Below are 54,678 nucleotides of genomic sequence, written 5' to 3'. Positions count from 1 at the left end.
GGCTCAGACCCTTGGCGTCGTAGCGCAGGCGCTCCCCGTAGGGCCCGGCCATGCCCTCGAACCCGTCATCCCCGGCGCTGGCCGGGGCCGACAGGGCGAGGGAGGCGGCGAGGAGGGCCGGGGCACGGGTTCTGATCACCGCGCGAGCAGAGAGCAGGTTCGCGCCGAGACGCCAGCATCCTGGATCAGCCGAGCCCGAAAATCCCGGGGGCGTGATCCGGCCGCCACGGCTTTGGATCATGCGGGTTTCGGAAGGTCCGGGACCGTTCGCGGGGCAGGGCGCCCCCTGCGAGATCCTCGGGGCTCCGCCCCGGGACCCCGCCAAAGGGATGATCCCTTTGGAATCCACCCGATGGCCTCGCCGTGCGATCCTGCGCGGCAACGGGCGCGCTTCAGACCGGGAGATTGTCGATGAGCCGGGTCCGGCCCAGATAGGCGGCGGCGAGGACCCGGGCGGGGCCCTCGACCCGCTCGACCGGCGCCAGGGTCCGGGCATCGCAGACGGTGAGGTACTGAACCCGGAAGCCCGCCGCCTCCAGGGCGGCCCGCCCGGCGGCGATCCGCCCGGCGACGCCGGTGCCGTTGCGCGAGGCGAGGGCGATATCGGCCAGCACCGCGTGGAGTTTTGGCGCGGCGCCGCGCTCCTCCGGCGTCAGGTAGCGGTTGCGCGACGACAGGGCGAGGCCGTCGGGGTCGCGCAGGGTCGGAACGCCGCGGATCTCCACCGGGAGGTCGAGGTCGGCCACCGCCTGCTGGATCACCCGGAGCTGCTGTAAATCCTTCTCGCCGAACAGCGCGACGTCCGGCCGAACCTGGTTGAGCAGCTTGGTCACCACGGTGGCGACCCCGGCGAAGTGGCCGGGCCGGAACGGGCCGCACAGCCCCTCGGACAGCCCCGCCACCTCGATCCGCGTGGCGAAGCCCGGCGGGTACATGGTCTCGACATCGGGCGTCCAGGCGGCATCGGCCCCGGCCTCGGCCAGCAGGGCCAGGTCGGCCTCCAGATCCCGCGGGTACCGGGCGAAATCCTCGTTGGGTCCGAACTGGGTCGGATTCACGAAGATGCTCGCCACGACGCGCCGGCCGATCCGCCGGGCCTCCGCCAGCAGGGCGAGATGCCCGGCATGCAGGGCCCCCATGGTCGGGACCAGGACGACGCGCTCGCCCGCTGCGCACCACCCGGCCACGCACCGGTGCAGGGCAGCGCGATCGCTGAAGCGCTGAGGGACCGAATCGGACACGGGACGGGCTCCGGAGGGGCGGGACCGTCCGTCTAGAACATGGGGCGGGGGAGGGGAATCCGGGTCCCGGGGGATGGCGGCTCAGGGACAATAGGGCAGCAGGGAGCGCCCGTTGGGATCGTCCACCCCCAGGGGCGGCGTGAACCCGTAATAGCTCGGATGCGACAGGCCGTATTCGGAGCCAACATAGCTGGGATCGTCCGGCGCGTTGGTGGGCACGGGCACCCGCCTCGGCGTGCATCCCGCCGGCACCGGGCGGGTCCGGATGGCGTAGACCGGGGGGCGGTCGACGCCGTCGCTGCGCGGGAAGAAGCGCAGGCGGGCACTGACTTCCGGTCCGTAGGGACCGGGGACGGGGCCGCGTACGGCGAGGTCGGCGGCCGCGCCGGGGCCGGCGAGCAGCAGGGCGAACCCGAGCGCCATCGTCCCCCTGCGCCCGATCATCCGCATGCCGTTCCCATTTCCGTCGCAGGCCAGCACCGTGGCGAAGCAAGGTAAACGGGGGCTTACCTGGCGGCTTGAGCCACATCCGATCGCGTCCCCGGCGGAACGGCGCTGTGGGGCGGCCTTTTCGGATGATCCCATCCCATTCCCTCATCCTGAGGTGACCGCGTCAGCGGACCTCGAAGGAGAGCTCCAGGAATCGCGCGGCTGGCTGGAGGGCTCCTTCGAGGCGGCTCCCGCCGCACCTCAGGATGAGGGGGTTGGATGGGAAGTCCGTTCGACATGATGCTTTCGGCCCTCAGGTCAGCGGCACGACCAGCGCCTTCAGCACGGCGACGAGATCCCCCTCGATCAGGCGGATCTGCAGGCCCCGTCCGCCGCCGTTGACGTGGATCTCGGCCCCCGGATCGCCGAGGGAGCCGGCGTCGATCGCGGTCGGAACGGGGCGCTTCTGGCCCAGCGGGCTGATGCCGCCGACATGGTAGCCGGTCAGCCGCTCGGCGTCGGCGGGCTTGAGCATCGCGGCGGCCTTGCCCGAGAAGGCGGCCGCGACCCGCTTCATCGAGACCTCCCGGTCGGAGGCGACCAGCAGGCAGACCGTGCGCCCGTCGACCGCCGCCATCAGGGTCTTCAGCACGCGGCCGGGCGGCACGCCCAGCGCCTCCGCGGCCTGGAGGCCGATGCGCGGGGCATCGGGATCGTAATCGTAGGCGTGAAGGCTGTAGCGCAGGCCGGCCTGGTCGAGGGCCTGGGTCGCCCGGGTGGTCTTCGGGGCTGATTTGGCCATGGCGTCGTCGGGGAATCGGCCTCAGGCGGTGACCCGCGCGGCGATGAGGCGGCCGATCTCGGCATGGGCCGATTCGATCGCCGCCGCGGGCATCGGGGAGCCGGTGATGTACACGGCCGCGATCACCGGCGCACGCCCCGGCGGCCGCAGGATCGCCACGTCGTTGACTGTGCCGTTGTCGCCGGTTCCGGTCTTGTCGCCGACGGTCCAGTCCTGGGGCAGGCCGGCCCGGAGCCGCTTCAAGCCGGTCTGGCCCCCGACCATCCAGCCCTCCAGCCGTTCGCGCGAGGCCGGTGTCAGAACCGAGCCGAGGAGGATCCGGCCGAGGGTCGCGTGCATCGCCTCAGGGGTTGTGGTGTCGCGCGGGTCGCCGGGGCGGGCGCTGTTCAGGTCCGGTTCGTTGCGATCGAGCCGGGTGGTGGGATCGCCGATGCGCCGCAGCCAAGCGGTCAGGCCTTCGGGACCGCCGAGGCGCGCGAGCAGCAGGTTGGCCGCTGTGTTGTCGCTCCATTCGACCGCTGCGGCGCAGAGGTCGTTCACGGAGAGCCGCCCGGTGCCACCGCTCGCCTCCAGGGCCTTCCGGGTCACCGGGGCGTAGCTCAAGAGGTTACCCGCGCCGTACGACACCATCGCGTCGAGGGTCTCGGGGCCGGCCTCGACCCGCGCCAGCACCGCCGCGACGGCCAGAACCTTGAAGGTGCTGCACATCGGGAAGCGCTCATCCGCCCGGTGGCGCAGCAGGATCCGATCCGCCGATCCGGCCGCGACGCCGATCCGGCCGCCGACGCGGTGCTCGATTGTCCCGATCTCCGGTTCGGCCCCGGCCAGCGCGCTCCGCCTCGGCAGGATCAACGGAGCGGCGAGCAGGCTGCGGCAGAGCGTGCGGCGCGTCGGGTGCATCCTGGCCTCCATCGGCTCTCGACGGTTCTGCGTCCAACGGGATCGGCCCGGCCTCGGGATGGGGTATAGGGGGCTGGCCTGTTTCACGTGAAACACCCGCCCGCGACCTGAAAAAGGCAGAGCTTGCGCGACGCTGCAGCCATGACCGAAACCGAAACCCTGTTCGCCCCCGCCACCGGTTTCGGCCGGGCGGCCGTCGCGGTGATCCGCATCAGCGGACCGGCCGCGCGGGATGTCGTGACGACCCTGTGCGGCGGCCTGCCGTCCCCCCGCCGGCTGTCCCTGCGGACGCTCCGGGATCCGGTCGACGGGACCGAGCTCGACCGGGCGCTCGTCGCCTGGTTCCCCGGGCCGGACACCTATAGCGGCGAGGACATGGCCGAGTTGCACCTGCATGGCGGCGTGGCGGTCCGGATGGGCGTGCTCGCCGCCCTCGCCCGGATGCCGGGGTGCCGGGCCGCCGGTCCGGGCGCCTTCACCCGCCGGGCGGTGCTCAACGGCCGGATGGACCTGGCCGAGGCCGAGGCGGTGGCCGACCTGATCGACGCCGAGACCGAGGGCCAGCGCCGCCAGGCCCTGCGCCAGCTCGACGGCACCCTGAGCCGCCAGGTCGAGGCGTGGCGGGCCGAGGCGATCGACTGCCTCGCCGCCGCCGAGGCCGCCCTCGACTTCGCCGATGAGGGCGATGTCGACGAGGCCGGGCTCGACGCGGCCCTGTTCGACCGGGCGGCGGCCCTGCACCGGGACATCGCCACGGCACTCCACGACGGCCGCCGGGGCGAGCGCCTGCGCGAGGGGTTCGTCGTGGTCCTGGCGGGCGCGCCCAATGCCGGCAAGTCGACCCTGCTGAACGCCCTCAGCCGCCGGGAGGTCGCCATCGTGTCGGACGTGCCCGGCACCACCCGGGACGCCCTCGAGGTGCGGCTCGATCTCGGCGGCCTGCCGGTCCTCCTGGTGGATACCGCGGGCCTGCGCGCCACCGCCGAACCGGTCGAGGCCGAGGGGATCCTGCGCAGCCGTGCGCGGATCGCGGCGGCGGATCTCGTCCTGGCCCTGGTGCCCCCGGACGGGACCGGACCGGATCTCGGCGAGTCCGGGATCCGGACCCTGACCGTGCTCACGAAGGCCGATCTGTTTGCCGGCTCCTTATCGAGAGTCCCCCCCGGCGCGCTGGCGGTCTCCGCCCGGACCGGGGCCGGCCTGGACGCGCTCGTCGACGCGATCCAGGGCGCGGCGGAAGCCGGCCTCGGCGCCGGCGACGCCCTGATCACCCGGGCGCGCCATCGGGCCGCGCTGGAGGCCTGCCTGGCCCATCTCGACCGGCTGCTCGCTGGGGTCGGGGCCCTGCCGGAACTCGCCGCGGAGGATCTCCGGCTGGCCGTCCGGTCCCTGGGCGAAGTCGGCGGCCATGTCGGCGTCGAGGACGTGCTCGACAGGCTGTTCGCCGGGTTCTGCATCGGCAAATAGTTTCGTTAGCCGGCGCATTGATGCGACGAAGACGGGCATCGGCGACACGGGTGAGGCAGGCTTCCGTGGCGCAGAGGGCACCGTCACGCGCGATCCTGCACACCCCCACCCCTGGTCCCCGCAGAGGGAAGACGCCCTCGACCGAGCGCCACGAACCCCACCCTAGGTCGGGATCCGCAAGACCCGCGGCCGCCAGATCCCCAGCACGACGTTGGCGGCGGAGACGGCGAGCAGGACCCAGAGCGTCCCGCGCTCCCCGGGCAGCGAGACCGCCAGCGCGGCGGGATCGACCAGGCCGGCGAGCGCCCGGGCGCTCTGCTCGGCCTCCCGCCGCATCGGCCCCTGCACGTAGACCAGCCCGCCCTCGAACATCAGCACGCCGGTGGCGAGCTTGATCCAGGCCCAGCCGGCGCCCACGAAGGCGCGGTTCAGCGCCATGGCCAGCAGGCCGGACATCAGGCACAGGGCGAGGGACGGCAGGAACACCCAGGTGGCGACGGCCCCCATGGCGCCCCGCACGGCTGCGTAGCCGGGCAGGGCCGCCGGTGCCGGGGCGACGCTGAGCATGGCCACCAGGGCCGCCATCGCCCCCAGCACGCCCGCGGCGCCCATCGTGTGGAGGAATTTCAGCAGGCGTCGCACGACGTCTCACGCAGGGCCGTTTCGATGCAGCCTAGCGCGGGCCCATGCCCGGCGATAGCGGCATGCCCGCCGCAGGGCGTCCGGTCGGGGGACTCCGCGCGCGTCCTGCGCAGCGACAGCGCCGCGGATCCAGGCGGGACCGGGAATCCTCAGCTGCGCAGGCCCGGCGCCTCCTGGCCGGTGCGGGCCACATACTCGGTGTAGCCGCCGCCATATTGGTGGATGCCCTCCGGGGTCACCTCCAGCACCCGGTTCGACAGGGCCGCGAGGAAATGCCGATCGTGGGAGACGAACAGCATCGTGCCCTCGTAGGCGCCGAGCGCCGCGATCAGCATCTCCTTGGTGCCCATGTCGAGGTGGTTGGTCGGCTCGTCGAGCACCAGGAAATTCGGCGGGTCGTAGAGCATCAGGGCCATGACCAGCCGGGCCTTCTCGCCGCCCGAGAGCACCCGGCAGCGCTTCTCGACGTCGTCGCCCGAGAAGCCGAAGCAGCCGGCCAGCGCCCGCAGCGAGCCCTGGCCCGCCTGCGGGAACGCCTCCTCCAGGGTCTGGAACACCGTGCGGTCGCCGTCGAGCAGGTCCATGGCGTGCTGGGCGAAGTAGCCGAGCTTGACGCTGCCGCCGACCGTGACCGAGCCGTCATCCGGCGCGGTGGTGCCGGTGACGAGCTTCAGGAGCGTCGACTTGCCGGCGCCGTTGATGCCCATCACGCACCAGCGCTCCCGGCGGCGCACCGAGAAGTCGAGGCCTTCGTAGATCGTGCGGCTGCCGTAGCGCTTGTGCACGCCCTTCAGCATGACGACGTCGTCGCCGGAGCGCGGCGCCGGCTGGAACTCGAAGGCCACGGATTGCCGCCGCCGGGGCGGCTCGACGCGCTCGATCTTGTCGAGCTTCTTCACCCGGCTCTGGACCTGGGCGGCGTGGGAGGCCCGGGCCTTGAACCGCTCGATGAAGGCGATCTCCTTGGCGAGCATCGCCTGCTGGCGATCGAATTGCGCCTGGGCTTGCGCCTCGTTGAGCTTCCGCTGGCCCTCGTAGAAGGCGTAGTCGCCCGAGAAGGTGGTGAGCGCGCCGCCGTCGATCTCGATCACCTTGGTGACGATCCGGTTCATGAACTCGCGGTCGTGCGAGGTCATCAGCAGGGCGCCGTCATAGGCCTTCAGGAACGATTCGAGCCAGATCAGGCTCTCGAGATCCAGGTGGTTGGACGGCTCGTCGAGCAGCATCACGTCCGGGCGCATCAGCAGGATGCGGGCCAGCGCGACCCGCATCTTCCAGCCCCCCGAGAGGGCGCCGACATCGCCCTCCATCATCGCCTGGCTGAAGCTCAAGCCGTCGAGCACCTCCCGGGCCCGGCCCTCCAGGGCGTAGCCGTCAAGCTCCTCGAACCGGGCCTGGACCTCGCCGTAGCGCTCGATCAGGGCCTCCATCTCGTCGGCCCGGTCCGGGTCGGCCAGCGCCGCGCCGAGCTCGGCGAGTTCCGCCGCCACCGCGCTCACCGGCCCGGCACCGTCCATCACCTCGGTGACGACGCTGCGGCCGGCCATCTCGCCGACATCCTGGCTGAAATACCCGATGGTGATGCCCCGGTCGGCGGAGACCTGGCCCTCGTCGGGCTGCTCCTGGCCGATGATCATCCGGAACAGGGTGGTCTTGCCGGCCCCGTTGGGACCCACGAGCCCGATCTTCTCGCCCCGTTGGAGGGCGGCCGAGGCCTCGATGAAGACGAGCTGCCGCCCGTTCTGCTTGGTGATCTTGTCCAGGCGTATCATGAAGGCCGTATCCGGGGGAGGTCGCTCCGGGCCGCTTACGGCATGGACCGAGACGGCGCAAAGACGAAGCCGGGGTCGGACGGCCGGGAGCCAAGCGCGGGCAGAGCCGTTGCCCTGCGCGACGCCTTCGGTTGGGCATCATCGTTTTCTAAAAGCCGGCCCCCGCCTGTCGGGCCGAGATCCTCGAGACGAGAAACGCAATGCTGTTCGGTTGGTGGAAGACGAGCCTCGACATGGCCATGCTGGGCTTCGAGGCCCAGGGGGTGATCGTCCAGCGCATGGCGATGTTCGCGGTGGGCGGCCCGGCCGCGCAGATCGAGGCGCAGCGCATGGTGACGGAGAAGATCATGGCGGCGAGCGAAGCGGCCCTGATGGTCGCCTCGGGCGCCTCGAACGGCAAGGTGATCCGCAACTACCGCCGGAAGGTCCAGGCCAACGCCAAGCGGCTGAGCAGGGGCTGATTTCTCCCAGGTCGGAGGTTCTCCGACCGGCTCCGCACTCAGGAAAGAAGCCGCGCCGCTTCTCCTTGCCGAGACAGCAGCGCTACAGCCGCCCGGTCGAACGAGACAACGGTCTCGCCGCCGAGACAGCGGCCTTCATGAGCGATGACACCGTCGGCGAAGTCGCCGCCGGCCTCGAGCAACCCGAGCCCGGCTTTTACGGCGGACCGGTTCATGGTGACGTTCCCGGTCTCGAGCAACGCGCGCAGCGCGGATGCCACATCCGCGGTCGCGAGCTTGGCCCCGCGCCGGTGGATCCAGACCAGCTCGCACAGGCACGGCAACGGGATCGCGATCGTGGTCGCATCCGTGAGCAGCTTCCGCGCCGTGCGGCCCTGCTCAGGATCGTCCATCGGAATCGCCCGGGCCAACACGTTGGTATCGACGGCGATGTTCATGCGTCGTCCGGCGCGCCGGACCAGCCCGCTTCAGCAATGGCGTTCATCGCCTCGATCGTCAGCGGCTTATCCAGCGTCACTTTTCCATCGAGGGCATGGAGGAACTTGTCGATCGTGCCGGACGGCCGGGCCGCCCGCACGCGCAACTCACCACCGGGCAGTTTCTCGAAGTCGATTCGCTCCCCGGGCTTGATGCCGAGGTGTCGTAGCAGGTCACGTTTCAGGGTGACCTGTCCGTTCGCCGTCACGGCGAGGGACGCCATCGCGCACTCCATGAGTCGGACTGGATCGAACGGGAATGCGAAATGACATGCGCGTCAAGCCGGCAGCCCTGTCGCCAGGATGCCGGAGGGGGGCCAGAAGGTCCCGGCTAAGCCCTTCGCTGGAGCCGCAGGTGAAAGATGACGCTGGACGGGGAGCTTTCGCCGTCCTCGCTTCGCTACGCTCGCGGAAGCCCTGAGCCAGCCTCAGTTGTCCGCCGTCCGGAACGTGTCGCAGGCCTTGGTCTGGCCGCTCTTGTAGCCGGCTGAGAACCAGCGCTGGCGCTGGGCCGAGGAGCCGTGGGTGAAGGAATCCGGCACCACGTAACCCTGGGACCGCTTCTGCAGCGCGTCGTCGCCGATCTGGGCGGCGGCGTTCAGGGCCTCGTCGATGTCGCCCTGGTCGAGTTCGGCGTATTTGTCGTTGGAGTTCTTGGCCCAGACGCCGGCGAGGCAATCGGCCATCAATTCGATCCGCACCGACAGGGCGTTCGCCTCGGTCTTGTTCGAGGCCTGCTGCTGGCGGGCCTGGACCTTGCCGAGGATGCCGAGCACGTCCTGGACGTGGTGGCCGACCTCGTGGGCGATCACATAGGCATAGGCGAAATCGCCCTTCACGCCGAACTTCGAGGCCATCTCCTTGAAGAAGCCGGTGTCGAGATAGACCTTCTTGTCGAGCGGGCAGTAGAACGGGCCCATCGCGGCCTGGGCCGAGCCGCAGCCCGAGCGGGTGCCGCCGGTGTAGAGCACGAGCGTCGTCGGGGTGTATTGCTTGCCGGTCTGCTGCGGCAGGATCTGGCTCCAGACGTCCTCGGTGTTGCCCAGGATCTTGGAGGCAAACTTGCCGCTCTCGTCGGTGGGCGCCTGGCGGCGCCGGGCCTGGCTCTGCGGATCCGCCGGCTGCTCCTGCTGGCCGCCGCCACCGCCAATCCGCTCGGCGCCGCCGATCAGGATCGCCGGGTTGATGCCCGTGAAGTAGCTGACGATCAGCAGCACCACGATGGTGCCGATGCCGAGGCCTCCGGCGCCGCCGCCGGGAAAGCCCATGCCGCCCCCGCCGCCGCCCTCGCCCCGGCGATCCTCGACATTGTCGGAGCTGCGTAGATCTTCCCAGCGCATGGTCGGGCCCGCCATCGGTGCTGCGCCGGCCGTCACGGGCCGGCGAGAATCTGCTCTGCGTCGCTCTGTCCCGCCGGCGGGACCGAAGCTCTAATGGCGAGAGGGGAGAGCCGGTTCCGCGTCCGCGGTCAAGCTTTCCCGTCGAGCAGGGCGCGCAGGGCGCGGAAATCCCGCCAGGCCAGGCGCTTCTGCACCGGCTGGCGCAGCAGGAAGGCCGGGTGGAGGGTGGCGAGGAGCCTCACCTCGCGGGTCGGCAGCGTGTACGGGAACAGCCGCCCGCGGGTCCGCAGGATGCCGTCCTTGGTGCCGGTGAGCGTCTGGGTGGCGGGCGCGCCGAGGCAGACGATGATGTCCGGGTCGACCAGCTCGATCTGGCGCTCCACGAAGGGCCGGCACACCGCGACCTCCTGGGGGGTCGGGTTGCGGTTGCCCGGGGGCCGCCAGGGCACGATGTTGCCGATATAGGCGCTCGACCGGTCGAGCCCGACCGCCTTCATCATCTTGTCGAGGAGCTGGCCCGAGCGGCCCATGAACGGCTTGCCGATCCGGTCCTCGTCGGCCCCCGGCGCCTCCCCGAGAAACATCACCCGGGCCTCCGGATTGCCGTCGGCGAAGACCAGGTTCTTGGCGGTGAAGCGCAGCGGGCAGGCATCGAACTCCGCCAGGATCTTTTCGAGCTCGTCGAGGCTCCGGGCCCCGCGCGCCCGGGCCCGGGCATCGCTCGCCGCCTCGTCGGGCTGGGCGCTGGCGGCCCGGCCGAAGGTCCGCGGCGTCGCGGCGGGGGGCGGCGAACCGGGGGGCGGCACCAGCGGCCGGGGCTGGTCGTCCGGCCGGGGCGCGGGCGCCGGGCGCGCCACCCTGCGCAGGGTCGGCGCCGGCGCGTCGGCCTCGCCGAAGCGGTCATGCGGCCGCTCGTCCAGAACCGCGTCGGCCCCGGCCTCCACGTGGAAATCGAGATAGGCGATCAGGTCGGCTTGCGCGTCGGTGGGACTCGGCATGGTGACAATCATGTGGAATTGCCGGGGCCTGTGGACAACTCGCCGAATCGCTCCGGGTGGCAAGGACTTGCGTGACCGAATAGCGCGGAGCCGGCGACCCCGGATACGGATCCTCCCATCCACCCCCTCATCCTGAGGTGCCGGAGCGCAGCGGAGGCCTCGAAGGAGACCTCCAGCCAGCCGCGCGATCCCTGGAGGCCTCCTTCGAGGCGGCTTCGCCGCACCTCAGGATGAGGGGGTGGATGGGAGCACCCTGTACCCCCTCCGGTGCGGCAAAGGGAACTTTGCCTTGCGCGTGAGCGTCGGCGACTTGCCTTTCCAGCTTGGAATCGCTTGAGACGGCAGCATGAGGGTCGCCGCGGCGGCCCTGACAAAAGAACAAGGAGAGGCGCGGATGGCGCTGCCCGAACGCGAGAGCATGGATTTCGACGTGGTCGTGGTCGGCGCCGGCCCGGCCGGCCTCGCCACCGCGATCCGCCTGAAGCAGCGCGCCGCCGAGATCGGCGAGGAGATCGCCGTCGTCGTGGTGGAGAAGGGCTCGGAGGTTGGCGCCCACATCCTGTCGGGCGCGGTGATCGACCCGAGCGGCCTCGACCGGCTGTTGCCGGATTGGCGCGCGGATCCGGAGCGGCCGCTCAAGACCGAGGTCCGGCGCGACGAGTTCATGATGCTCACCAAGAACAGCGGCATCACCCTGCCGAACGTGTTCTTCCCGCGTCTCATGTCGAACCACGGCAATTTCGTCGGCTCGCTCTCGAACGTGTGCAAATACCTGGGCGCGCAGGCCGAGGCGCTGGGCGTCGAGATCTATCCGGGCTTCCCGGCCTCCGAGGTGCTGTTCGACGATAACGGCGCGGTGGCGGGCATCGCCACGGGGGATCTCGGCATCGGCCGGTCGGGGGAGCCGCGGGAGGACTACACCCGCGGCATGGAGCTGCGGGCCAAGTACACGGTGTTCGGCGAGGGCGCGCGCGGCAACCTGACCAAGGGGCTGATCCAGCGGTTCTCGCTCAACCGGCACAGCGACCACTTCAAGTACGGGCTCGGCGTGAAGGAGCTCTGGCAATTGCCGGATTCGACCTTCGAGCCGGGGCTGGTGCGCCACACCATGGGCTGGCCCCTGCCCAACAAGGCCGGGGGCGGCTCCTGGCTCTACCATTTCGATGACAACCTGCTCTCGGTCGGCTTCGTCACCCACCTGAACTACGAGAACCCGACCCTGTCGCCGTTCGAGGAGTTCCAGCGCTTCAAGACCCATCCGCTGATCGCCGAGACCTTCGCGGGGGCCAAGCGGATCGGCTACGGGGCGCGGGCCATCATGGAGGGCGGCTGGCAATCGGTGCCCAAGCTGGTCTTCCCGGGCGGCTGCCTGGTCGGTTGCGCGGCGGGGTTCGTGAACGTGCCGCGGATCAAGGGCTCGCACAACGCGGTGCTGTCCGGGATGCAGGCGGCCGACGCCATCGCGGACGCCCTGAAGGCGGGCCGGGCCGGGGACGAGCTCACCGCCTACGAGGCCGGCTGGCGCGACAGCCCGATCGGGCAGGACCTGAAGGCGGTGCGCAACGTCAAGCCGCTCTGGTCCAGATACGGCACCCTGGTGGGCGTCGGCCTCGGCGGCATCGACATGTGGGCGGCGAGCCTGCTCGGTGCCTCGCCGTTCGGGACGCTCGGCCACGGCAAGCCCGACCATGCCTGCCTCAAGCCGCTCTCCGAGGTGACGCCGATCACCTACCCGAAACCCGACGGCAAGCTGACCTTCGACCGGCTCTCCTCGGTCTACCTGTCGAACACCAACCATGAGGAGGACCAGCCGCCCCACCTGAAGGTCCGGGACCTGGAACTCCAGAAGCACTCCGAGCACGACGTCTACGGCGGCCCCTCGTCCCGCTACTGCCCGGCCGGCGTCTACGAATGGGTGGCGGACGCGGCCGCCTCGGACGGGGTGCGCTACCAGATCAACGCGCAGAACTGCGTCCACTGCAAGACCTGCGATATCAAGGACCCGAACCAGAACATCGACTGGGTGACGCCGGAGGGGCCGGGCGGGCCGAATTATCCGAACATGTGAGGGGGATCGTCTCGACCGATCTGGACAATCCGCACAATCCGCACGAGATTGTGCGGATTGGGGGCTGCCGCCCTGACACGGGACTCCGCGACCGGCTGGGACATGCTCGACATCCGGTCCGACGACCTGCTGGCCATGCTTCAGAGGCGCAATCCGGCGGCGGAGCCGGCCACGTTGGAGCACGCGGCGGGTGTCATGGCGGCCGTCGGCCGGGCGGTCGAGCAGGGCGATGCCGTCCGGGCCATGCACGCCCTGCTGGACCATCTGGAGGCCGAAGGTCCGCGTCCGGGATCGGCCGGCGCCGCGCCGCCACGCGCGATCATCCTGAACCCGCGTAGCCCTGTCGAAGTGAGCCACGGCGCGGCGACGGGCGGGACCATCGATCGCCAGCACGGCTTGAAGCGGCTGGCGACCTCTGTCCGTCCCCTGACGCTGGAAGACTGGGCCGGCCCCCTCGCGGGCGCGGGCGAACTCGCCGCCCGCCTCGGGATCGCGCGATCCACCCTCCAGGATTGGCGGCGCAGCGGCGCGGTCGTGGGCCTGCTGACGGGGACGCGCAAGCACCTGTTCCCCCTCGCCCAGTTCGTCGACGGTCGGCCGGTCGCCGGGCTCGCCGCGGTGCTGGCGATCATCGGCGAGCCGCGCACCGCCTGGCTCTGGCTGGTCGAGCCGTATGCGCGCGGCGGATCGCCGCTCGACGACCTGAAACGGGGACGGGTCGCGTCCGTCATCGACGCGGCCCGCGATGACTTCGCGTGAGCTGCGTCTGGACTTGGCGGTCCTCGCCAGCCTGGCGATCGCCTTTCAGCCGGTCGGCTACCACCGCGTGACGCCCCTGGCCTACCGCTCGACGCCCCTCGGCATGGGGTTCGGCCGGTCGCGCTTCTCCAGTCCCGACGACGGTTTCGAAGTCCTCTACCTCGCCGTGGACCTGGCGACGGGCATAGCCGAGACGCTGATCCGCGACCGGTTCGAGAATCGCCGCCGGCGCCGGATCGGCGCGGCGGAGATCGCGCGCTGGGGCGTGACGCGGGTGAGAGCGGCCCGGCCGTTGACCGTGATCGACCTGCGGACCACCGGCCTCCTGCGCCTCGGCATCTCCACGGATGCCGGCCGCGCCAAGGTCCATCGCGACGGTCCGCGTCTCAGCCGCGCAATCCACGCGACGAGCGATGCCAACGGCATCCTGTACGGCTCGCGGTTGACCGGTGCGGCCTGCTGCGCCGTCTATGACCGGGCGGTCGCGACGCTGCGGGCGGAGCCCGTCACGGAAGTGCTGCAGGAGGCGTCCCTGGCGAGCGTGCTCGGCAGCCTGGCCGTCGAGCTGGTGATCTCCGCCTGAGACCGGGCGGCCCCCGCGCCATCCTTTCGCCTTGCGGGGCTGGCGGGATGGGTTCAGTGTCCCCAGCGATTTTTCGGGGACGCCCCGCCATTCCCGCGCCCGGCCCTCGGAGGGGCCCGGCGCCCAGGAGCCGCGATCGGTTCATGATGACAACACGCGCCCGCCGGAGCGTCTCGGCGCTCGCCCTGCTGCTCGCCGCAGGGCTCCCGCAGATCGCGCTCGCCGCCCAGCCGCGGGAATCGAGCCCGGTGCTCGATTACGAGCCCGCGGATTCGCTCGAGGGCAACTTCCTCTCCGCCTACATCGCGGGCGCCGCCCGGGACACGGCGGCGGCGGCGACCTTCTACCGCGAGGCGGTCAAGGCCGATCCGCGCAACGCCGAGCTGGTCGAGCGCGCCTTCATTTCGCTGCTCGCCGACGGCGCCCTGCCGGACGCGTTCCGAGCCGCCGAGAAGCTGATCGCCCGCGATCCGACCAACGGGCTCGCCAACCTGTCCCTCGGGGTCCGCCAGATCAAGGCCGGCCAATGGGCCGCCGCCCGCCAGAACTTCTCCCGCAGCGGCCGGGGCGCGGCGACCGACCTCACCGCGACCCTGCTCACCGCCTGGTCGTATGCCGGGGCCGGCGACGGCAAGAAGGCGCTGGAGACGGTCAACAAGCTCCGGGGCGAGCGCTACTACAACACGTTCCGCGATTACCACGCGGGCCTGATCGCGTCGGTCACCGGCGACAATGCCGAGGCCGAGCGGCGCCTCAAGGCCGCCTACGAGGCCGACCGCAACACCCTGCGCATCGTCGACGCCTATGCCCGGATGGAGGCGAGCCTCGGCCGCACCGACCTGGCGATCCAGGCCTATTCCGATTTCGACCAGCTCTCGCCCCGGCACCCGCTGGTCCGCGACGCCCTGGACAAGCTCAAGGACGGCAAGCCGCTGGCCCGGCTGATCGGCAACGCCCAGGAGGGCGCCGCCGAGGTGCTGTACGGGTTGGGCTCGGCGGGCTCGACGCAGGGCGACGAATTGCCCGCGGTGATCTACCTGCGGCTGGCGCTCTACCTCGCCCCCGACCACGCCCTCGCCCGGCTGACGCTCGCCGATACCCTCGACCGAATGAAGCAGCCGGAGCGCGCCAACGAGGCCTACGCGCAGATCCCGGCCAGTTCCCCGCTCAAGCTCAATGCCGACATCCAGATCGGCCTGAACCTGGAGCAGATGGGCAAGGCCGACGAGGCGCTGGCGCATCTCGACGCGACCATGAAGGCCCATCCGGACGACATCGACGTGATCACGGCGCTGGGCAACGTCCAGCGGGCGCGCAAGAAGTACGAGGAGGCCGCCGCCACCTATACCCGCGCCATCGATCTGATCGGCGACCGGCCGCAGGCGAATTACTGGACGACCTACTACTTCCGCGGCACCGCCTACGAGCGCGCCAAGCAATGGCCGAAGGCCGAGGCCGACCTGAAGAAGGCCCTCGCCCTGGTGCCGGCCAGCCAGCCGGCCGCCAAGGCCCAGGTGATGAACTACCTCGGCTATTCCTGGGTCGACCAGAACACCAACATCGACGCGGCGTTCAAGCTGCTGCAGCAGGCGGTCGACGCCAGCCCGCGCGATGGCATGATCGTCGACAGCTTGGGGTGGGCCTATTACCGCCTCGGCCGCTGGGACGACGCGGTGCGCGAATTGGAGAAGGCGGTCGAGCTGAAGCCCGGCGACCCGACCATCAACGACCACCTGGGCGACGCCTACTGGCGCGCGGGCCGGCGCCTGGAGGGCAAGTTCCAGTGGCAGCACGCCAAGGACCTGAACCCCGAGCCGGACGACCTCGCGCAGATCAACGCGAAGCTCAAGGACGGGCTGCCGGAGATCGAGAAGCCCACCGCCACCGCCGAGACCACGCCGGCCCCGGTGGCCGCCCCGCACAATGCCGAGAACCCGGAACTGCCCAAGGGCGCGCCCCAGCCGCACGAGGCGCCGGGTGCGGCCGATAAGGCCAAGAAGTCGGGGGGCTGAGCGGGATCGTCGGGCGGCGATCATCCGATCCACGGCTCCCCATCCGGCTCTCGACCGGTGCGATCGCTCCGGTTCCCTCCCTCCCCCCTCTGCGGGGGAGGGAGACGCGCCTGGGTCTGGCCATCCCCTCGATCAGACCACGATCTGTGAACATCGTAGCCCCCCTCCGCAGGGGGAAGGAGCGCGCCCGCTTTCGGCGAGTGATCTCGTCCTGCCCGGACACGCGGATCCGAAGTCCGAACGGTGCGCCCGCCGGCTCACCAGGATGGCGGCACTGTTGCGCCCCGGCCCGCCCAGGCCTGTCCGTATCGACAAGAGTATTTTGTCCGCCCCCTCATAAAAATCGACGGGCGTTTTCTCCGGCTTTGACGCACAATGCGCGGCCAGATGTTGGGCAGCCTCGCCGCAGCCCGGCCGCGTAACAAACCCGCACGGCGGAGGATTCGCCCGGCCCCGGCCGGCGGACCGGCGCCGTATCCGGGAGCCAGGGAGGAAGGCCCATGCCGTCAGATATCGAGATCGCCCGCGCCGCGACCCTGAAGCCAATCGCGCAGGTCGCCGAGACGCTCGGCATCCCGGATGACGCGCTCCACAATTACGGCAAGCACATCGCCAAGCTCGACCACGGCTACATCGCCGGGCTCGAGGGCAGGACACCCGGCAAGCTCGTGCTGGTGACGGCGATCTCCCCGACGCCGGCGGGCGAGGGCAAGACCACCACCACGGTGGGCCTGGGCGACGCCCTGAACCGCATCGGCCAGAAGACCATGATCTGCCTGCGCGAGCCGTCCCTCGGGCCGTGCTTCGGCATGAAGGGCGGGGCGGCCGGCGGCGGCAAGGCGCAGGTCGTGCCGATGGAGCAGATCAACCTGCACTTCACCGGCGACTTCCACGCCATCACGTCGGCCCACAGCCTCGCGGCCGCGCTGATCGACAACCACGTCTACTGGGCGAACGAGCTCAACATCGACGTGCGCCGGATCCACTGGCGCCGGGTGGTCGACATGAACGACCGGGCCCTGCGCCAGATCACGCAGTCGCTCGGCGGCGTCGCCAACGGGTTTCCGCGGGAGGACGGGTTCGACATCACGGTGGCCTCCGAGGTGATGGCGGTGTTCTGCCTGGCCAAGGACCTCGCTGACCTCGAGGAGCGCCTCGGCCGGATCGTCATCGCCGAGACCCGGGACCGCAAGCTCGTCACCCTCAAGGACGTGAAGGCGACCGGCGCCATGACGGTGCTGCTCAAGGACGCCCTGCAGCCCAACCTCGTGCAGACCCTGGAGGGCAACCCGGCCCTGATCCACGGCGGCCCCTTCGCCAACATCGCCCATGGCTGCAACTCGGTGATCGCCACCCGGGCGGGCCTGCGGCTGGCCGACTACACGGTGACGGAGGCCGGCTTCGGCGCCGATCTCGGCGCGGAGAAGTTTTTGGACATCAAGTGCCGGCAGGCGGGCCTGACCCCCTCGGCGGTGGTGGTGGTGGCGACGATCCGCGCCCTCAAGATGCATGGCGGCGTCGACAAGAAGAGCCTCGGATCCGAGAACATCGGCGCCCTGGAGAAGGGTTTTGCGAATCTCGCCCGGCACGTCACCAACCTGCGCGGTTTCGGCCTGCCGGTGGTGGTCGGCGTCAACCATTTCTACGCCGACACCGATGCTGAGCATGCCAGGCTCAAGGAGCTGTGCCGCGAAAAGCTCGACGTGGAGGCGATCACCTGCCGCCACTGGGCCGAGGGCGGCGCCGGCGCCGAGGAGTTGGCCCGCGCCGTGGTGACGCTCAGCGAGGCCGAGCCGGCGCCGATCCGCCACGCCTACGAGACCGAGGCGCCGCTCGCGGAAAAGATCCGGGCCATCGCCACCAAGCTCTACGGCGCCGCTGACATCCAGATCGAGTCCAAGGCGGCCCAAAAACTCGCCGCCTTCGAGAAGGATGGCTACGGCAACCTGCCGATCTGCATGGCCAAGACCCAGTACTCGTTCTCCACGGATCCCGGCCTGATGGGTGCGCCCGAGGGGCATATCGTGGGGGTGCGCGACGTCCGGCTCTCGGCCGGCGCCGGGTTCGTGGTGGCGATCTGCGGGGAGATCATGACCATGCCGGGCCTCCCCCGGGTGCCCGCCGCCGACACGATCCGGCTGGACGCCGACGGGCAGATCGACGGGCTGTTCTGAGGATCAGCGGGCGGCCGCGAGCCGCCTTCCTCCGAAGGCCAGATCAAGGCTGCGCGGAGGCGTCCCAGGGGGTCAGGACAGATCGGCCGCCCTGGGCCGATCGCTGGAACGCGGAAACGTGATCTCGACATCTTCGACGCCGGCCGGCAACCCCAAGGCCTCCACGAGGCCGTGCAGGCCGTGGCCAGGCTTGCCGCTATCCGTGATGCACACAGGTGCCGCTGCCGTCTTGGCGCGTCCGGTATCCTGATCGGGCTCCGGGCCGGTGAGTCTGGTGATCGTCATGCTCGAAATCCCTTATCGGATTCGGATGTCTTGCCCAACCGTCCGCAGGGCTCTGCCCGGCACCCGCAAAAGGTCACAGACCAGCCCTTTCAAGGTGTTTGATCGGGTCGCGATCGGGACGTTTTGCCAAGCGGATTCATACGGCTTCACGTGACGCCAACGCTTTAAAAAAATCGGCGCTTTCCCCTCCCCCTTGCGGGGAGGGGTCAGGGGTGGGGGTGGTCCAGGATGAGGCGTACCGGTGCCGTCTGAACCACCCCCACCTCCAACTCCTCCCCGCAAGGGGGGAGGAGAGCGCGGCCCGTCTCACCCAAATCGCTGCGCCAAACACCTTAAAAGGGCTGGGTTACAGACCTTTTGAAACCGGGACTTACGCGTCCCCGAACAGCTCCGTCGCCAGCCGCGAATGATCTTCCCGCAGGCGGCCGAGATCGACCCCGAGCGGCTGCCCGTCGATCACCCGCCAGCGCCCCGCCACCATCACCCGGTCGGCCCGGGTGGCGCCGCACAGGACCAGCGCCGCCAGCGGATCGTGGGCGCCGGAGAAGCGCAGCTCCTCCAGGGTGAACAGGGCGAGGTCGGCCTCCCGGCCGGGTTCGATCTGCCCGATATCGGTGCGGCCGAGGCAGGCGGCCGAACCCTCCGTGGCCCAGCGCAGCGCGTCGCGATGCGTCACCGCCTCCGCTCCGTAAGTGAGCCGGCTCAGCATCAGCGCGTGGCGCACCCCCTCCATCAGGTTCGAGCTGTCGTTGGAGGCCGAGCCGTCGACCCCGAGCCCCACGGGGGAGCCCGCCGCCTCCAGCTCGCAGGTGCGGCAGCGCCCCGACGCCAGGGTCATGTTCGAGGTCGGGCAGTGGCACACGCCGACCCCCGCCTTGCCCAGCCGGACGACCTCGGCGTCGTTGAAATGGATGCCGTGGGCGAGCCAGACCCGGTCGTTCAGCCAGCCGACCTGTTCCAGATACTCCACCGGCCGGCAGCCGAACATCGACAGGCAATAGGCGTCCTCGTCGAGCGTCTCGCCGAGATGGGTGTGCAGGCGGCAGCCGTGGCGGGCGGCGAGGGTCGCGCTCTCGCGCATCAGGCGCTGGGTCACCGCGAAGGGCGAGCAGGGGGCCAGCCCGATCTGCACCATCGCCCCCGGGGCCGGATCGTGGAACAGGTTCAGCACCCGCTCGCAATCCGAGAGAATCGTGTCGTCGTCCTGCGTCAGCGCCGCGGGGGGCAGGCCGCCCTCCCGGTCGGACAGGCTCATGGAGCCCCGGGTGATCGCGGCGCGGATCCCGAGGCTCCTGGCCTCGTCGACCTGGACGTCGACCGAATCCTCCAGCCCCTTCGGGAACAGGTAATGGTGGTCGCCCGCCGTGGTGCAGCCGGAGAGCAGCAGCTCGGTATAGGCGACCCGGGTGGCGAGCCGGAACGCCTCGGGGGTGATCCGCCCCCAGATCGTGTAGAGCGCCTTCAGCCAGGGGAAGAGCGGTTTGTTGATCGCGATCGGATGGGCGCGGGTCAGGGTCTGGAAGGCGTGGTGATGGGTGTTGATCAGCCCGGGGATGACCACGTGGCGCGCGGCGTCGAAGGTCTCGTCCACCGGGGCGGCCGGCCGGGCGCCCGCCGCCACGAGCTCGACGATCCGGCTGCCCGCCACGACGATCCCGCCCCCCGCGCCCGCCGCCAGGATGGCGCGCGGATCGCGGATCCAGAGGCGGCGTCCCGATTCGACTGCTTCGGCCATGTCTTCCACCGCTCCCTCTGCCCGACCCGGGATGCGTAGCGGAGCGGTCGGACGGTCCGCAAGCGGGCCGGTCCAGGGAGCACCGTCCCGGGGACCGCGCGGACCGGGGGCGGTACGAACAGGCTCCGTTCCGTCGCGGCGGGTCCGGGCCCTGGCCCCGACGGCGGCCGGGTGGCGGGCCCGGGTTGACCGGACAGGGTTGACGGGCCTCGGCCCGCTTGGGAAACGTCACGGGGACTGACCTATCACCCGTTGGGAGCGGCCGCGCCGTGACACGGACAGCCCCGGGCGCGGAAACCTTCGCGGCGCCCCCCGTCCCGGCCACCCTCGGCAGCGACGACCTGATCGAACTCCTGTTCTTCGCCTATCGCGATTTCGTGGGCGATCCCGACCGGATCCTGGCGGCCTACGGCTTCGGCCGGGCGCATCACCGGGTGCTGCACTTCGTCGACCGCTATCCGGGCCTGACCATCGCCGAACTCCTCGACATCCTGCGCATCACCAAGCAGAGCCTCAACCGGGTGCTCAAGGACCTGATCGGCCAGGGCTACGTCGCCCAGAAGCCCGGCCCGAGCGACCGGCGCCAGCGCCTGCTCTACTGCACGCCGTCCGGCGCGGATCTGGCCGCCGACCTGACCCGGGTCCAGGCGCGCCGCCTCGCCCGGGCGCTGGCCGCGCCGGACGCGCGGGGCTCGCCGGAGGATTTCTTGATGGCGATGATCGAGCCGGAGGACAGGGCGGCGGTCCGGAGCCTGATGGCCCGGCGCGTGGCCCATGCGGGCGGCGGCGCGTGACGGCGGCTCCCCGGGCCGACCTGCCCGACGAGGCGCCGCACGTCCTGGTGGTCGACGACGACCGCCGCCTGCGCGAACTCCTCGCCCGCTACCTCACCGACCAGGGGTTTCGCGTCACCGCGGCGGCGAGCGCCGCCGAGGCCCGGGCCCGGGCCCAGAGCGTCGTGTTCGACGCGATGGTGCTCGACGTGATGATGCCCGGCGAGAACGGCTTCGATTACGCCCGGAGCGTGCGCGAGACCTCCCGGGTGCCGATCCTGATGCTCACCGCGCGCTCCAACCCCAACGACCGGGTGATGGGCCTGGAGATCGGCGCGGACGACTACCTGCCCAAGCCCTTCGAGCCGCGGGAGCTGACGCTGCGGCTCACCAACATCATCAAGCGCAGCCCGCGCCCCCGGGAGGCCGCGGCCGAGGCCGTGACCTTCGGGCCGTTCGCGTTCCGGATCGACCGGGGCGAGCTGCGCCGGGACGACGCGCTGATCCGCATCACCGAGCGCGAGCGCGAGATCCTGACGATCCTGGCCATGGCCGGCGGCGCCAACGTGGAGCGCGAGCAGCTCGCCGGACCCGGGGGCGCCGCGGCGGAGCGGACCGTCGACGTGCAGATCAACCGCCTGCGCCGCAAGACGGAGGTCGATCCGGCCAACCCGGTCTTCCTGCAGACCGTCCGGGGGGTCGGCTACCGGCTCGCGGTGGATTGACGGGCTTGGCGGCCGATCCGCGTCACACCGGGCGCGGCTCGTCGGGCTTCAGCTTGAGGGCCTTCGCCACCCGGGTGGACAGGCTGCCCACGAGGGCGACGGAAGCCGGCGCCTCGGCCAGGTTGCGCACCGCCGCCAGGGCCTCCTCGGCGCTGGCCTTCATCACCGCGTAGACCCGGGGGCTCGACGCCTTGCCGGACCGCTCCGGCGTCACGGAGACGAGGAAGGTCGTGTAGCGTCTCCGCGCGCGTCCGGGCATGGTTTTGCATGTGACACGGCGGCTAACTATCGCCAAGGCCTGAATTCCGCCCCGGGTCCGGGACGAGCCCGCGACCGGCGCGATGACCCGTGCCGGCCGCATCGGCTCCGCGCCGCGGGGCGGGTTGATCGTTAGCCGACACATCAACGCGGTGACCAAACCGCCACACATGCTCTCGCCATATCCACACGCGTCCCCCTTTCCCCTCTGCGGGGGAGGGAGGGCGCGCGGCAGCACGAACGGATCCGTCTGTCCAGCCGGACCATCGGCGGCGGCCCGGGCGCGCTACCAGACCAGCCGCTCGATCACCGCGTCGGGATGCACCGCCTGCCGGCTGAGCCAGTCCGCCACGTCGCCCAGCCGGTGGTGCTCGGCCGTAACGCCGAGTTCCTCCGCGTGGATGCCCCGGGCGACCAGCAGGCTCGCGAGGCCGAAGCCGCGGGCGCCGGCGATGTCGGTGCGGATCGCGTCGCCGATCGCCAGGACCCGGGCCGGGTCCACCGGGGCGCCGGTGAGGGCGGCACCCTTGGCCAGGGCCGCCGCGTAGACCGGCCGGTGCGGCTTGCCGGCATAGACCACGGCGCCGCCGAGCTCCGCATAGGCCGCCGCCAGCAGGCCCGCGCAGGGGATCAGGCGGTTGCCGCTCTCGACCACGAGGTCGGGATTGGCGCAGATCAGGGTCAACCCGCGGCCGGCGAGGCGCGTCAGTTCGGGCCGGTAATCGTCCGCGGTCTCGCTGCGGTCGTCGAACAGGCCCGTGCAGACGACGAGATCGGCCTCGGCCTCCGGGACGAGGCTGAGGTCGAGCCCCTGGAAGATACCGAGGTCCCGCTCCGGCCCGAGGTGCCGGATCCGGGCGCCGGGGCGGGCCGCGATGAGGTCGCGGGTGAGGTCGCCCGAGGTCAGGATCGCGTCGTAGGCCGCCCGCGGCACGCCGAACCGGTCGAGGATGCGGCCCACCCCGTCCCCGGGCCGGGGGGCGTTCGAGACCAGGACCACCCGGCGCGGCCGCGGTCCCGGCAGGTCGCGGAAGCGGATCAGCGCCGCGCCGGCGGCGGCGTGGGCCGTCTGGCCGTCGTGCAGGACGCCCCAGACATCGCAGAGGATCAGGTCGTAGCGCTCCGCCACCTGGGCGAGGCCGTCGAGGGTCGGGATCGATGCAGGCATGGAAAGTCCTGGTTTCAGAAGGTCCGGGACCTTTTGCGGGTGCAGGGCAGGGCCCTGCAAGCGGGCGGAGCCCGTCTCGGGCCGGGGCTCCGCCCTGGCGACCCGCCAAAGGGCACAGCCCTTTGGGAACCCCTTACCGGCCTTGCGGGCCGAGCCGGTGCTCGGCGAAGAAGTCGAGCATCGCCCGGGAGGCATCGGGACCCTCGCGATCCGTGTAGCTGCCCTCGGGGCGGCCGCCCGACCAGGCGTGGCCGGCGCCGCGCACCCGCCAATCCTCCACCACCACCCGGCCGGACCCGTCCCGGTAGCGGGTGCGGGTGAAGGGATGGCCGCGGCCCTCGATGGTCTCGGACCGCCCGGTCAGCCCCGCCACGTTGGCCTGCGCCAGCACCTGATCGGCGTTGCGCACGCTCACCGTCCCGTCATCCTCGCCGTGGAAGACGATCGTGGGCACGCGCGTCGCCGGGGCGGGTGCCCCGAACGGCGTCGTGGTGCCGAGGCCCGGCGCGCCGACCTGCATGGCCATCAGGGCCGAGCCGAGGTCGCGGGCGCAGCCGGCCGCGAGGCCCGAATGCACGCCCACGGCGGCGAACAGGTCCGGATAGGCCCGGGCGATGTTCAGGGCGGCCGCGCCCCCCGCCGACAGGCCGGCGATGTAGACCCGGGCCGGGTCGATGGGATGGTCGGCCATCACCGCCCGGGTGAGACCGGCGATGATCGCCGGCTCGCCCGATCCGCGGGCCTGGTCGCGGGGGTCGTACCAGTTCCAGCAGCGCTGGGCATGGGCCTGACGGCTCTGTGCCGGATAGGCGACGAACACGCCCGCCCGCTCGGCCAGGGCGTTCATGCCGGTCCCGGCGGCGAAATCGTCCGGGTTCTGCGTACAGCCGTGCAGCATGACGACCAGAGGCGCGGGGGTCTCCGGACGGCTCGGGACGAACAGCCTGTAGTCGCGGCTGCCGGCGGCCTCCGCGTGGCTCAGGGACAGGAAGCTGCCCCCCGCCGGGGTACCGGGCTGATCGGGGGGCGGTGCGGGCTGCCGCAGGGGCTTGCCCAGCCCTTTCAGCACGGGGCCGAGGCCGCGCATGACCTGACCGACCACCTCGCGCACCCGCGTGACGGATTCAGCTGCCGGATCCTGCGCTGTCCCGGGCCCGGCCGCCTCCGGGCGCGGGGGTGAATCGCCCCGAGGCGGCGCCGCGGCGTCCGCGCCGCGGAAGCTGCGCTGGATCAGCGCGGTGGCCTCGTCCAGGCGGCCGAGCCCGGTCAGCCGGGTGGCCTCGATCATGTCGGCGAAGGGCGAGGCGCCGATCCTGGGGTCGCGCTCCCCGTCGCGGCGGCCGGGATCGTCGGTCATGCCTGCGCGCCTCACTGCCTCAGCGTTGCTGTCGCGGCCGGGAGCTGTGCGCCGATGCCACCGCATGGACCATCCTCACCACCGGACCCGATGGAACGCCGACCTCGATTGTGCATCGCAATAAACGCCGCTGTGCGCCGCGGCAACACCCGGCGCCGCGGGTCAGCCCGGCGCACGGGACCGGCGGGTCAGGCCGGCTCGTCCGTCCCGATGTACTCGGCCCAGATCGCGGCGGGACCGAGGCTCGCCCGGAAGCCGTCGTGGCGGGCGCGCTCCGCGTCGGTCAGGCGGCTGCGGTAGGGCCGGGGCGCCGCCGGGACGGCCGCGGGGGCGCGCGGCCCGGCGCCCGGCGCGGCGGTCCCCGCATCCAGCAATCCCAGGCTGGTCTGCTTGCCGCCGAGCAGCTCGACATAGACCTCGGCCAGGATCTGCGCGTCGAGGAGCGCCCCGTGCTTGGTGCGCTTGGTGTTGTCGATGCCGTAGCGGGCGCAGAGGGCGTCGAGGTTGTTGGCCGCCCCCGGGTGCTTGCGCCGGGCCATGGGCAGGGTGTCGACCACCTCCTCCAGCCGGATCGGCGGCGGGGCGTCGGCCCCGAGCCGGGCGTATTCCATGTTGAGGAAGCCGACATCGAAGGGCGCGTTGTGGATCACGAGGCGCCCGTCGCCCAGGAAGGCCAGCAGCTCGCCGACGATCCCGGCGAAGAGCGGCTTGTCGGCGAGGAACGCGTCCGACAGGCCGTGGACCTTGAAGGCGCCCTCGGAGACCGCCCGCTGCGGGTTGCAGTAGCGGTGGAAGCTGCGCCCGGTGGGGATGTGGTTGAGCAGCTCGACCGCGCCGATCTCGATCAGCCGGTCGCCGCCCTTCGCCTCCGTGCCGGTGGTCTCGGTGTCGAGGACGATCTCGCGCAGCATGGGGCGACTCGGCATGTTCTAGGGGACCGGACCCTAACGGGATAAGCCGGCGCGGTTAACCTGCCGTACCCGACTGCCTAGCGCGACATGTTGCGGTAGACGCAGACACGCCCCTGGTCCTCGTACCCGCCCGGGCAGGCGGTGACGCAGGCGCCGGCCGCGACCTTCTTCGGGGGCGGGCAGGCGGCGGCGTCCTGGGCCCGGGCCGGCACGGCAGCCGCCCCCAGCAGGGTGAGCACCGTCACGGCCAGGATTCGTCCGGTCATTGCGAGATACCGCACCATCACGTCTACCAAGCGGCCGGAACGCCCCGGGGAGAGCTGCAACCACAGATATGCAGCGGCGCGGATGCGTCACCCTCCGGCCCGGTGCGGCGGCGCACGCCCCTCGGTGAGCCGGACCACGATCCGCGCCACCTCGGCCTCGGCCGCCGGAAAACCCCCGCCCGTGTCGATCACGAAATCCGCCCGGGCGCGCTTCTCGGCATCGGGCATCTGCTTGGCCAGGATCGCCGCGAAGGCCGCCTCATTCATGCCGGGGCGGGCGAGCACCCGGGCGCGCTGGACCTCCGGGGGGGCGCTCACCACCGCGACCGCGTCGCAGCGGGTCTCGCCCCCGGTCTCGTAGAGGAGCGGGATGTCGAGGACGACCAGCGCCGCCGCCGCGTGCCGCGCCAGGAAGGCGGTACTGGCCGCCCGGACCAGCGGGTGGACGAGGGCCTCGAGGGCGGCCATCCGATCGGGATCGCCCAGCACCGCGTCGCGCAGGCGGGCGCGGTCGACGCCGCCGCGCGGATCGCGCACCCCCGGAAAGGCCGCCCCGATCGCCGCGGCCGCCTCGCCGCCGGGCCCGTAGAGGGCGTGGACGGCGGCGTCGGCGTCGTGGACCGGGACGCCGAGCGCCGCGAACATCCCGGCGGTGGCCGACTTGCCCATGCCGATCGAGCCGGTCAGGCCCAAGATAACGGGACCGATGACGGGACCGCTGACGGGACCGCCCGGCCTCATCCGGCGAGGTCCGCCACGATCTTGGCGCGCAACGCGGGGGTGACGGTGGGGCGCGGGCCGAACCAGGCCTCGAAGCCCGGCACCGCCTGGTGCAGCAGCATGCCGAGCCCGTCCACCGCCGCGAGCCCGCGCCGGCGTGCCGCCGCCAGCAGCGCCGTCTCCAGCGGGGCGTAGACGATGTCGGCCACCGCCGCGGAGGCCGGCAGCGGCGCGAGGTCGAGGTCGAGGGGCGGCTGGCCCCGCATGCCCAGCGAGGTGGTGTTGACCAGGAGCCCCGCCCCGGCAAGCGCCGCCGGCAGATCGTCCCAGGCGAGGGCCGCGCCGATGCCCGGCGCCAGGGCGGCCACGCCCTCGGCCCGGGCCGGGGTGCGGTTGGCCACGAGGATCCGGCGCAGGCCCCGCTCGGCCAGCCCGACCACGATCGCCCGGGCCGCGCCGCCGGCGCCCAGCACCACGGCGGTCCCGCCCGCGCGCCCCGGCCAGCCTTCGCCCAGGCTGTGGTCCAGATGGGCGCAGAAGCCCGGCGCATCGGTGTTGTCGCCGCCGATCCGGCCGGCCGGCCCGACCACCAGGGTGTTGACCGCACCGATCTTTTCCGCCCGCGGCGTGAGGGTGTCGGCCAGCGCGAAGGCCGCCTCCTTGTGGGGGATCGTGACGTTGCCGCCCCGGAAACCCGAGTCCGGCAGCGCCCGGAGGAAGGCCGGAAACGCCGCCGGCGCCACGTCCAGGCGCTCGTAGGAGCCCGGGAGGCCGTGGGCGGCCAGCCAGTGGCCGTGGATCAGCGGCGAGCGCGAATGGGCGATCGGGTGGCCGACCACGAAGGCCCGGGGGATCGGGGCTCCGGTCACGCCGCGCACGCCTCGGCGAGGCGGCAGGCCGGGCCGCCGGCCGCCTCGATCTGCAGGGTGGCGTGGCCGATGCCGAAGCGGGCGCGCAGGCCCTCGGCGGTCTCGGTGAGGAAGCCGTTGCCGGGCGTCCGATGCTCCGGATGGTCCTCGGCGATCACCAGATGGACCGTGAGGGCGACGCTGGTGGTGCTCATGGGCCAGATGTGCAGGTCGTGCAGATCGACCACCCCGGGCCGGTCGCGCAGGAAGCCGGTCACCGCATCCGGGGAGATCTCCGGGGGCACGGCGTCGAGGGACATGGCCACGCTGTCGCGCAGGAGGCCCCAGGTCGCCCAGACCACCAGGGCCGCGATGACGAGGCTGACCGCGGGATCGAGCCAGGCATAGCCGGTGAGCTGGATCACGAGGCCCGCGACCACGACCCCGGCCGAGACGGCGGCGTCGGCCGCCATATGCAGGAAGGCGCCACGGATGTTGATGTCGCCCTTGGCGCCGCTGGCGAACAGCCACGCGGTCAGGCCGTTGACCAGGATCCCGACGGCCGCCACCACCATCACGATGGTCCCGGCGACCGGTTCCGGATGGACCAGGCGGACCAGCGCCTCCCAGATCACCGCCCCCATGGCGATCAGCAGGAACACGGCGTTGAACAGGGCGGCCAGGATCGAGGAGCCGCGATACCCGTAGGTGAAGCGGGCGCTGGCGCGGCGGCGCACCAGGATGGCGGCGATCCAGGCGGCCGCGAGGCCCAGAACGTCCGAGAGGTTGTGGCCGGCATCGGCCACGAGCGACATGGAGTTGGCGAGATAGCCGTAGGCCGCCTCGATCACCACGAATCCGGTGTTGAGCACGATGCCGATGGCGAAGGCCCGCCCGAAATTTTTTGGCGCATGGGCGTGGCCGCCATGACCTCCGTGCCCGTGACCTCCGTGCCCGTGACCTCCGTGCCCATGGCCACCATGCGCGTGGGATCCGTGGGAATGATCGTGCCCGGCCAAGACGATGCTCCGTTCGATCGTTGGGACAAGTCAGGGTTTCAAGAGGTCCGGGACCTTTTGCGGGTCCAGGGCAGAGCCCGGGTGTCTCGGACGTGTCTCCGGCCCCCAAAGGCCTGAGCCCTCCGGACACCCGTTCCTTCCGCCCGGCGCCGTCAGAAGTCCAGGCAGCCGGCGGCGCGCAGGCGGGCGAGGAGGGGCAGCAGCGGCAGGCCCAGCACGGTACTGTGGTCGCCGACGACCGATTCGAACAGGTGGATCCCAGGCCCTTCGAGCTGGTAGCCGCCGACGCTCGCCCGTACCCGTTCCGCGCCGGCGCAGTCCACATAGGCCGCGATCGCCCGGTCATCGAGGGGCCGCAGGGTCAGCCGGGCGGTCTCCACGAAGGCGTCCTCCACGGTCCCGGCCAGCACGACGGCGGCATGCAGGGCGTGGGTGCGGCCGGCGAGCCGGGCGAGCTGCGCCCGGGCGGCCCCGGCATCGACGGGCTTGTGGAACACCGTGCCGTCGAGGTCGAGCACCTGATCGGCGCCGATGACGAGCCGCCCGGGGAACCGGGCCGCCACCGAAGCCGCCTTGGCGCGGGCGAGCGTCAGGGCGAGGTCGGGGGGGGACAGGGTCCGGCTCGCCGCCTCCAGGGCGCGCTCGTCCACGTCGGGGGCGGCGGTCTCGACCGGCAGGGCGGCGCTCTCCAGCAGGAGGCGCCGTGTCGGGCTGGTCGAGGCGAGGAGGAGCGGGTCCGGACGGAGCCAGGGCGAGCGCGGCATCGCGCCAGTGTCACGGATCCGGGGGCGGGCGCAAGGCAGCCCGCAAAACAGCCCGCACCACGGGGGGCTGCGACGAGCCCCGCCGCCGGGATGAACCGGCCGGCGGGGCTGTCGCGGGGCCGATACGCAACCTGGCGCCCGATGCAGACCTTGGCAGGGATCGGTTAGGGGAAGGTCAACGGCCCGGTTGCGCGGTCTGGCCTATCCGTGCCGTGGCGGGACAGGGCGGATGGCGCGATGGCATCCGGAAGCGTCTCTCCCTCCCCCTTACGGCGACGGGCGACACAGGTTCAAGGCACGCGGCTCACGACCCAGCGCGACAGGCCCCCCTCTCCCGCACGAGCGAGGGGGGCCGAGCCCCGCCGATCTGACCGGCGAGCTCGCTGAGACCTCAAACCTGTGTCGCCCGTAGCCCCTTGCGGGGCGGAGAGCGCGCCTCGGCCAGAGATGTGTGAATACAGGAGTCCGAGAGGGGGAGGGAGACGCGCCCGGACGCGCCTCAGGTGTTCATCGAGTCGAAGAAGTCGCCGTTGCTCTTGGTCTGGCGGAGCTTGTCCATCAGGAACTCGATCGCGTCGGTGACGCCCATCGGGTTGAGGATGCGGCGCAGCACGTAGGTCTTCTTGAGGGCGTCCGGCGGGACCAGCAGCTCCTCCTTGCGGGTGCCGGAGCGGGTGATGTCGATCGCCGGGAAGATGCGCTTGTCCGAGACCTTGCGGTCCAGGATGATCTCCGAGTTGCCGGTGCCCTTGAACTCCTCGAAGATCACCTCGTCCATGCGCGAGCCGGTGTCGATCAGCGCGGTGGCGATGATCGAGAGCGAGCCGCCCTCCTCGATGTTGCGGGCGGCGCCGAAGAAGCGCTTGGGCCGCTGCAGGGCGTTGGCGTCGACGCCGCCGGTGAGCACCTTGCCGGAGGACGGCACCACAGTGTTGTAGGCGCGGCCGAGCCGGGTGATCGAATCGAGCAGGATCACGACGTCGCGGCCGTGCTCCACGAGGCGCTTGGCCTTCTCGATCACCATCTCGGCGACCTGCACGTGGCGGGTGGCCGGCTCGTCGAAGGTCGAGGCGATGACCTCGCCCTTCACCGAGCGCTGCATGTCGGTGACCTCCTCGGGCCGCTCGTCGATGAGCAGCACGATCAGGTAGCACTCGGGATGGTTCAGGGTGATCGACTGCGCGATGTTCTGCATCAGCACGGTCTTGCCCGTGCGCGGCGGCGCCACGATCAGGGCGCGCTGGCCCTTGCCGATCGGCGCCACGATGTCGATGATCCGCGGCGAGAAATCCTTCTTGGTCGGGTTGTCCAGTTCGAGCTTGAAGCGCTTCGTCGGGAAGAGCGGCGTCAGGTTGTCGAAATGGACCTTGTGCTTGATTTTTTCCGGGTTCTCGAAGTTGATGGTGTTGACTTTGAGAAGAGCAAAATAACGCTCGCCGTCCTTGGGGCCGCGGATCGGGCCCTCGACGGTGTCGCCGGTGCGCAGGCCGAAGCGGCGGATCTGGGTCGGCGAGATGTAGATGTCGTCGGGGCCCGGCAGGTAGTTCGAGTCGGAGGAGCGCAGGAAGCCGAAGCCGTCCTGCAGCACCTCGACGGTGCCCGAACCGATGATCTCGACCTCCTTGGCAGCGAGCTGCTTCAGGATCGCGAACATCAACTCCTGCTTGCGCATCGTCGAGGCGTTCTCGACCTCGACCTCCTCGGCGAAGGCCGTCAGATCGGTCGGCGTCTTCGACTTGAGGTCCTGGAGCTTGACCTCGCGGACGCCTTCGAGGGCGGCGGGCATGGTCGGCAGATCATCGGCCGGCTCCGCGGTCTCGAGATCGGCGAGGGCGTCGGGATGTGGCGTCATGGGGTGTCTTGCAACCGACGGAGAAGGTGGGAGGGCCGGTTCTGTGCCAAGCACCCGGGGGACGGGCGCCGAAGGGCGGGCCGCGCTGCGGCGAGGGGCCCGTGGATCAGGGTGGCGAAACCGTTTTGGCAGGACCCTCGCGGCTCACGGGCGCGCTGTGGCGCTGACCTTGTGACGAGGGCGATGAAGAGATAACGCGTTTCGCCCCCGCACTCAAGGCCCCCATTCGAGGCCCCCATTCGAGGCCCTCGCGGACGGGACGCGCCGGGGTTAGAGAGGCGGCGCGGCGGACCGGCCCGGAACCGGGCCCGCACGGGAGGGTTCACCGTCCCGGCGCTGCGGTGCAGCAGATCCCCAACCCGAGAGCCCCTCTGACCGCCATGCGCGACGACGCCACCGGACGCACCCTCACCGCGCACGAGCCGCGCCGGATCCCGTGGCTCGACCTCGTCTTCGGCTTCGGCCCGATGGTGCCGATCGCCGTCGGCGCCGCCGCGGCGTGGTGGCTGAACGGCCAGCCCCTCGACTACCTCGTGGCCCTGTTCACCCTGCTCTACGCCGCCTCGATCCTGCTGTTCCTGGCCGGCGTGCACCGGGGCGTCAGCTTCCGGACCGAGGGCGGCCCGCGCCTGTCGCAATTGGTCACGATGCTGGTCCTGTACGGGCTGGGGCTGTTCAGCCTGTTCGCCGCCGTGATGGGCAAGGCGGTGCCGGCGCTGGCGATGCTGATCCTCGGCTACGCCCTCGTGGGGATCCTCGACCCGATCGCGGCGCGCACCGGCGCAGTGCCCCTGGCGCATGCCCGCCTGCGCCCGATCCAGATGCCGATCGCTGTGGTGAGCCTCGCGGTCCTGCTCTGGCTCAAGCTGACGGCGCCGTACTGAGCCGTAGTCTTGCCTGTGCTCACGCCTGTCGCCGTGCAGGACCGCACGGCGACCCGATCCCGCGGATTCCCAAGGGATCATCCCTTGGGCGGGGTCTCGGGGCGGAGCCCTGAGGATCTCGCAGGGGGCGCCCTGCACCCGTAAAAAGGTCCCGGACCCTTCGAAACCATCACCGGTCAGCGACGGGATCCGTCCGTCAGGATCGAAGGATCAGGATCACGCCAGCACAGGCCCTGGCGCATCGTCGTCTCCGAAAGCCGGCAGCCCCCTCGCGGGCGGATGCGCTAGTCGGCGGTCTGGATCGACCAGGTGGCGTGGCGGATGCCCGGGAGGCGGGCGAGGTCGTTGGTCACGGCGTCGAGTTCCTCCGCCTTCACGGCGCTCGCCGTCAGCGTCGCCACCACGTCGACCGCGCTCTCGCCGCGTTCCTCCACCTCGACGTTGCTGACCGGATAATTGGCCGCCTCCAGGCGCTCCACCAGCAGGTCCTGCGCCGGGCCGGCCTCGCCGGGCGCGGTGGTCACCTGGACCTCGTAGGTCGCCTCGGTGGCCGATTCACGGATCGGCGCGCGGTTGATGGCGTTCACCAGCGGCCGCAGCGCCGTGTTGCAGGCCAGCACCGTCACCATCACGAAGACCGCCTCCAGGGGCAGGTCGGCGCCGCAGAACGCCCCCACGGCGGCCGAGCACCACAGAGTGGCGGCGGTGTTGAGGCCGCGGACGTTCATCCCCTCCTTCATGATCACGCCGGCGCCGAGGAAGCCGATGCCGGAGATCACGTAGGCCACGGTGCGGACCCCCCCGTCCGGGCCGGTCAGCCGCATGCCGAGATCCACGAACGCGCAGGCGCCCACCGCCACCAGCACCGCCGTGCGCAGGCCCGCGGTGCGCTGCCGGTACTGGCGCTCGGCCCCGATCACCGTGCCCAGCACGAAGGCCACGAGCAGGCCCAGGGCGGATTTCAACTCCTCGGGGAGGGACGCGTAGGTGGTCATCGGCGGTCCTCGGTCATCGGCAGTCCTTGGGCGGGGCGGTTCTCGGGCGGGGCGGTCCTTGGGCGCGCGTGGTGACGAAACCGTGACACCGTGGACCGGCCTCGACCCCGGCGCGGGCCGGGACCGGGATTGACGGCCGCACCGGGCAACGGGCACACCGGCAAGAGACTGAGGATCCCTTAAGAATTCGGGACCCGGCCGAGGAGACGGACAGGATGCAGGACAGGGCCCACGCGGCGGAATCGGTCCGCGCCGGAATTTTCCCCGCATGAGCGGCGCCCTCGCCGAACGCCGGCCCGACATCGTCCCGGACGAGGGCCTGCACGGCCGCGTCATGGCGCTCCGCGCGGGGCTGGAGCGCGGCCTGATCGGCAGCGCCGGCTTGGTCGAGCGCCTGCTGATCGGGCTCCTGACCGGCGGCCACCTGCTGATCGAGGGCGCGCCGGGCCTCGCCAAGACCCGCGCGGTCAAGCGCCTCGCCGACGGCCTCGACGGCTCCTTCGCGCGCATCCAATGCACCCCGGACCTGATGCCGGCCGATCTCACCGGCACCACCGTGTGGCGCCAGGACAGCGGCACCTTCGAATTCCTGCACGGTCCCCTGTTCCACGCCCTGGTGCTGGTGGACGAGGTCAACCGCGCGCCCCCGAAGGTGCAGTCGGCGCTCCTCGAATCCATGGCCGAGGGGCAGGTCACGGTCTCGGGGACCACGCACGCCCTGTCCGACCCGTTCATGGTCGTGGCGACCCAGAACCCGATCGAGCATGCCGGGACCTTCCCGCTGCCGGAGGCGCAGCTCGACCGCTTCCTCCTGCACGTCGTGGTCGACATGCCCGACGAGGCCACCGAGCGGGCGATCCTCGATCTCGTGGAGGGCGAGATCACCCACCACGTCGAGGCGATGCCCGTGCGCCTGTCGCTGGCGGATGTCCGGGCCGCCCGGGAGGCGGCGCTGGCCACCTACGTGTCGCCGGCGCTCAAGGACTACCTCGTCCGGCTGGTGGCGGCGACCCGCACCGACGCGGCCGCCCCGGACCTGCGCGCCCTGATCGAGCACCCGGCCTCGCCGCGGGGTACGCTCGCGCTGATGATGGCCGGCAAGGCCCGGGCCTGGCTGCACGGCCGGGACCACGTCACCCCCGAAGACATCACCGCGCTGGCCCGGGACGCCCTGTCCCACCGCATCGGCCTGACCTGGCGGGCCGCCGCCGAGGGCAGGACCGCCCGCGGGCTCGTGGGCGAGCTCGTGCAGCGGGTGCGGGCCCTCTGACGATGTTCGGGTTCGCGCGGCGCATATTCCCTCCCCCCTCTGCGGGGGCGGGGGACCTCCGGAGGGGGGAGGGAGAGGGGCGCGACGGTGCAGGATCGAACGCCGGCCTTCATGACGGTCGCGCCGCTTCCGGAAGCCGGGTTCCCCTCTTGCGGGACTACGTCCCGACCCGACCCCTGCTGACGCAGGGGCCACCCGCCCCCGCAGAGGGGGGAGGGAGGGGCGGTGCCGACAGCGGCGTCCACCTCTCGGGCGAGGCCCTGATGGGCCTGCGCCACCTCGCCCGGCGGGGCTCGGCGCCAGGGACCCGGACGCTGGCGGGCCTGCCCGGCGGCATCGTCACGCGGCGGCGCGGGCGCGGCTCCGAGCCGGAGGACGTCCGGCTCTGGTCGGAGGGCGACGACCGCCGCTTCATCGACCGCAACGCCACCGCGCGCACCGGGCAGCTGCATGTCCGCACCCACCACGACGAGCGCGACCGGGCCGTGGTGCTGCTCGCCGATTTCCGGCCCGCGATGCTGTTCGGAACCCGCCGGACCCTGCGCTCGGTGGCGGCCGCCGAGGCCCTGGCGCTGCTCGGCTGGCGGGTCGCGGCCGATGGCGGCCGGGTCGGCCTCGCGGTGGCGTCCGCCGGGGCCCCCACGGTGCTGCGGCCCGCGGGCGGGGAGCGCGCCATGATCGCCGTGACCGGCGCCCTCGCCCAGGCCCACGCGCAGGCCCTGGAGGCCCTGCCCGGAATCCGGTCCGAGGCGGAGCCGCCGCTGGAGGCGACGCTGGGCCTCGCCCGCAGCCTGCTGCCCGCCGGCGGCCACCTCGTCGTCGCCAGCGCCCTCGACGCCCCGGGCCCGGGCTTCGACGAGCTCCTGACCCTGCTGGCCGAGCGGATCGCCATCCGGCTGATCCTGGTGAGCGACGCCTTCGAGCGCGCCCGGCCGCCGGGCTACTATCCCTTCGCCCTGGCGGATGGGAGCCGCGGCACCGCGCTGCCGACGGCGATGCCGGCCGGCGGGTCGGACGGGTCCGCCGAGGCGCGGCTCGCCGATTACGCCCGCCGTGGCATCACGGGTGTGCGCCTCGACGTCGAGGCGGGACCCGAGGCCTACGCACCGCTGATGGAGCGCCTCGATGCGGTTCTGTGAGGCCGGGCCCGGCGGGGTGCCGCGATGATGCCCGCCGAGACCGCGCTCGGCCTGGACCAGCTCCGCGGCCTGCACCTGCCCGGGGGCGCCGCCGGCGCCGTGCAGGGCGAGATCCTCGCGGCCGCCCTCCTGGGCTTCCTGGCCGCCCTGCTGGTCGGGCTCGCGCGCGCCCTGCGCGGCCGGTCCCGGGCCGGCCTCCGCCGGGCGGCGCTGGCCGAACTCGCCCGCAGCCGCGGCCTCGATCCGGAGGCGCGGCTCGTGGCCCAGGCCCGGCTGCTGCGCCGCCTCGACCGGACGCTGGGCGGCGATTCCGGGCCCCGGACCGCGGGCGCGGAGTGGGGCCGGCGCCTCGACGCCCTCTTCCGGACCGACTTCTTCACCCGGGGGGCGGGCCGCGTCCTCGCCGACGGGCTGTACCGCCGCCAGGCTCCGGATCTCGACGCCCTGGACGCCGAACTCGGCCGCCTGATCGGACGGGTGCGGAGCGGGGCGCGCTCGTGAGCGGTCTGGTGAGCGACCTCCTGCCCGCCTGGCTCAGCGCGCTCCTGTCGGCCTTCGACCTCGCCGCACCCTGGGCGCTGCTGGCCCTGCCCCTGCCGCTGCTCGCCGGCCGCCTGATCCCGGCCGAGCCGGAGGGCGGCAGCGGTGCCCTCCGGGTTCCCGGGACCCTGGTCGGCGCGGGCCGGGCCGGCGCCGACCGCGCGGCCCGCGGGCGCCGCCGGACCGCCCTCGCCTGGACGCTCTGGCTCGCCCTGGTGGTCGCCCTCGCCGGGCCCCGTCTGGTCATGCCGGCCGCCGCGCTCCCCGCCTCCGGCCGCGAGATCATGATCGCCATGGACCTGTCGGGCTCCATGGAGCGGCGCGACTTCGCCCTCGACGGCGAGACCGTGACCCGGCTCGCCGCGGTCAAGCGCGTCGGCGCCGACTTCATCCGGCGCCGGGCCGGGGACCGGATCGGCCTCGTGATCTTCGCCGACCAGGCCTATGTGGCGGCGGCGCCGAGCTTCGACACCGCCGCGGTCGCCAGGGCGCTGGACGAGGCGACGATCGGCATCAGCGGCCGCTCCACCGGCATCGGCGACGGCCTCGGGCTGGCCCTGCGCCGCCTGGACCCCCGGGATGCCGGGGCCGAGGCCGAACCCGGCGCCGCGAAACCCGCGAAGGCCGTGATCCTGCTCTCGGACGGCGCCAACAATGCCGGCCAGACCGCCCCCAAGGACGTGGCGGAGCTCGCCAAGGACCTGGGCATCCGGATCTACACCATCGCGCTCGGCCCCCGGGACATGGCCGACGCCGACGGCGAGCAGGACGTGGTCGACACCGAGACCCTGCGCGACATGGCGCAGACGAGCGGCGGCGAGGCGTTCCGGGTGCGCACCACCGCGGATCTGGTCCGGGTCGCCGAGGCCATCGACCGGCTGGAGGGCGGCCGCGCCCTGGCGCCGCCCCTGCCGCTGCGCCGGGACCTCTGGCCCTGGCCGGGCGCCCTGGCGCTGCTGGCCGCCGCCGCGTTGCTCGCCAGCCGGAGGGGGGCGTGATGGGTGCGGTGTCTAAGGTCTCGGCCACAACGCGTCGCTGGATGGATAAGGGCGGCGATCCAAGCCACGATCGAAGCCGCGCGCCCCTCCCTCCCCCCTCTGCGGGGGAGGGGGGCCCAAGGGGCGCCCCCTGCGTCAGCGGGGGTCGGGAGAGGGGAGCGCGGCGTCCGAAAAGGGCTGAGCCGACGGGCCGGCCAACGCCTTATCCTGCACCGTCGCGCCCCTCTCCCCCCCTGCTTCGCAGGATACCCTCCCCCGCAGGGGGGGGAGGGAGAGCGTGCGCCCTCTCCGGTTCAGCCCGATGAGCGCCCTCGACGCCGTCGCCCTCCTGCGCCCCTGGTGGTTCCTGGCGATCCCGGTCATCGCCCTCCTGGCCCTGCGCGCCGCGTGGCGCTCGGCCCCCCTCGGCGACTGGGCCCGGGCGGTGGATCCGGCGCTGATGGCCCATCTCGCCCGGGCCGGCGCGGTGCTCGGCGGACGGCGGCAGGCGAATCTCGCCGCCGCCCTGGCGGCCGGGCTGATCGCCCTGGCGCTGACCGGCCCCGCCGTGGAGCGGGCGGACGGGCGGACGTTCCGCAATCTCGACGAGACGGTGATCGTCCTCGACCTCTCCCGCTCGGTCACCGAGGGGGGCAACCTCCAGGGGGTCCGCCAGGCCGCCGCCGCCGTGGCCGAGGCCGCCGGCACCCGGGCCGTGGCGCTGGTGGTCTACGCCGGCGACGCCTATCTGGCCGCCTCCCCCACCACCGACCGCGACAGCCTCGGCACCACCCTGTTCGCCCTCGACGCCGACACGGTGCCCGACCGCGGCTCCCATCCCGAGCGGGGCCTGGCGCTCGCCCGCCGCACCCTGGCGGAGGCGGACGTGGTCGCCGCCGACGTGGTGCTGATCAGCGACGGCGACGGCGTCGGCGAGGCCGCGACCCGGGAGGCCGGGGCGATCGCCCGGCAGGGCTGGCGCCTGCAGGCCCTGTTCGTCCCCGCCGAAAGGCCGCTCCCGCCCGGCGCGCCGAGGCCCGACCGGGCCGCCCTCGACGCCCTGGCCCGGGCCGGGGGCGGCACCGCCGCCGACATCGCGGCCCCCGGGCCGGTGCTCGACGCGGTCGGCGCCGGGCTCAGTCAGCACCTCGCGGCGGGGGGCTACGGGGTGCTGGCCTACGCGGATCTCGGGCGCTGGCTGCTGCTGCTGGCGGCCCTGCCGGCCCTGGTCCTGTTCCGCAGGAGCGCGTGATGCGGCTGAGCCTGCCGGATACGGGTCTCGCCGCGCCGCTCCGGGCCGGCCTGCCGCCGCGCTGGCGGCGCCGCGCCCGGCTCGCCGGCCTCGCGCTGGCGGGCGCGGGCCTGCTGGCGCTGCTCGCGGTCTCGCAGCCCCGCACCGGGTTCGGGCGGCTGCTGATGGGCCTCGGCCTGCCGGGTCTGGCCGCCGACGTCTTCGCCGATCCGGCCTGGCGCGCCGCCGCCCTCTACGAGGCCGGCCACTACGACGCGGCGATCGCCCTGTTCCGCGCCGGCGGCCGCCGGGCGAGCTACAATCTCGGCAACGCCCTGGCGCGCGCCGGCGACCTCCCCGGCGCGCTCGCGGCCTACGACGAGGCCCTGCGCTTCGACCCCCGGGACGCCGACGCCCAGGCCAACCGCTCGCTGATCGCCCGGATGCAGGCCGAGGTGATCGACCGCGGCCCCGGCGGCGGCATCGCCAACGGCACCGCTCAGTATGGCGCCCGCTACAACAACACCGCCAACCAAGACCAGACCGACGAGATCAACGCCGCCTCCAGTGGCGAGGGTCTGGCCGGCAACAAGGAATCCAACGCCAGCGCGTCGCTGCCCGGCAACAGCAAGGTCGCCCGCCGGGGCAGGGCCGAGCAGCAGTCGATCGACGCCGGCAAGGGCCAGGCCCGGGGCTCGGCCGGCGACGCCGCGGGCCGCGGGCGCACGGGCGGCGGCGCCGCCATGGTGGCCGAGGCCCCCGAGCGCGAGGTCCGCCGGGTGACCAAGAGCTTCGAGGCCCACGAGATCCGCCCGGACCGGCTCTGGCTCCAGACCCTGCCGGACGATCCGGGCCGCTATCTCAAGCTGCGCCTGCGCGCCGAGCAGACCCGCCGGATCGAGGCCGGCACCGCGATTCCCGCCGGGAGCAACCCGTGGTGATGCTCTTGAGTCCTCCGCGATGCGCGATTGCCCGCCCCCCTCTGCGGGGGCGGGCGGCCCCCGGAGGCGGTCGGGGGAGGGGAGCCCGGCCTCCGGAGCGGGCTGAGCCCGTCATGGCGGGCGCGACCATGCTTGAAGCGGCGCTCCCCTCTCCCCCCCTGCTCCGCGGGGTACCCGCCCCCGCAGCGGGGGGAGGGCGGGGGCGCATCCGGGCCGCCCTTGTTGTCATCCTCCTCGCCCCCCTGCTCACCCCTCTCCCCGCCCGGGCCGAGATCGAGCCCGGCGACCTCACCCTGACGGTGACGGCGGACTTCAACGGCCACAGCGCCCCCTTCGCCCGCGAGATGGTGCTGCTGAAGATCCACGGGGTCTACAAGCAGCCGATCCTGCTGGAGGAGGTGGTCCAGCCCTCGCTGGCAAACTTTTCCTGGACGCAGCTCGGCCGCGACCATTGGAGCAAGGCCAAGCTCCCGGACGGCCAGAGCGCCATCGCGTTCGACCGCACCGTGGCGGTCTTCCCGCACCATGCCGGGCCGTTCACCATCGAGCCGTTCACCCACAAGCTGACGGTCAACGATGTCGGCGAGCGCCGGGCCGTCGAGGTGCGCTCAGCCCCGATCCCCTTCCCCGTCGAACCATGGACCGCCGCCACCGGCGGCCCCGACGCCAAGGAGCCCTGGTGGCTGCCCGCCCGGGACGTCACCATCACGGATTCCTGGAGCCCGGACCCCGAGACCATCAAGGTCGGCGAGACCGCCCGGCGGATCGTCACCCTGGAGGCGCAGGGCATGGTCGCCGAGGGCCTGCCGCCCCGGCCGGTGATGCGCACCCGCGGCATCATCACCTTCGCGGGCCCGGTCACCCGCGAGACCCTGCTGACGCCCTCCGGTCCCGTGGCCCGGGCCACCTACCAGTGGGACGTGAAGCCCGGCGTGCCGGAGATCATCCCCCTCGACGCCATCGCGATCCCGTGGTTCGACACCGGCACCCGCACGATGCGCGAGGCCGAGATCCCGGCCCGGCAGATCGGCGGCGGCCTGCCCGACCGGGAGACCGACCGGGCGCCCCCGCCGGTCCCCGCGCCGCTCGCGGCCGCCGCCGCGGCGCTCGCCGCCTTCGGGCTCGGGCTGGCCCTGATCGGCTTCGGCCTCGGGCGGCCGCGCCTGCGCCTCTCCGGCCCGGCCCGGCGCGCCCTGCGCGCGGCGGCCCGGACGGGCGATCCGGCCCGGTTCCACACGGCCCTGGAGGCGGCGCTGCGGGAGGCGCCGGATCTGGCCCGGATCTGGCGGTCCCGGCCAGCGCTCGTCGACGCCTTCGCGGCCCTCGACCGGTCGGTGTTCGGGCCCCCGGGCGCGGCCGGGCCGGACCTGCCGGGGCTCGCCCGCGCCCTGTCGCGCCCCGAACCGGTCGCCGCCGCGCCCGGGCCGGACCGTCTGGCACCCCTCGACGGCCCGGCCCGCTGACCCGCGGCGGGGGATGATCGTCGCCTTGTGAAGGAACGGCCCGCGCGGCCGCGGCTTGGGCTGCCGGCACCGATCGCCACCGGAGACGTCATCCATGCCCGCGACCCTGACCCGAACCGCCCTCGCCGCGCCGCTCGTCGCCGCCCTTCTCCTGCCGGCGACGCTCCCGGCCGCCGCGCGCTCCGCCAGCACCGAGCGCACGCTGAAGATGGTCGACACCGACAAGGACGGCACCATCGATCTGGCCGAGGCCCAGGCCGCCGCCGGCAAGACCTTCGACGCCGCCGAGACGGACAAGGACGGCACCGTCGACGCCAAGGAGCTGAAGGGCCGGATCAGCAAGAAGGACTTGAAGGCCGCCGACGCCGATTCCGACGGCACCCTCGACCGCAAGGAATACCTCGCCCTGGTGGAGAGCCGCTTCAAGGCGGCCGATCCCGACGGCGACGGCAAGCTCGACGCCAAGGAGCTCAAGACCCCGGCCGGCCGGAGCCTGCTGCAGCTCCTGAAGTAACGGCGGATCCCGGTCCGTCGCCGTTGCACAGTCGATAAGCAAGTATTATTCCTGTGCAACGGCTCAAGATCTGAGCAGGCATCAATATGTTGCACGATCTTGCAGCATTCGAATCGGTCTCGTAGGCTCCTCCCACCGAGCGACACAGCATCGGATCAACATCCAGGGAGGAGCGCGATGGCCCGCGCGAACGACGTCAAGGACAGGTTCCGCACCCGGCTTCAGGAGGCCGATGCCCGGAGCAACGACTTCCGCAGGAAGCTCCTGGCGGAGGGCGCCCGGGCTCTGGAGCCGGTCGTCGGCGTCCTGAACCTCATGGCCGAGGTGCTCAACGAGGCGGACAACGTCCACGGCAGCATCACCGGCCTCGAAGCCAGGATCGATCAGGACAACTTCATCAGCCTCTGCGCGCAGCTGCGCGGGACCGAGGCGGAGCAGAAGATCAAGATCACCTACGGGCCGGAACTCGGCGGCAGCAACTTCATCGCGGTCTCGGGCCTCAACCAGCGCTACAACGAGCGCCTGGTCCCCGGGGCGGCGCGCGGCGCCAGCGGCCGGACGGTGGGCAGCGACATCCAGCTCGACGAGAACCGGGGCGGCGAGCTGGCCGAGGTGGTCCGCGAGGTCGTCGAGGATTTCTACGCCGCCCAGATCGAGCAGCGCAGCCACTTCGCCTCCGCCCGCTGACCCGCCCGGGGCGTTCGAAAACCCGATTCCCCCACGCGCCGTCCTGCGCTAAGCTTGTCCCCGATGGGGATGGAGCTCCCCGACAACCGCCCGGCATCGTGACCGCCATGCCGGGCTGATGGCTCCTACCGAACGGGCGCGCCTTTCGCCGTCCGCGGTGGGGCCCTGCGCCGAAGCCGCAACGCGGGGAGGCCGCCCGACCGAACAGGAAGGGCAGGCATGATCAACACCCTCATCGTCATCCTCGGGGCCGGGCTCGGGGGGGGCGCCCGGCACGGCGTCAACGTCGCGGTGTCGCGGCTGCTGCCGGGCCTCGGCTTTCCCCTGGCCACCCTGATCATCAACGTGCTGGGCTCGTTCCTGATGGGCGTGCTCGCCGAAGGTTTCGCCCTGCGCGGCGCGGCGGGCCACCCGGCCCGGCTGTTCCTGACCACCGGGGTGCTCGGGGGCTTCACCACCTTCTCGACCTTCTCGCTCGACGCGATCAGCCTGTACGAGCGGGGCGAGACGGGCCTGGCCGCCCTCTACGTGCTGGGCTCGGTCGCGGCCGGGCTCGTGGGCCTGCTGGCGGGCCTCGCCCTGGTGCGGGCGGTCCTGAGCGGAAGCTGAACGTCACGGTTTCGGAAGGTCTTCGACCGTTCGCGGGTCAAGGGCAGAGCCCTGGTGTCGGACGAGGCCCGCGTCTCAGGGGCTCCGCCCCTGAACCCCGCCAAAGGGCTCGCCCTTTGGGAACCCCGTTTCAATCCGCGATGAACTTCAGGCGGTGGTCGCGGTAGAGGTCGACGATCGCGGCCGCGGTCTCCTCAATGGAGCGGCGGGTCACGTCGATGGTCGGCCAGCGGTTCTTGGTGAACAGCCGCCGCGAGGCCGTGATCTCGTCGGCCACCGCCGAGCGGTCGACATACATCGAGGATTCGTCGGCGTTCAGGCTCGACAGCCGGTTCTGGCGGATCTGCACGATCCGCTCGGGCGAGGCGAACAGGCCGACCACCAGGGGTTTTCGGGCGCGCTCGATCGCCGGCGGCAGCGGCATGCCCGGCACCAGGGGCAGGTTGGTGGTCTTGAGGCCGCGATTGGCGAGGTAGATCGAGGTCGGCGTCTTCGAGGTCCGGCTGACCCCGAGCAGGATCACGTCGGCATCCTCCAGGTCCTCCGGCAGGTTGCCGTCGTCGTGGGCCAGCGTGAAGTTCATCGCGTCGATGCGCTTGAAGTACTCGGCGTTGAGCATGTGCTGGGCGCCCGGCCGGGCGGTCGTCTCGGCGCCGAGATAGGCGCGCAGCAGGTCGTGGACCGGCCGCAGCACCGACAGGCAGGGGGAGCCGGTCTCCCGGGCGACCTCCTCCAGCCGCTCGCCGAGGTCACCGCCCACCAGGGTGTAGAGCACGAGGCCCGGCGCCGCCCGGATCTCGGAGATCACCCGGTCGAGCTGCGCCGCCGAGCGCACCAGCGGGTAGACGTGCTCGATCGCCGAGACGCCCTCGTACTGGGCGGCCGCCGCCCGGCCGACATTGATCAGCGTCTCGCCGGTGGAGTCGGAGACGAGGTGAAGGTGGAAGTAGCTGCGGCCCATCCCGTCGCCTTCGTCTCGCCGGGCGTTATCCACCGCCGGCCGCCAGGGGAGTCGATCAGTGTGGATAGGATGCGGCTTCGGGCAGGTCCAGGGCGCGGAGGCCCCGTCTTATCGACTCCGCCGTTCACAGCTACGCCATCGGGACGCGCGGAATCCGGGCGCTTGGGAGAATCCGGGACGCACGAGGGGTGCGTACCGGACTCGGCGTTCGCAAGCCGCTGTCGGACTTGGCCGTTCTCGCAACATGGAGCGAATCCTTTAAAGCCTCGTTAACGGCGCGGCGTCGGGGACGGCCTGTGGACCCGCTTGCGACCCCGAACTTCGCCCCCCCAAGAGAAAAAACAGAGTCCTAGACTCTCTCTTTTCTTTTCGAAGGGGCCTGTGTGGGGATCGGCGCGTCGCGACTCGACAGGAGCCGCGCCGACGGGCATGCGGAAGGGGCTAAGCGGGGTGGGAGCGCAGATGACGACGGGGACACCGCCGGTGAAACGCACGATGCTGCGTGTCCTCGAAGGGGAGGCGATCGGGCCGCCGCCCGCCTGGATGATGCGCCAGGCCGGCCGCTACCTGCCGGAATACCGGGCGACCCGGGCCGAGGCCGGCTCGTTCCTCGACCTCTGCTACAGCCCGGACTTCGCCGTCGAGGTGACGCTCCAGCCGATCCGCCGGTTCGGCTTCGACGCCGCGATCCTGTTCTCGGACATCCTCGTCGTGCCCCACGCGCTCGGCCAGGACGTGCGCTTCGTGGAGGGCGAGGGACCCCGCCTCGACCCGCTCGACGGCCGGGATGCGTTTTCGCGCCTGCGCGAGGCCGGCGACCCGGCGGTCATGACGCACCTCGCCCCGGTCTTCGAGGCGGTGACGCGGCTGCGCGCCGAACTGCCGGACGCGACGACGCTGCTCGGCTTCTGCGGCGCCCCCTGGACGGTGGCGAGCTACATGATCGGCGGCCGCGGCACCCCCGACCTCGCCCCGGCCCGGGCGCTCGCCGAGGGCGACACGGCGCTGGTCGACACCCTGATCGACCGCCTCGTCACCGTGCAGACCGACTACCTCGTGCGTCAGCTCGCGGCCGGCGCCGACGCCGTGCAGATCTTCGAATCCCATGCCGGCACCCTGCCGGCGGCGGTACCGCCCTCGGCCGGCCTCGTGGAGCCGGTGGGCGACGTGGCCGAGAGTGCTTTGCCCGACGGGGCGGCCATGGACGCGCTGACCCGCTGGTCCCTGCGCCCGATCGCCCGGATGATCGCGGGGGTCCGCGAACGGGTGCCCCACGCGAAGATCATCGTGTTCGCCCGCGGCTCGGGGCTCGACGGCCATGCCCGGGTCGTGCCCGAGACCGGCGCCGACGCGGTCGGGGTCGATTGGGGGGTGGACCTCAAGGCCCTGCGCGCCCGGGTCCCGGCCGCGACGGTCACGCAGGGCAACCTGCATCCGGAAACGCTGATCGCGGGCGGCGCGGCCCTCGACGCGGCGGTGGACGGGGTGCTGGCGGCGACCACGGGCCTGCCGCACATCTTCAACCTCGGCCACGGCATCACACCGCAGACGCCGGTCGCCCATGTCGAGCGCATGCTCGCGCGGCTGCGTGGGTAGGCCCGTGCTCTACGACTGGATCAAGGCCGGGCACGTCGTCAGCCTGATCGCCTGGATGGCCGGCATGCTCTACCTGCCCCGGCTGTTCGTCTACCACGCGGGCCTGGAGCCGGGCTCGGGGGCGCAGGCCGCCACCTTCAAGGTGATGGAGCGCCGCCTGCTCAAGGCGATCATGACCCCCGCCATGATCGCCACCTGGGCGTTCGGTCTGACGCTCGCCTGGATGAGCGGGTTCTACGCGAGCCCCTGGCTGCAGGCGAAATTCGTGCTGGTGCTGGCGATGTCGGGCATCCACGGCTGGCTCGCCCGGATGGTCAAGGATTTCGCCGCCGACCGGAACACCCGCGCGCCCCGGTTCTACCGGGTGCTCAACGAGGTGCCGACGCTGCTGATGATCGGCATCGTCATCCTGGCGATCGTCAAGCCGGGCCTCTGATCCCGGGATCCTGTGATCCCGGACGATTCGACCGGGCCGCCATGCCGGGCGGAGCCTTTCGCCCGCCGGCTCGTTCTCCGGCCATGTCCAAGTCGTTCCCCGCCGCCCTGGTCCTGGCAACCCTGGTCCTGGCCGCCCTGGCGTTCGGCCCCTCCGCCCACGCGGCGAGCTTCCCCTGCGAGAAGGCCGAGGCCCCCGACGAGACGGCGATCTGCGCGCATCTCGCCCTCAACGACAGGGATGTCGAGATGGCGACCCGGTTCGAGATCCTGAAGGCGGTGCTGCCGATGGGCGGCCAGACCAAGCTCCGCGACGACCAGGAGGCCTGGCTGCAGGAACGCCGGACCTGCGGCGCCGACGTCGCCTGCCTGCGCGCCGCCTACGACACCCGCCTCACCGTGCTGCGCGGGGTTCTGGGGGAGTTCGCCAAGCAGGGACCGCAGTAGGTACCCGAACGGGATCTCTGGCGGGCGCTGCGAAGGCCGGACGCTACCCTGCGATTCGGGATCCTAAACCGCGAAAGGAGGCCGGAGCCTCCTGACGGCGTGGGGCGGGGCCTGCCGGAACCCCGCATCGCGCTCCCGTCATCCGCGAGGGACGACCGCGCTACGGCAGGCAGACTTTCACCGTGTCACCCACCCGAGACATAGACACCGCAGCCCGGAAGTTTTCCAGCTTTCCGGCATCGGGGCGCCCCCTCACAGCCGGGCCAGCAGCCGCTCCGCCAGCGGGTTCTCCGCCGCGAAGGCGTAGTCGACCCGCCGCACCGTCACGGCCCGCGCCCCGGCCTGGACCAGGGCGTCGGCCAGCTCGAACACCGCGCCCTCCGGGCAGCGCAGGACGATCTCGCCCTCCGGTCCAACCGGGGCGCCGTAGGGCAGTTCGGCCTCGTGCAGCCCCGCGAGGGTGGCGAGGTCGATCGCGCCGCTCTCCGGCAGGGCGGCGCGGACCTCGCGGGTGGTGCGGGCGCGCTCCTCGGCGGCGATCCGGCCGAGCACCGTGCGCAACGCCGCCCGCTGGCCCGCGCCCCACGGGGCCTTCAGCGAGGCCACCAAGTTGGCCTCGGAGCGCAGGATGATCCCGTCCTCCAGCACCTTCAGGGCGTTGGCGGAGAGCGTCGCCCCCGTGGTGGTGATGTCGACCACGATCTCGGCCGAGCCCGCGGCGGGCGCGCCCTCGGTGGCGCCGAGGCTCTCGACGATCCGGTAATCGGCGACGCCCTTCTCGGCGAAGAACCGGCGGGTCAGGTTCACGTATTTGGTGGCCACCCGCAGGCGCCGGCCATGGCGGGCGCGCATCCCGGCCGCGACCTCGTCGAGGTCGGACATGTCCCGGACGTCGATCCAGGCCTGGGGCACCGCCACCACCACGGTGGCGTTGCCGAAGCCCAGCGGCGTCAGCAGCTCCACCTGGCCGCGCACGTCCGGCAGGGTCTCGCGGATCAGGTCCTCGCCGGTGATGCCGAGATGGGCCGCGCCGGAGGCGAGCTGCGCGGCGATCTCCGAGGCCGAGAGGTAACGCACCTCGACGTCGGAGACGCCGACGAGCCGGCCCCGGTAATCGCGGGCGCCCGCTCCTTGAGCGAGCTTCAGCCCGGCCCGGCCGAAGAACGCGCTGGCGTTCTCCTGCAGGCGGCCCTTGGACGGGACGGCGAGGATCAGCATGGTCTCGGAAGCGCTCATCGTCCGGCTCCCGCCACGCGCTCAATCCAGAAGGTGCAGCCCACCGCGGGCAGCGGGACCGGGCTGCCGAGATGGCCGAGCAGGCCGTCGTAGCGGCCGCCGCCGACCAGGATCGGACCGTCGCCCTCGATCACCTCGAAGATGAAGCCGGTGTAGTAGTCGAGGTTGCGGGCGAAGCCGCCCTGGAAGCGGAACCGCTCGATCGGCAGGCCGCGGGCCGCGATGAAGCCGATGCGCTCCTCGAAGAGGTCGAGGGCGGCCGCGAGGGCGTCGTGGCGGACCTGCGCGTCGGCGACGAGCGCCCGCAGGTCGCGGGCCGCCGCGTCCGGATGGCCGGTGATCCCCCGATAGCGGTCGAGCACGGCGCGGTTCTCGGCGTTGAGCCCGGCCCCGCCATGGGCTTGGGCCGCCGCCTTGGCGAGGAAGCGCTCGGCGATCTCCCCGGCGCTGCGGCCGCCCACCGCCGAGATCCCGGCGATGGCCAGCACGTCCTCCACGAAGGCGCGCACGCCCCGCGGGTCCTGGCCCTGGATCGCGGCCAGCAGGCCGGCATGGGGATCCTCGGGGCGCGCCCCCGCGCCGTTGGTTACGGCATCGAGGGACCGCCCGGCGGCGAGCGCCCGGAGCGTCCGCCTTTTGGCCGCCGGCGGGACCGCGAGGCCGTCGAGGAGCGCCACGGTCAGGCCCATGTCGCCGAGCCGCACGGCCGGATCGGAGCGGCCGAACAGGGCCAGCCCCTCGAGCGCGAGGCCCAGCACCTCGGCATCCGCGGCCGGCGTATCGGTGCGCCCGATCGACTCGATCCCGGCCTGGAAGAACTCGTCGGGCTCGTCGGCGGCCAGCCGGAAGACCGGGCCGCAATAGCTGTAATCGGCCGCCTGCCCGTCGGCCTGCGCCCGGTGCAGGCGGCAGACGGGAATGGTGAATTCCGGCCGCAGGCACAGCTCGGCCCCGCCCGCGTCCTGGGTCACGAAGATCCGGCGGCGGATATCCTCGCCCGACAGTTCCAGGAACGGCTCCAGCGGCTGCAGCACCGGCGGCGTCACCGGCCGGTAGCCCGCCGCCGCCAGGTGGGCGGAGAGCCGCGTGCGCGCCGCGTCCCCCGCCCCCGTCTCACCTGCCTCCGGTCGTGTCATCGTATCCACCTCGCGGGCGCTCTGTAGCAACCGCGCCCGGGCTTGGCGACAGCGGGCGCGGGCGTACCGGCCCGATGCGCCCCGCAGGATCGCGCGCGGCGCGGTCCGAGGCGCGATAACCTTTACGGACCTGCAACAGCCATCGGATACACCTGCCGCTCCCGGCCCGTCATCGGTGAACGACCCGTGCATCTCCCCTTCCGCCTCAGAACCCAGTTCCTGGTGCTCGCCGGCCTCATCGGGATGATCGTCATCGCGGTCGGCACCCAGGCCGCCCTGCGCGTCTGGCAGAGCACCGCGACCACCGAGGAGATCGGCGACCGGCTGTTGCCGGCCGTCGACCTCCTGGGCGATCTGCGCGCGACCATGACCCGCGTGCGCCTGGGGGCCACCCGGGTGCTCGACGAGACCGAACCCGGCGCCCTCGCCCAGGCCCGGGACCGCAACGACGCCCGGATCGCCGAGATGCAGGGCCTGATCCGGGACGTCGCCGCCCTGCTGTCGGCGAGCCCCGACACGGCCGCATCCATGACCGCCTTCACCGGGCAATGGCAGGCCTATCTGGAGGCGCAGCGCGGGGCCTTCGCCCTGGCGGCCGGGGGCGAGGCCGCCCGGGCCCGGGCGGCCTTCAACGGTCCGGCCAACCGGCTGTACGACACCGCCTGGAAGAGCCTCGATGGCCTGAAGGGATCCGCGAGCCGGGCGGCCCGGGCTGCCACCGGGGCGGCCCGCGCGGCCAGCGCGACGGCGGTGACGACGATCCTGGCCGGCACCGGCCTCGGCACGGTCCTGGCGCTGGCCCTGATGGCGTGGCTCGCCCGGGACATCGCCGGGCGCGCCCTGCGGGTCGCCGCCGCCATGACGGAACTGGCCGCCGGCAACGCCGCGGTCGCCGTGCCCTGCACCGAGCGGCGCGACGAGATCGCCGAGATCGCCCGGGCCGCCCTCGGTTTCCGGGCGAGCCTGGAGCGCAACCAAGCCCTCGAGGCCGAGACCGTGCTGGCCCGGGCGGGCGCGGAGGCCCAGCGCCGGGCGGCGATGCAGAGCATGGCCGTGGCCTTCGAGGGCAGCGTCGGCGGGGTGATCGTCGCGGTGACGGACGCCGTCGCCCAGCTCCAGACCACGGCCGGAGGCATGAGCGCGATCGCCGCCCGGGCCTCGGCCCGGTCGGGGGGCGTCGCCCGGGCGGCCGAGGACGCCGCCGGCAATGTCGGCACGGTGGCGGCCGCCGCCGAGCAGCTCGGCGCCTCGGTCCAGGAGATCGGCCGGCAGGTCCAGGCTTCGGCCAGCATGGCGCAGGGGGCGGTCGCGGAATCCGGCCAGACCGCGGCCCTCGTGGAGGACCTCAGCGCCGCCGCGTCCCGGATCGGCGACGTGGTCGCGCTCATCTCCGGCATCGCGGCCCAGACCAACCTCCTGGCCCTCAACGCGACCATCGAGGCGGCCCGGGCCGGGTCCGCCGGCCGGGGCTTCGCCGTGGTCGCCTCCGAGGTGAAGGCGCTCGCCGAGCAGACCACCCGGGCCACCGCGGAGATCACCGGCCAGATCGGCCGGATCCAGGCCTCCACCGGCCAGGCCGTCGGGGCGATCGGCTCGATCACCGCCCGCATCCAGGAGATCAGCGGCGTGGCGACCTCGATCGCCGCCGCCGTGGAGCAGCAGGGTGCGGCCACCCAGGAAATCGTCCGCAACGTGTCGGAGGCCGCGGCCGGGACCAGTGCGGTGACCGGCAACGTCGCGGGCCTGGCGGGCGCCGCCGACGAGACCGGTGCCGCCGCCGCCCAGGTCCTGGCCTCGGCGCAGGCCCTGTCGCGCGAATCCGGGCAACTCGGCGCCGCCGTGGGGCAGTTCCTGTCCGGCCTGCGGGCGGCCTGAGCCCAGGCCGCCGCGGATCATGCCAGGCGGGGACGGGCGCGAACCGTGATGGCGCGGAGGATCCCGCAGGCGCCCGGCCGGGGGCGGGGCCCGAGCGGCGCATGCCTGTGCACCGTGTCCGTTTGCGTCGCCCTCGCGATCCTCCTGTCGGCGCAGGCTCCCCTCCGGGCCGAGCCCCGGCTGGAGCGGGTGGTGACGGTCTCCCGCCACGGGGTGCGTGCACCGACCGCCGCGCCGGCCGCGCCGGCCGCGCTGGAGGCCCGGACCGGCCGGCCCTGGCCGGCCTTTCCCGTCGAGCCGGGCGAAATGACGCCGCACGGCGCCGAGGCGCTGTCCCGGATGGGGGCCTACCTGCGGAGCGTCTATGCCCGGGCGGAGCTTCTGCCCGAGACCGGTTGCCCGCCGCCCAACGCCGTGCAGGTCTGGGCGGACGGCGCCACGAACCGCACCCTCCGGAGCGGGCAGGTCCTGGCCGAGGCCGTCGCGCCGGGTTGCGGCCTCGTCGCCCGTCACGGGCCGGTGGGCGCCTCCGATCCGGTCTTCGACAGCGGTCGCGTCTGTCCCCTGGATCCGGCCGCGGCCCTGGCGGCGGTGCAGGCGCGGACGGCCGGGGGGACCGCGGTGACCGACAGGGCGTCCGAGAAGGCCATCGCGGCGCTGAAGCGGATCCTGGGTCCTGCCGCCTGCAAGGCGGTCCCGGCGGCCTGCCTCGACGGCCCAAGCACGGTGGGGGCCACGCCCACCGGGCCGAAGATCGAGGGTCCGCTGGCGCTGGCCGCCGCCGTGTCGGCGAACCTGCTCCTGGAATACGCCCAGGGCCTGCCGGCCGATCAGGTGGCCTGGGGGCAGGGCACCCCCGAGACCCTGGCGGCACTGCTGCCCGCGCATCGGCGGGCGGCCGATCTCCTGCACCGGACGCCCGAGATCGCCGCGTTCCACGGGGCGACGCTGCTGCGGATGCTCGCGGACCTGCTGCAGGGCGTGGCGCCCCGGGGACTCGGCGTGCCGCCGCTCGGGGCGAGCGCGCGCCTCGTCGTGCTGGCCGGCCACGACACCACCCTGTCGACCCTGTCGGGCGCCCTCGGCCTCGGCTGGTCGCTCCCGGGGCAGCCGGACCCGACGGCCCCCGGCGTCACCCTCGCCTTCGAGGTCTGGCGCAGTCCGGAGACCGGCGCGCGGACGATCCGGGTCCGGATCTACGCCCAGACCCTCGACCAGCTGCGCTCGGCCCGGCCGCTCGGTCCCCTCGACCCGCCGGTCTCGCTGCCGCTGACGATCGGGATCTGCCCGGCGCGGGACGGCGGCTGCGATCTGGAGACGTTCGTCGCCAAGGTCCGCGCCGCGCTGCCGCCCGTGTGCGTCCGGTAACGCATCGTCCGGGTTTCGAAAGGGCGAGCCCTTTCGCGGGTCCAGGGCAGGGCCCTGGTCTCGGGCGAAGCCCGAATTTCAGGGGCTCCGCCCCCGAAACCATGCCCAAGGGCTCGCCCTTGGGAAACCCCGGATCTTCGCCGGCCCGACTTTCAGAGCGGGCGGATGCTTCCGAGCCGCGCTCCGCGGGGCCGACGGCCGGGCTTGCGCCGGGTCAGCGCGCTGAGCGCGGGGCCCGCGGCGACGCCGGTGCTGAGGATGGGGGCGCTGCCGGTGCCGGGCGTCGCAACCGCCACGGCGCTGGGCAGCCGGTCGGGGATCGGGCGGGCCGCCGAGGCCGGCGCCGCGCAGGCGATGAGCAGGGCGGCCGACAGGATCAGGGGCTTGACCGTCGTCTTGGCACGCATCCCCGGGGTCTCCCTGCCGACAGGGTCGCGGCATCGACGGGGAACAACGCCGTCGAAGCTCGGGCGTTTCAACCCGTGGTCGAGGGAAAGTGCCGAGCCAGCACGGCGCGGACCTGCGCCACCAGATCGGCCTCCGGGCACGAGATCTGTGCGGGCCGGGCCGCCTTCCACTCGGCGTTGCTGGCGATGGAATCCGCCGCCCGGGCGCCCTCGATCAGGTCCTTGATCTGGACCTCGCCGGCCAGCCGCTCGTTCGAGCCCTGGATGACCGCCACCGGGGCGCGGCGGCGGTCGGCGTATTTCATCTGCGCCTTCATGCCGGCGGCGCCGAGATAGAGCTCGGCCCGGATCCCGTCCGCCCGCAGGAGCGCCACCAGCCGCTGGTAATCGGCCATGTTCTCCCGGTCGAGGACCAGCACCACCACCGGCCCGGGGGTCTCGGTGCCGGCGAGCAGGGGGCTGCCCACCAGCTGCAGGGCCGAGAACAGGCGCGAGACCCCGATCGAGAAGCCGGCGGCCGGCACCGGCTCGGCCCGGAAACGGCCGACCAGCCCGTCGTAGCGTCCGCCGCCCGCCACCGAGCCGAAGCGCACGGTCTGGCCGTCCTCGTTAGTGACCGGAAAGGTCAGCTCGGCCTCGTAGACCGGGCCCGTGTAGTATTCGAGCCCGCGCACCACGCTCGGATCGGCCCGGATGACCTCGTGCCCGTAGCCGGCGGCGGCGCAGAGGCGCATGATCGCGTGCAGCTCGGCGATGCCCTCCCGGCCGGTCTCCGAATCGCCGACCGCGTCGTGCCAGCCCGCGAAGAACTTTTCCCAGAACGCCACCTTGTCGGCGCCGTCCCCGGCATCGGCCTGGAACGACACGTAGGCCAGGATCCGCCCGATCGCCGCCGCGTCGAGGCCCGCGCCCCTGGTGAAGTCGCCGCTCTCGTCCTTGCGGCCGGCGCCGAGCAGGTCGCGCACCCCGTCGACGCCCAGCCGGTCGAGCTTGTCGATCGCCCGCAGCACGGTCAGGCGCTGGCCGGCGCGGTCGTCGCCCGCGAGCCCCGCGGCCTCCATCACGCCGTCGAGCACCTTGCGGTTGTTGACCTTGACCACGTACCGGCCGCCGAGCCCGAGCCGGTCGAGGGTGTCGGCCATCAGCATGCAGATCTCGGCATCGGCCGCGACGCTGCCCGCGCCGACGATGTCGGCGTCGAACTGCATGAACTGGCGGAAGCGGCCCGGCCCCGGCTTCTCGTTGCGGAACACGTAGCCGGCCCGGAAGCTGCGGTAGGGTTTCGGCAGGGCGTCGAAATGCTCGGCCACGAACCGGGCGAGCGGCGCCGTGAGGTCGTAGCGGAGCGACAGCCACGCCTCGTCGTCGTCCTGGAACGAGAACACCCCCGCGTTCGGGCGATCGAGATCGGGCAAGAACTTGCCGAGCGCCTCGGTGTACTCGACGAAGGGGGTCTCCAGGGCCTCGAACCCGTAGAGCTCGAAGCTCTTGCGGATCGTCTCCAGCATCCGGTGCTGCGCGGCGATCTCGTCGGCGCGCCGGTCGACGAAGCCGCGCGGCAGGCGGGGTTTCAGGGTCTCAGGCTTGGACATGGGATCGTGTTCGCTTCCCGTGGACCCGGAGCCCGGATCCGGTGTGAGTCGTCCCCGGCACGGCGGAGATCCTGGGGCCGGGCTCTACAGCATCGGGCCGGATACCGGAACCGGCACCGGGCGCTAGCTTTTTGACGGACATCGTCTTTTTCCGACGGCCGGCAGCCACCGTGCGGGACAAGGCGCCGGAGCGTGTTTCCGCGTGTTCCCGGTCCTTCGATCAGGACGGATCCTGTCCTTAGCCAGTGATCCTCGGCCCGTGATGGTTTCGAACGGTCCCGGACATTTCGCGGGTGCGGGGCGCAAACCCTGCGAAAGCCTCGGGGCTCTGCCCCGGGACCCCGCCAGAGGGATGATCCCTCTGGAATCCACGGGGCTGGGCCGACGTGCAAGCCTGGCCGGCCGGCTATCGCGCTCCCCGCCCTCGTCCTTGGGGGATTGGGCGAACCTTCGCGGGCGCGGCCGGTTGATCCGGCCGGATCGTCGAGGACACCATGAACCCATCGCAGAAGAGCGCGCTGATCGTCGGGGCCTCCCGGGGCCTGGGGCTCGGCCTCGTCGAGACCTTCCTGGGGCGCGGCTGGCGGGTCACCGCCACCCAGCGCACGCCGTCCCCCGACTTGGCGCGGCTGGATTCCGAGGCGCTGCGCGTCGAGACCGCCGATATCGACGACGATGCCGGCGTCGCCGCCCTGCACGACCGCCTGGCCCCGGAGCGCTTCGACTTGATCTTCGTGGTGGCCGGCGTCGCCACGCAGGCCCACGACCCGCTGCACGCGGTGCCCCGGGATGTCGCCGCGCAGGTCTATCTCACGAATGCCGTCAGCCCGATCCGCTTCGCGGAGGCGTTCCGCGACCGCCTCGCCCCCGGCGGCAGCCTCGCCCTGATGAGCTCGATCCTCGGCAGCGTCAGCCTGAACGAGACGGGCGGCTGGGAGACGTACCGGGCGAGCAAGGCGGCGCTGAACACCCTGGCGCGCAGCTTCGAGATCCGCCACCGGGCCGAGAACCTGTCGGTGCTGATCCTGCACCCCGGCTGGGTCCGCACCGAGATGGGCGGGACGGAGGCCGATCTCGACGTGGCCACGAGCGTCACCGGCCTCGCCGACGTGATCGCGGCGGCGCTCGGCCGGCCGGGCGCCCACTATCTCGACTACCGGGGCGAGACACTGCCCTGGTGAGGACCGGATCGGCTCAGCGGCGCGGATCCATCGGGCGGATGCGCCGCTCGATCACCACGGTCGGCCGGGTGCGCCGCTCGACCACGACGGTGCGCGGCGCCCGGCTCGGGCTCGCATGGGTCAGGATCCGCTCCGGCACGCGCTCCGGCTTCGCCGTCTTGGCTGCCAGGACGTGGGGGCGGACCTCGTCGGCCGGGAGGCCGATCAGGCCCGCGGCGATCTCGACCTGCTGCTCGACATCGTCGGCGAGGTCCTGGGCGGCCGCGACCGCCTCGTTGATCGTGGGCGGCTCGCGGCGCACCCGGATCGGCGGCAGGTCGGCGAAGCTCTTCTGCGTCTTCTTCACGGGGCGACTCGCAGTCTTCATGGGACAGACATAGCGCCTTCCG

At 72.5% G+C, this 54,678-nt stretch carries 56 protein-coding genes and 1 riboswitch (1 of these 57 running past the window's edge); of the genes, 26 read left to right on the top strand and 30 right to left on the bottom strand.

The genetic code is table 11. The features are described from left to right. From AC3IF3_RS10700 to bla, 5 genes are all read right to left on the bottom strand, one after another. Positions 1-139: the beginning of an OprO/OprP family phosphate-selective porin gene (locus AC3IF3_RS10700; RefSeq protein WP_489228692.1), read on the bottom strand. The gene continues 1,145 nt to the left of window position 1, outside the view; only the first 139 of its 1,284 coding nucleotides appear in the window; its start codon is at positions 137-139; its stop codon lies beyond the left edge, outside the window. Positions 140-392: 253 nt separating this feature from the next. Beyond that, positions 393-1,241, bottom strand: coding sequence for a pantoate--beta-alanine ligase (gene panC / locus AC3IF3_RS10695; protein WP_489228691.1), 849 nt, complete (start codon positions 1,239-1,241; stop codon positions 393-395). Positions 1,242-1,322: 81 nt separating this feature from the next. Further along, positions 1,323-1,691, bottom strand: a complete 369-nt coding sequence (locus AC3IF3_RS10690; RefSeq protein ID WP_489215807.1) for a hypothetical protein — start codon at positions 1,689-1,691, stop codon at positions 1,323-1,325. A 292-nt stretch (positions 1,692-1,983) separates the two neighbouring features. Continuing rightward, on the bottom strand, positions 1,984-2,472 hold the full coding sequence (locus AC3IF3_RS10685; protein WP_489228689.1) for a YbaK/EbsC family protein: 489 nt from the start codon (positions 2,470-2,472) through the stop codon (positions 1,984-1,986). A gap of 21 nt (positions 2,473-2,493) precedes the next feature. Then, positions 2,494-3,372 carry a class A beta-lactamase gene (gene bla / locus AC3IF3_RS10680; protein WP_489228687.1) on the bottom strand — a complete coding sequence of 293 codons (879 nt, stop codon included), beginning with the start codon at positions 3,370-3,372 and terminating at the stop codon, positions 2,494-2,496. Between the two features lie 141 nt (positions 3,373-3,513). On the opposite strand from bla, the gene mnmE reads away from it, so the two are divergent. Then, positions 3,514-4,839, top strand: coding sequence for a tRNA uridine-5-carboxymethylaminomethyl(34) synthesis GTPase MnmE (gene mnmE, locus AC3IF3_RS10675; RefSeq protein WP_489228685.1), 1,326 nt, complete (start codon positions 3,514-3,516; stop codon positions 4,837-4,839). Positions 4,840-5,001: 162 nt separating this feature from the next. On the opposite strand, the gene AC3IF3_RS10670 is transcribed toward mnmE, so the two are convergent. Together AC3IF3_RS10670 and AC3IF3_RS10665 are read right to left on the bottom strand one after the other, a co-directional pair. Beyond that, positions 5,002-5,481: a hypothetical protein gene (locus tag AC3IF3_RS10670; RefSeq protein WP_489228684.1), complete on the bottom strand. Its 480-nt coding sequence runs from the start codon at positions 5,479-5,481 to the stop codon at positions 5,002-5,004. A 149-nt stretch (positions 5,482-5,630) separates the two neighbouring features. Beyond that, positions 5,631-7,253 (bottom strand): ABC-F family ATP-binding cassette domain-containing protein, encoded by a 1,623-nt coding sequence (locus tag AC3IF3_RS10665; RefSeq protein WP_243965224.1) that lies wholly within the window; start codon positions 7,251-7,253, stop codon positions 5,631-5,633. 200 nt (positions 7,254-7,453) lie between these two features. Here AC3IF3_RS10665 and AC3IF3_RS10660 point away from each other — a divergent pair, with 200 nt between their 5' ends. Beyond that, positions 7,454-7,714: a hypothetical protein gene (locus tag AC3IF3_RS10660; RefSeq protein ID WP_243965223.1), complete on the top strand. Its 261-nt coding sequence runs from the start codon at positions 7,454-7,456 to the stop codon at positions 7,712-7,714. A gap of 38 nt (positions 7,715-7,752) precedes the next feature. On the opposite strand, the gene AC3IF3_RS10655 is transcribed toward AC3IF3_RS10660, so the two are convergent. The 4 genes from AC3IF3_RS10655 to AC3IF3_RS10640 all read right to left on the bottom strand — a co-directional run bounded on the left by AC3IF3_RS10655 (position 7,753) and on the right by AC3IF3_RS10640 (position 10,528). Continuing rightward, the gene (locus AC3IF3_RS10655; protein WP_489228682.1) at positions 7,753-8,151 is read right to left on the bottom strand and encodes a type II toxin-antitoxin system VapC family toxin; all 399 of its coding nucleotides are present in this window, start codon (positions 8,149-8,151) and stop codon (positions 7,753-7,755) included. Next, on the bottom strand, positions 8,148-8,414 hold the full coding sequence (locus AC3IF3_RS10650; protein ID WP_243965220.1) for an AbrB/MazE/SpoVT family DNA-binding domain-containing protein: 267 nt from the start codon (positions 8,412-8,414) through the stop codon (positions 8,148-8,150). The genes AC3IF3_RS10655 and AC3IF3_RS10650 overlap by 4 nt, the downstream gene beginning before the upstream one ends. 204 nt (positions 8,415-8,618) lie before the next feature. Then, entirely contained in the window at positions 8,619-9,530 is a 912-nt protein-coding gene (gene ypfJ, locus AC3IF3_RS10645) for a KPN_02809 family neutral zinc metallopeptidase (RefSeq protein WP_489231276.1), read from the bottom strand. A 128-nt stretch (positions 9,531-9,658) separates the two neighbouring features. Further along, on the bottom strand, positions 9,659-10,528 hold the full coding sequence (locus AC3IF3_RS10640) for a uracil-DNA glycosylase (protein WP_489228680.1): 870 nt from the start codon (positions 10,526-10,528) through the stop codon (positions 9,659-9,661). Between the two features lie 394 nt (positions 10,529-10,922). Here AC3IF3_RS10640 and AC3IF3_RS10635 point away from each other — a divergent pair, with 394 nt between their 5' ends. The 5 genes from AC3IF3_RS10635 (at position 10,923) to AC3IF3_RS10615 (ending at position 18,124) form a co-directional block, all read left to right on the top strand. Further along, positions 10,923-12,596: an electron transfer flavoprotein-ubiquinone oxidoreductase gene (locus AC3IF3_RS10635; protein ID WP_489228678.1), complete on the top strand. Its 1,674-nt coding sequence runs from the start codon at positions 10,923-10,925 to the stop codon at positions 12,594-12,596. Between the two features lie 102 nt (positions 12,597-12,698). Next, positions 12,699-13,355 carry an antitoxin Xre/MbcA/ParS-like domain-containing protein gene (locus AC3IF3_RS10630; protein ID WP_489228676.1) on the top strand — a complete coding sequence of 219 codons (657 nt, stop codon included), beginning with the start codon at positions 12,699-12,701 and terminating at the stop codon, positions 13,353-13,355. After that, the gene (locus AC3IF3_RS10625) at positions 13,342-13,938 is read left to right on the top strand and encodes an RES family NAD+ phosphorylase (protein ID WP_489228675.1); all 597 of its coding nucleotides are present in this window, start codon (positions 13,342-13,344) and stop codon (positions 13,936-13,938) included. The genes AC3IF3_RS10630 and AC3IF3_RS10625 overlap by 14 nt, the downstream gene beginning before the upstream one ends. Before the next feature lie 143 nt (positions 13,939-14,081). Beyond that, positions 14,082-15,950: a tetratricopeptide repeat protein gene (locus AC3IF3_RS10620; protein ID WP_489215787.1), complete on the top strand. Its 1,869-nt coding sequence runs from the start codon at positions 14,082-14,084 to the stop codon at positions 15,948-15,950. Positions 15,951-16,450: 500 nt separating this feature from the next. Continuing rightward, on the top strand, positions 16,451-18,124 hold the full coding sequence (locus tag AC3IF3_RS10615; RefSeq protein WP_489228673.1) for a formate--tetrahydrofolate ligase: 1,674 nt from the start codon (positions 16,451-16,453) through the stop codon (positions 18,122-18,124). Between the two features lie 72 nt (positions 18,125-18,196). On the opposite strand, the gene AC3IF3_RS10610 is transcribed toward AC3IF3_RS10615, so the two are convergent. Continuing rightward, complete coding sequence (locus AC3IF3_RS10610) at positions 18,197-18,409, bottom strand: hypothetical protein (RefSeq protein WP_489228672.1); 213 nt, start codon at positions 18,407-18,409, stop codon at positions 18,197-18,199. A gap of 370 nt (positions 18,410-18,779) precedes the next feature. After that, on the bottom strand, positions 18,780-20,144 hold the full coding sequence (locus AC3IF3_RS10605) for an 8-oxoguanine deaminase (protein WP_489228670.1): 1,365 nt from the start codon (positions 20,142-20,144) through the stop codon (positions 18,780-18,782). A gap of 269 nt (positions 20,145-20,413) precedes the next feature. Between AC3IF3_RS10605 and AC3IF3_RS10600 the strand changes: the two genes are divergently transcribed. Both AC3IF3_RS10600 and AC3IF3_RS10595 read left to right on the top strand, forming a co-directional pair. Next, positions 20,414-20,938 carry a MarR family winged helix-turn-helix transcriptional regulator gene (locus AC3IF3_RS10600; protein ID WP_409564791.1) on the top strand — a complete coding sequence of 175 codons (525 nt, stop codon included), beginning with the start codon at positions 20,414-20,416 and terminating at the stop codon, positions 20,936-20,938. Continuing rightward, positions 20,935-21,642 carry a response regulator gene (locus AC3IF3_RS10595; protein ID WP_243967540.1) on the top strand — a complete coding sequence of 236 codons (708 nt, stop codon included), beginning with the start codon at positions 20,935-20,937 and terminating at the stop codon, positions 21,640-21,642. Before AC3IF3_RS10600 ends, AC3IF3_RS10595 begins: the two co-directional genes overlap by 4 nt. A gap of 22 nt (positions 21,643-21,664) precedes the next feature. Here AC3IF3_RS10595 and AC3IF3_RS10590 read toward each other — a convergent pair whose 3' ends face one another. The 10 genes from AC3IF3_RS10590 to rho form a co-directional block, all read right to left on the bottom strand. Beyond that, entirely contained in the window at positions 21,665-21,901 is a 237-nt protein-coding gene (locus tag AC3IF3_RS10590; protein ID WP_489228668.1) for a hypothetical protein, read from the bottom strand. A gap of 285 nt (positions 21,902-22,186) precedes the next feature. After that, on the bottom strand, positions 22,187-23,068 hold the full coding sequence (locus tag AC3IF3_RS10585; RefSeq protein WP_489228667.1) for a TIGR01459 family HAD-type hydrolase: 882 nt from the start codon (positions 23,066-23,068) through the stop codon (positions 22,187-22,189). Positions 23,069-23,201: 133 nt separating this feature from the next. Then, a complete protein-coding gene (locus AC3IF3_RS10580) occupies positions 23,202-24,425 on the bottom strand; it encodes an extracellular catalytic domain type 1 short-chain-length polyhydroxyalkanoate depolymerase (protein WP_489228666.1) in 1,224 nt (407 codons plus the stop codon). A 188-nt stretch (positions 24,426-24,613) separates the two neighbouring features. Beyond that, positions 24,614-25,336 (bottom strand): DNA polymerase III subunit epsilon, encoded by a 723-nt coding sequence (gene dnaQ / locus AC3IF3_RS10575; protein WP_489215771.1) that lies wholly within the window; start codon positions 25,334-25,336, stop codon positions 24,614-24,616. Positions 25,337-25,413: 77 nt separating this feature from the next. Further along, positions 25,414-25,602, bottom strand: coding sequence for a hypothetical protein (locus tag AC3IF3_RS10570; RefSeq protein ID WP_489228664.1), 189 nt, complete (start codon positions 25,600-25,602; stop codon positions 25,414-25,416). A gap of 87 nt (positions 25,603-25,689) precedes the next feature. Continuing rightward, positions 25,690-26,343: a dephospho-CoA kinase gene (gene coaE, locus AC3IF3_RS10565; RefSeq protein WP_489228663.1), complete on the bottom strand. Its 654-nt coding sequence runs from the start codon at positions 26,341-26,343 to the stop codon at positions 25,690-25,692. Continuing rightward, positions 26,340-27,191: a shikimate dehydrogenase gene (locus AC3IF3_RS10560; protein ID WP_489228662.1), complete on the bottom strand. Its 852-nt coding sequence runs from the start codon at positions 27,189-27,191 to the stop codon at positions 26,340-26,342. Before AC3IF3_RS10560 ends, coaE begins: the two co-directional genes overlap by 4 nt. Then, entirely contained in the window at positions 27,188-28,189 is a 1,002-nt protein-coding gene (locus AC3IF3_RS10555; RefSeq protein ID WP_489228660.1) for a cation diffusion facilitator family transporter, read from the bottom strand. Before AC3IF3_RS10555 ends, AC3IF3_RS10560 begins: the two co-directional genes overlap by 4 nt. A 152-nt stretch (positions 28,190-28,341) precedes the next feature. After that, on the bottom strand, positions 28,342-28,953 hold the full coding sequence (locus tag AC3IF3_RS10550; RefSeq protein WP_243967530.1) for a Maf family nucleotide pyrophosphatase: 612 nt from the start codon (positions 28,951-28,953) through the stop codon (positions 28,342-28,344). 499 nt (positions 28,954-29,452) lie between these two features. Further along, on the bottom strand, positions 29,453-30,805 hold the full coding sequence (gene rho / locus AC3IF3_RS10545; protein ID WP_243967529.1) for a transcription termination factor Rho: 1,353 nt from the start codon (positions 30,803-30,805) through the stop codon (positions 29,453-29,455). A gap of 380 nt (positions 30,806-31,185) precedes the next feature. Here rho and AC3IF3_RS10540 point away from each other — a divergent pair, with 380 nt between their 5' ends. Next, complete coding sequence (locus AC3IF3_RS10540) at positions 31,186-31,689, top strand: DUF3429 domain-containing protein (protein WP_243973004.1); 504 nt, start codon at positions 31,186-31,188, stop codon at positions 31,687-31,689. Between the two features lie 284 nt (positions 31,690-31,973). Here AC3IF3_RS10540 and AC3IF3_RS10535 read toward each other — a convergent pair whose 3' ends face one another. Continuing rightward, positions 31,974-32,684, bottom strand: coding sequence for an MgtC/SapB family protein (locus AC3IF3_RS10535; protein WP_243973005.1), 711 nt, complete (start codon positions 32,682-32,684; stop codon positions 31,974-31,976). A gap of 268 nt (positions 32,685-32,952) precedes the next feature. On the opposite strand from AC3IF3_RS10535, the gene AC3IF3_RS10530 reads away from it, so the two are divergent. The 10 genes from AC3IF3_RS10530 (at position 32,953) to crcB (ending at position 42,055) form a co-directional block, all read left to right on the top strand. Next, positions 32,953-33,954 (top strand): AAA family ATPase, encoded by a 1,002-nt coding sequence (locus AC3IF3_RS10530; RefSeq protein ID WP_243973006.1) that lies wholly within the window; start codon positions 32,953-32,955, stop codon positions 33,952-33,954. Positions 33,955-34,217: 263 nt separating this feature from the next. Then, positions 34,218-35,093, top strand: a complete 876-nt coding sequence (locus tag AC3IF3_RS10525) for a DUF58 domain-containing protein (protein WP_489231275.1) — start codon at positions 34,218-34,220, stop codon at positions 35,091-35,093. Positions 35,094-35,117: 24 nt separating this feature from the next. Then, complete coding sequence (locus AC3IF3_RS10520) at positions 35,118-35,594, top strand: DUF4381 family protein (RefSeq protein ID WP_489228658.1); 477 nt, start codon at positions 35,118-35,120, stop codon at positions 35,592-35,594. 20 nt (positions 35,595-35,614) lie between these two features. After that, entirely contained in the window at positions 35,615-36,631 is a 1,017-nt protein-coding gene (locus tag AC3IF3_RS10515) for a VWA domain-containing protein (RefSeq protein ID WP_489231274.1), read from the top strand. 301 nt (positions 36,632-36,932) lie between these two features. Beyond that, complete coding sequence (locus tag AC3IF3_RS10510; protein ID WP_243973008.1) at positions 36,933-37,862, top strand: VWA domain-containing protein; 930 nt, start codon at positions 36,933-36,935, stop codon at positions 37,860-37,862. Next, positions 37,862-38,782, top strand: a complete 921-nt coding sequence (locus tag AC3IF3_RS10505) for a tetratricopeptide repeat protein (protein WP_489228656.1) — start codon at positions 37,862-37,864, stop codon at positions 38,780-38,782. The genes AC3IF3_RS10510 and AC3IF3_RS10505 overlap by 1 nt, the downstream gene beginning before the upstream one ends. Before the next feature lie 128 nt (positions 38,783-38,910). Then, positions 38,911-40,245: a hypothetical protein gene (locus tag AC3IF3_RS10500; RefSeq protein ID WP_489231273.1), complete on the top strand. Its 1,335-nt coding sequence runs from the start codon at positions 38,911-38,913 to the stop codon at positions 40,243-40,245. Positions 40,246-40,339: 94 nt separating this feature from the next. Further along, a complete protein-coding gene (lanM, locus tag AC3IF3_RS10495) occupies positions 40,340-40,759 on the top strand; it encodes a lanmodulin LanM (RefSeq protein ID WP_489228654.1) in 420 nt (139 codons plus the stop codon). 177 nt (positions 40,760-40,936) lie between these two features. After that, a complete protein-coding gene (locus AC3IF3_RS10490) occupies positions 40,937-41,446 on the top strand; it encodes a hypothetical protein (protein ID WP_489215749.1) in 510 nt (169 codons plus the stop codon). Positions 41,447-41,502: 56 nt separating this feature from the next. Further along, a riboswitch (Fluoride riboswitch) is annotated at positions 41,503-41,581 on the top strand. 84 nt (positions 41,582-41,665) lie between these two features. Continuing rightward, positions 41,666-42,055 carry a fluoride efflux transporter CrcB gene (gene crcB, locus AC3IF3_RS10485; RefSeq protein WP_243973022.1) on the top strand — a complete coding sequence of 130 codons (390 nt, stop codon included), beginning with the start codon at positions 41,666-41,668 and terminating at the stop codon, positions 42,053-42,055. A gap of 130 nt (positions 42,056-42,185) precedes the next feature. Here the strand turns inward: crcB and AC3IF3_RS10480 are convergent, their stop codons facing one another. Next, complete coding sequence (locus AC3IF3_RS10480) at positions 42,186-43,016, bottom strand: pyruvate, water dikinase regulatory protein (RefSeq protein WP_243973028.1); 831 nt, start codon at positions 43,014-43,016, stop codon at positions 42,186-42,188. A gap of 462 nt (positions 43,017-43,478) precedes the next feature. Between AC3IF3_RS10480 and AC3IF3_RS10475 the strand changes: the two genes are divergently transcribed. From AC3IF3_RS10475 to AC3IF3_RS10465, 3 genes are all read left to right on the top strand, one after another. Then, positions 43,479-44,612, top strand: coding sequence for a uroporphyrinogen decarboxylase (locus tag AC3IF3_RS10475; protein WP_489228652.1), 1,134 nt, complete (start codon positions 43,479-43,481; stop codon positions 44,610-44,612). Between the two features lie 4 nt (positions 44,613-44,616). Then, a complete protein-coding gene (gene hemJ, locus AC3IF3_RS10470) occupies positions 44,617-45,048 on the top strand; it encodes a protoporphyrinogen oxidase HemJ (protein ID WP_243973030.1) in 432 nt (143 codons plus the stop codon). Between the two features lie 83 nt (positions 45,049-45,131). Beyond that, entirely contained in the window at positions 45,132-45,494 is a 363-nt protein-coding gene (locus AC3IF3_RS10465; RefSeq protein WP_489228650.1) for a lysozyme inhibitor LprI family protein, read from the top strand. A gap of 252 nt (positions 45,495-45,746) precedes the next feature. Here the strand turns inward: AC3IF3_RS10465 and hisG are convergent, their stop codons facing one another. Further along, on the bottom strand, positions 45,747-46,730 hold the full coding sequence (hisG, locus tag AC3IF3_RS10460) for an ATP phosphoribosyltransferase (RefSeq protein ID WP_489228648.1): 984 nt from the start codon (positions 46,728-46,730) through the stop codon (positions 45,747-45,749). Next, a complete protein-coding gene (locus tag AC3IF3_RS10455; RefSeq protein WP_489228647.1) occupies positions 46,727-47,866 on the bottom strand; it encodes an ATP phosphoribosyltransferase regulatory subunit in 1,140 nt (379 codons plus the stop codon). Before AC3IF3_RS10455 ends, hisG begins: the two co-directional genes overlap by 4 nt. A gap of 186 nt (positions 47,867-48,052) precedes the next feature. On the opposite strand from AC3IF3_RS10455, the gene AC3IF3_RS10450 reads away from it, so the two are divergent. Both AC3IF3_RS10450 and AC3IF3_RS10445 read left to right on the top strand, forming a co-directional pair. After that, positions 48,053-49,741: a methyl-accepting chemotaxis protein gene (locus AC3IF3_RS10450; protein ID WP_489228645.1), complete on the top strand. Its 1,689-nt coding sequence runs from the start codon at positions 48,053-48,055 to the stop codon at positions 49,739-49,741. A gap of 114 nt (positions 49,742-49,855) precedes the next feature. Continuing rightward, on the top strand, positions 49,856-51,109 hold the full coding sequence (locus tag AC3IF3_RS10445; RefSeq protein ID WP_489228643.1) for a histidine-type phosphatase: 1,254 nt from the start codon (positions 49,856-49,858) through the stop codon (positions 51,107-51,109). A gap of 152 nt (positions 51,110-51,261) precedes the next feature. Here AC3IF3_RS10445 and AC3IF3_RS10440 read toward each other — a convergent pair whose 3' ends face one another. After that, positions 51,262-51,516 carry a hypothetical protein gene (locus tag AC3IF3_RS10440; RefSeq protein WP_243973043.1) on the bottom strand — a complete coding sequence of 85 codons (255 nt, stop codon included), beginning with the start codon at positions 51,514-51,516 and terminating at the stop codon, positions 51,262-51,264. Positions 51,517-51,584: 68 nt separating this feature from the next. Then, a complete protein-coding gene (gene hisS, locus AC3IF3_RS10435) occupies positions 51,585-53,108 on the bottom strand; it encodes a histidine--tRNA ligase (RefSeq protein WP_489228641.1) in 1,524 nt (507 codons plus the stop codon). 494 nt (positions 53,109-53,602) lie between these two features. Here hisS and AC3IF3_RS10430 point away from each other — a divergent pair, with 494 nt between their 5' ends. Then, a complete protein-coding gene (locus AC3IF3_RS10430; RefSeq protein WP_489228639.1) occupies positions 53,603-54,289 on the top strand; it encodes an SDR family oxidoreductase in 687 nt (228 codons plus the stop codon). Positions 54,290-54,302: 13 nt separating this feature from the next. Here AC3IF3_RS10430 and AC3IF3_RS10425 read toward each other — a convergent pair whose 3' ends face one another. Continuing rightward, entirely contained in the window at positions 54,303-54,635 is a 333-nt protein-coding gene (locus AC3IF3_RS10425; RefSeq protein WP_243973051.1) for a hypothetical protein, read from the bottom strand. Positions 54,636-54,678: the final 43 nt, after the last annotated feature.

The organism is Methylobacterium sp. J-118 (assembly GCF_057836565.1).
This window is presented reverse-complemented; position numbering and strand designations above follow the sequence as displayed.

What these genes read in the sequence shown, in the direction of transcription:
- AC3IF3_RS10690 (WP_489215807.1), bottom strand. Translation starts at nt 1,691, where the DNA reads ATGCGGATGATCGGGCGCAGGGGGACGATGGCGCTCGGGTTCGCCCTG.
- AC3IF3_RS10685 (WP_489228689.1), bottom strand. Translation starts at nt 2,472, where the DNA reads ATGGCCAAATCAGCCCCGAAGACCACCCGGGCGACCCAGGCCCTCGAC.
- bla (WP_489228687.1), bottom strand. Translation starts at nt 3,372, where the DNA reads ATGCACCCGACGCGCCGCACGCTCTGCCGCAGCCTGCTCGCCGCTCCG.
- mnmE (WP_489228685.1), top strand. Translation starts at nt 3,514, where the DNA reads ATGACCGAAACCGAAACCCTGTTCGCCCCCGCCACCGGTTTCGGCCGG.
- AC3IF3_RS10665 (WP_243965224.1), bottom strand. Translation starts at nt 7,253, where the DNA reads ATGATACGCCTGGACAAGATCACCAAGCAGAACGGGCGGCAGCTCGTC.
- AC3IF3_RS10660 (WP_243965223.1), top strand. Translation starts at nt 7,454, where the DNA reads ATGCTGTTCGGTTGGTGGAAGACGAGCCTCGACATGGCCATGCTGGGC.
- AC3IF3_RS10655 (WP_489228682.1), bottom strand. Translation starts at nt 8,151, where the DNA reads ATGAACATCGCCGTCGATACCAACGTGTTGGCCCGGGCGATTCCGATG.
- AC3IF3_RS10650 (WP_243965220.1), bottom strand. Translation starts at nt 8,414, where the DNA reads ATGGCGTCCCTCGCCGTGACGGCGAACGGACAGGTCACCCTGAAACGT.
- ypfJ (WP_489231276.1), bottom strand. Translation starts at nt 9,530, where the DNA reads ATGCGCTGGGAAGATCTACGCAGCTCCGACAATGTCGAGGATCGCCGG.
- AC3IF3_RS10640 (WP_489228680.1), bottom strand. Translation starts at nt 10,528, where the DNA reads ATGCCGAGTCCCACCGACGCGCAAGCCGACCTGATCGCCTATCTCGAT.
- AC3IF3_RS10635 (WP_489228678.1), top strand. Translation starts at nt 10,923, where the DNA reads ATGGCGCTGCCCGAACGCGAGAGCATGGATTTCGACGTGGTCGTGGTC.
- AC3IF3_RS10630 (WP_489228676.1), top strand. Translation starts at nt 12,699, where the DNA reads ATGCTCGACATCCGGTCCGACGACCTGCTGGCCATGCTTCAGAGGCGC.
- AC3IF3_RS10625 (WP_489228675.1), top strand. Translation starts at nt 13,342, where the DNA reads ATGACTTCGCGTGAGCTGCGTCTGGACTTGGCGGTCCTCGCCAGCCTG.
- AC3IF3_RS10620 (WP_489215787.1), top strand. Translation starts at nt 14,082, where the DNA reads ATGATGACAACACGCGCCCGCCGGAGCGTCTCGGCGCTCGCCCTGCTG.
- AC3IF3_RS10615 (WP_489228673.1), top strand. Translation starts at nt 16,451, where the DNA reads ATGCCGTCAGATATCGAGATCGCCCGCGCCGCGACCCTGAAGCCAATC.
- AC3IF3_RS10610 (WP_489228672.1), bottom strand. Translation starts at nt 18,409, where the DNA reads ATGACGATCACCAGACTCACCGGCCCGGAGCCCGATCAGGATACCGGA.
- AC3IF3_RS10605 (WP_489228670.1), bottom strand. Translation starts at nt 20,144, where the DNA reads ATGGCCGAAGCAGTCGAATCGGGACGCCGCCTCTGGATCCGCGATCCG.
- AC3IF3_RS10590 (WP_489228668.1), bottom strand. Translation starts at nt 21,901, where the DNA reads ATGCCCGGACGCGCGCGGAGACGCTACACGACCTTCCTCGTCTCCGTG.
- AC3IF3_RS10585 (WP_489228667.1), bottom strand. Translation starts at nt 23,068, where the DNA reads ATGCCTGCATCGATCCCGACCCTCGACGGCCTCGCCCAGGTGGCGGAG.
- AC3IF3_RS10580 (WP_489228666.1), bottom strand. Translation starts at nt 24,425, where the DNA reads ATGACCGACGATCCCGGCCGCCGCGACGGGGAGCGCGACCCCAGGATC.
- dnaQ (WP_489215771.1), bottom strand. Translation starts at nt 25,336, where the DNA reads ATGCTGCGCGAGATCGTCCTCGACACCGAGACCACCGGCACGGAGGCG.
- AC3IF3_RS10570 (WP_489228664.1), bottom strand. Translation starts at nt 25,602, where the DNA reads ATGACCGGACGAATCCTGGCCGTGACGGTGCTCACCCTGCTGGGGGCG.
- coaE (WP_489228663.1), bottom strand. Translation starts at nt 26,343, where the DNA reads ATGAGGCCGGGCGGTCCCGTCAGCGGTCCCGTCATCGGTCCCGTTATC.
- AC3IF3_RS10550 (WP_243967530.1), bottom strand. Translation starts at nt 28,953, where the DNA reads ATGCCGCGCTCGCCCTGGCTCCGTCCGGACCCGCTCCTCCTCGCCTCG.
- rho (WP_243967529.1), bottom strand. Translation starts at nt 30,805, where the DNA reads ATGACGCCACATCCCGACGCCCTCGCCGATCTCGAGACCGCGGAGCCG.
- AC3IF3_RS10540 (WP_243973004.1), top strand. Translation starts at nt 31,186, where the DNA reads ATGCGCGACGACGCCACCGGACGCACCCTCACCGCGCACGAGCCGCGC.
- AC3IF3_RS10535 (WP_243973005.1), bottom strand. Translation starts at nt 32,684, where the DNA reads ATGACCACCTACGCGTCCCTCCCCGAGGAGTTGAAATCCGCCCTGGGC.
- AC3IF3_RS10530 (WP_243973006.1), top strand. Translation starts at nt 32,953, where the DNA reads ATGAGCGGCGCCCTCGCCGAACGCCGGCCCGACATCGTCCCGGACGAG.
- AC3IF3_RS10525 (WP_489231275.1), top strand. Translation starts at nt 34,218, where the DNA reads ATGGGCCTGCGCCACCTCGCCCGGCGGGGCTCGGCGCCAGGGACCCGG.
- AC3IF3_RS10520 (WP_489228658.1), top strand. Translation starts at nt 35,118, where the DNA reads ATGATGCCCGCCGAGACCGCGCTCGGCCTGGACCAGCTCCGCGGCCTG.
- AC3IF3_RS10510 (WP_243973008.1), top strand. Translation starts at nt 36,933, where the DNA reads ATGAGCGCCCTCGACGCCGTCGCCCTCCTGCGCCCCTGGTGGTTCCTG.
- AC3IF3_RS10505 (WP_489228656.1), top strand. Translation starts at nt 37,862, where the DNA reads ATGCGGCTGAGCCTGCCGGATACGGGTCTCGCCGCGCCGCTCCGGGCC.
- AC3IF3_RS10500 (WP_489231273.1), top strand. Translation starts at nt 38,911, where the DNA reads ATGCTTGAAGCGGCGCTCCCCTCTCCCCCCCTGCTCCGCGGGGTACCC.
- lanM (WP_489228654.1), top strand. Translation starts at nt 40,340, where the DNA reads ATGCCCGCGACCCTGACCCGAACCGCCCTCGCCGCGCCGCTCGTCGCC.
- AC3IF3_RS10490 (WP_489215749.1), top strand. Translation starts at nt 40,937, where the DNA reads ATGGCCCGCGCGAACGACGTCAAGGACAGGTTCCGCACCCGGCTTCAG.
- crcB (WP_243973022.1), top strand. Translation starts at nt 41,666, where the DNA reads ATGATCAACACCCTCATCGTCATCCTCGGGGCCGGGCTCGGGGGGGGC.
- AC3IF3_RS10480 (WP_243973028.1), bottom strand. Translation starts at nt 43,016, where the DNA reads ATGGGCCGCAGCTACTTCCACCTTCACCTCGTCTCCGACTCCACCGGC.
- AC3IF3_RS10475 (WP_489228652.1), top strand. Translation starts at nt 43,479, where the DNA reads ATGACGACGGGGACACCGCCGGTGAAACGCACGATGCTGCGTGTCCTC.
- AC3IF3_RS10465 (WP_489228650.1), top strand. Translation starts at nt 45,132, where the DNA reads ATGTCCAAGTCGTTCCCCGCCGCCCTGGTCCTGGCAACCCTGGTCCTG.
- hisG (WP_489228648.1), bottom strand. Translation starts at nt 46,730, where the DNA reads ATGAGCGCTTCCGAGACCATGCTGATCCTCGCCGTCCCGTCCAAGGGC.
- AC3IF3_RS10455 (WP_489228647.1), bottom strand. Translation starts at nt 47,866, where the DNA reads ATGACACGACCGGAGGCAGGTGAGACGGGGGCGGGGGACGCGGCGCGC.
- AC3IF3_RS10440 (WP_243973043.1), bottom strand. Translation starts at nt 51,516, where the DNA reads ATGCGTGCCAAGACGACGGTCAAGCCCCTGATCCTGTCGGCCGCCCTG.
- hisS (WP_489228641.1), bottom strand. Translation starts at nt 53,108, where the DNA reads ATGTCCAAGCCTGAGACCCTGAAACCCCGCCTGCCGCGCGGCTTCGTC.
- AC3IF3_RS10430 (WP_489228639.1), top strand. Translation starts at nt 53,603, where the DNA reads ATGAACCCATCGCAGAAGAGCGCGCTGATCGTCGGGGCCTCCCGGGGC.